This window comes from Celeribacter arenosi, from assembly GCF_039539485.1.
GTDB lineage: Bacteria > Pseudomonadota > Alphaproteobacteria > Rhodobacterales > Rhodobacteraceae > Celeribacter > Celeribacter arenosi.
In genome coordinates this window covers 338,585-391,357 of the sequence record NZ_BAABDF010000007.1, presented here as the reverse complement: position 1 = coordinate 391,357, position 52,773 = coordinate 338,585, and the positions used below count along the sequence as shown (strand labels likewise).

General features: G+C 59.7%; 51 protein-coding genes (1 of these 51 running past the window's edge). 22 read left to right on the top strand and 29 right to left on the bottom strand.

The features are described from left to right. Positions 1 to 444: 444 nt before the first annotated feature. The 12 genes from ABD815_RS09510 (at position 445) to ABD815_RS09455 (ending at position 11,426) form a co-directional block, all read left to right on the top strand. Positions 445 to 678, top strand: a complete 234-nt coding sequence (locus ABD815_RS09510) for a hypothetical protein (RefSeq protein ID WP_344846670.1) — start codon at positions 445 to 447, stop codon at positions 676 to 678. A gap of 25 nt (positions 679 to 703) precedes the next feature. Continuing rightward, the gene (locus tag ABD815_RS09505; protein WP_344846668.1) at positions 704 to 910 is read left to right on the top strand and encodes a Flp family type IVb pilin; all 207 of its coding nucleotides are present in this window, start codon (positions 704 to 706) and stop codon (positions 908 to 910) included. A gap of 286 nt (positions 911 to 1,196) precedes the next feature. After that, positions 1,197 to 2,042 (top strand): Flp pilus assembly protein CpaB, encoded by an 846-nt coding sequence (cpaB, locus tag ABD815_RS09500; RefSeq protein ID WP_344846666.1) that lies wholly within the window; start codon positions 1,197 to 1,199, stop codon positions 2,040 to 2,042. 239 nt (positions 2,043 to 2,281) lie between these two features. Then, positions 2,282 to 3,685, top strand: a complete 1,404-nt coding sequence (locus ABD815_RS09495) for a type II and III secretion system protein family protein (protein WP_344846664.1) — start codon at positions 2,282 to 2,284, stop codon at positions 3,683 to 3,685. Positions 3,686 to 3,696: 11 nt separating this feature from the next. Beyond that, the gene (locus ABD815_RS09490) at positions 3,697 to 4,353 is read left to right on the top strand and encodes an OmpA family protein (protein ID WP_344846662.1); all 657 of its coding nucleotides are present in this window, start codon (positions 3,697 to 3,699) and stop codon (positions 4,351 to 4,353) included. 274 nt (positions 4,354 to 4,627) lie between these two features. Continuing rightward, complete coding sequence (locus tag ABD815_RS09485) at positions 4,628 to 5,875, top strand: CpaE/TadZ family protein (protein WP_344846660.1); 1,248 nt, start codon at positions 4,628 to 4,630, stop codon at positions 5,873 to 5,875. A gap of 26 nt (positions 5,876 to 5,901) precedes the next feature. Continuing rightward, positions 5,902 to 7,365 (top strand): TadA family conjugal transfer-associated ATPase, encoded by a 1,464-nt coding sequence (locus ABD815_RS09480; RefSeq protein WP_344846658.1) that lies wholly within the window; start codon positions 5,902 to 5,904, stop codon positions 7,363 to 7,365. Between the two features lie 18 nt (positions 7,366 to 7,383). Continuing rightward, positions 7,384 to 8,352 (top strand): type II secretion system F family protein, encoded by a 969-nt coding sequence (locus ABD815_RS09475; protein WP_344846656.1) that lies wholly within the window; start codon positions 7,384 to 7,386, stop codon positions 8,350 to 8,352. A gap of 18 nt (positions 8,353 to 8,370) precedes the next feature. After that, the gene (locus tag ABD815_RS09470; RefSeq protein ID WP_344846654.1) at positions 8,371 to 9,351 is read left to right on the top strand and encodes a type II secretion system F family protein; all 981 of its coding nucleotides are present in this window, start codon (positions 8,371 to 8,373) and stop codon (positions 9,349 to 9,351) included. Positions 9,352 to 9,391: 40 nt separating this feature from the next. Beyond that, a complete protein-coding gene (locus ABD815_RS09465; protein WP_344846652.1) occupies positions 9,392 to 9,973 on the top strand; it encodes a tetratricopeptide repeat protein in 582 nt (193 codons plus the stop codon). Positions 9,974 to 10,077: 104 nt separating this feature from the next. Then, on the top strand, positions 10,078 to 10,932 hold the full coding sequence (locus tag ABD815_RS09460; protein ID WP_344846651.1) for a tetratricopeptide repeat protein: 855 nt from the start codon (positions 10,078 to 10,080) through the stop codon (positions 10,930 to 10,932). After that, a complete protein-coding gene (locus ABD815_RS09455) occupies positions 10,932 to 11,426 on the top strand; it encodes an A24 family peptidase (RefSeq protein WP_344846650.1) in 495 nt (164 codons plus the stop codon). Before ABD815_RS09460 ends, ABD815_RS09455 begins: the two co-directional genes overlap by 1 nt. Here ABD815_RS09455 and pdeM read toward each other — a convergent pair. From pdeM to ABD815_RS09335, 24 genes are all read right to left on the bottom strand, one after another. Then, a complete protein-coding gene (gene pdeM, locus ABD815_RS09450; protein WP_344846649.1) occupies positions 11,423 to 12,082 on the bottom strand; it encodes a ligase-associated DNA damage response endonuclease PdeM in 660 nt (219 codons plus the stop codon). The two genes, ABD815_RS09455 and pdeM, sit on opposite strands and share 4 nt — an antisense overlap. After that, complete coding sequence (locus ABD815_RS09445) at positions 12,079 to 14,481, bottom strand: ligase-associated DNA damage response DEXH box helicase (RefSeq protein ID WP_344846647.1); 2,403 nt, start codon at positions 14,479 to 14,481, stop codon at positions 12,079 to 12,081. Before ABD815_RS09445 ends, pdeM begins: the two co-directional genes overlap by 4 nt. Before the next feature lie 80 nt (positions 14,482 to 14,561). Then, positions 14,562 to 15,377 (bottom strand): NAD(P)-dependent oxidoreductase, encoded by an 816-nt coding sequence (locus ABD815_RS09440; RefSeq protein ID WP_344846645.1) that lies wholly within the window; start codon positions 15,375 to 15,377, stop codon positions 14,562 to 14,564. A gap of 58 nt (positions 15,378 to 15,435) precedes the next feature. Next, positions 15,436 to 16,761: a P-loop NTPase family protein gene (locus ABD815_RS09435; protein ID WP_344846643.1), complete on the bottom strand. Its 1,326-nt coding sequence runs from the start codon at positions 16,759 to 16,761 to the stop codon at positions 15,436 to 15,438. A gap of 134 nt (positions 16,762 to 16,895) precedes the next feature. After that, the gene (gene folD / locus ABD815_RS09430; RefSeq protein WP_344846641.1) at positions 16,896 to 17,798 is read right to left on the bottom strand and encodes a bifunctional methylenetetrahydrofolate dehydrogenase/methenyltetrahydrofolate cyclohydrolase FolD; all 903 of its coding nucleotides are present in this window, start codon (positions 17,796 to 17,798) and stop codon (positions 16,896 to 16,898) included. Continuing rightward, a complete protein-coding gene (locus ABD815_RS09425) occupies positions 17,795 to 18,106 on the bottom strand; it encodes a chorismate mutase (protein WP_344846640.1) in 312 nt (103 codons plus the stop codon). The genes folD and ABD815_RS09425 overlap by 4 nt, the downstream gene beginning before the upstream one ends. A 57-nt stretch (positions 18,107 to 18,163) precedes the next feature. Next, complete coding sequence (locus tag ABD815_RS09420) at positions 18,164 to 18,943, bottom strand: methyltransferase domain-containing protein (RefSeq protein WP_344846638.1); 780 nt, start codon at positions 18,941 to 18,943, stop codon at positions 18,164 to 18,166. 67 nt (positions 18,944 to 19,010) lie between these two features. Continuing rightward, on the bottom strand, positions 19,011 to 20,930 hold the full coding sequence (gene ftsH / locus ABD815_RS09415; RefSeq protein WP_344846636.1) for an ATP-dependent zinc metalloprotease FtsH: 1,920 nt from the start codon (positions 20,928 to 20,930) through the stop codon (positions 19,011 to 19,013). Positions 20,931 to 21,011: 81 nt separating this feature from the next. Then, positions 21,012 to 22,271: a tRNA lysidine(34) synthetase TilS gene (gene tilS, locus ABD815_RS09410; protein ID WP_344846634.1), complete on the bottom strand. Its 1,260-nt coding sequence runs from the start codon at positions 22,269 to 22,271 to the stop codon at positions 21,012 to 21,014. A gap of 3 nt (positions 22,272 to 22,274) precedes the next feature. Next, entirely contained in the window at positions 22,275 to 23,123 is an 849-nt protein-coding gene (gene ybgF, locus ABD815_RS09405; RefSeq protein ID WP_344846632.1) for a tol-pal system protein YbgF, read from the bottom strand. A 26-nt stretch (positions 23,124 to 23,149) separates the two neighbouring features. After that, entirely contained in the window at positions 23,150 to 23,701 is a 552-nt protein-coding gene (pal, locus tag ABD815_RS09400) for a peptidoglycan-associated lipoprotein Pal (RefSeq protein WP_344846630.1), read from the bottom strand. A 102-nt stretch (positions 23,702 to 23,803) separates the two neighbouring features. Further along, the gene (gene tolB / locus ABD815_RS09395) at positions 23,804 to 25,135 is read right to left on the bottom strand and encodes a Tol-Pal system beta propeller repeat protein TolB (protein WP_344846628.1); all 1,332 of its coding nucleotides are present in this window, start codon (positions 25,133 to 25,135) and stop codon (positions 23,804 to 23,806) included. Beyond that, on the bottom strand, positions 25,132 to 26,319 hold the full coding sequence (locus ABD815_RS09390; protein WP_344846626.1) for an energy transducer TonB: 1,188 nt from the start codon (positions 26,317 to 26,319) through the stop codon (positions 25,132 to 25,134). Before ABD815_RS09390 ends, tolB begins: the two co-directional genes overlap by 4 nt. Before the next feature lie 9 nt (positions 26,320 to 26,328). Next, entirely contained in the window at positions 26,329 to 26,802 is a 474-nt protein-coding gene (gene tolR / locus ABD815_RS09385) for a protein TolR (RefSeq protein WP_344846624.1), read from the bottom strand. A gap of 3 nt (positions 26,803 to 26,805) precedes the next feature. After that, positions 26,806 to 27,501: a protein TolQ gene (gene tolQ, locus ABD815_RS09380; RefSeq protein WP_344846622.1), complete on the bottom strand. Its 696-nt coding sequence runs from the start codon at positions 27,499 to 27,501 to the stop codon at positions 26,806 to 26,808. 182 nt (positions 27,502 to 27,683) lie between these two features. Beyond that, the gene (gene ybgC, locus ABD815_RS09375; RefSeq protein WP_344846620.1) at positions 27,684 to 28,073 is read right to left on the bottom strand and encodes a tol-pal system-associated acyl-CoA thioesterase; all 390 of its coding nucleotides are present in this window, start codon (positions 28,071 to 28,073) and stop codon (positions 27,684 to 27,686) included. A 72-nt stretch (positions 28,074 to 28,145) separates the two neighbouring features. After that, positions 28,146 to 28,781 (bottom strand): hypothetical protein, encoded by a 636-nt coding sequence (locus tag ABD815_RS09370; protein WP_344846618.1) that lies wholly within the window; start codon positions 28,779 to 28,781, stop codon positions 28,146 to 28,148. Between the two features lie 46 nt (positions 28,782 to 28,827). Beyond that, positions 28,828 to 29,856 carry a Holliday junction branch migration DNA helicase RuvB gene (gene ruvB, locus ABD815_RS09365; protein ID WP_344846616.1) on the bottom strand — a complete coding sequence of 343 codons (1,029 nt, stop codon included), beginning with the start codon at positions 29,854 to 29,856 and terminating at the stop codon, positions 28,828 to 28,830. A gap of 3 nt (positions 29,857 to 29,859) precedes the next feature. After that, a complete protein-coding gene (gene ruvA / locus ABD815_RS09360; RefSeq protein WP_344846614.1) occupies positions 29,860 to 30,537 on the bottom strand; it encodes a Holliday junction branch migration protein RuvA in 678 nt (225 codons plus the stop codon). Continuing rightward, positions 30,534 to 31,043 (bottom strand): crossover junction endodeoxyribonuclease RuvC, encoded by a 510-nt coding sequence (gene ruvC / locus ABD815_RS09355; protein WP_344846612.1) that lies wholly within the window; start codon positions 31,041 to 31,043, stop codon positions 30,534 to 30,536. The genes ruvA and ruvC overlap by 4 nt, the downstream gene beginning before the upstream one ends. Positions 31,044 to 31,228: 185 nt before the next feature. Beyond that, the gene (locus ABD815_RS09350) at positions 31,229 to 31,591 is read right to left on the bottom strand and encodes a hypothetical protein (protein ID WP_344846610.1); all 363 of its coding nucleotides are present in this window, start codon (positions 31,589 to 31,591) and stop codon (positions 31,229 to 31,231) included. An 86-nt stretch (positions 31,592 to 31,677) separates the two neighbouring features. Then, positions 31,678 to 32,550 (bottom strand): 50S ribosomal protein L11 methyltransferase, encoded by an 873-nt coding sequence (locus ABD815_RS09345; RefSeq protein ID WP_344846608.1) that lies wholly within the window; start codon positions 32,548 to 32,550, stop codon positions 31,678 to 31,680. Positions 32,551 to 32,621: 71 nt separating this feature from the next. Continuing rightward, complete coding sequence (gene msrA, locus ABD815_RS09340) at positions 32,622 to 33,272, bottom strand: peptide-methionine (S)-S-oxide reductase MsrA (RefSeq protein WP_344846607.1); 651 nt, start codon at positions 33,270 to 33,272, stop codon at positions 32,622 to 32,624. 75 nt (positions 33,273 to 33,347) lie between these two features. Next, a complete protein-coding gene (locus tag ABD815_RS09335; protein ID WP_344846605.1) occupies positions 33,348 to 34,589 on the bottom strand; it encodes an MFS transporter in 1,242 nt (413 codons plus the stop codon). Positions 34,590 to 34,774: 185 nt separating this feature from the next. Here ABD815_RS09335 and ABD815_RS09330 point away from each other — a divergent pair, with 185 nt between their 5' ends. Continuing rightward, on the top strand, positions 34,775 to 35,839 hold the full coding sequence (locus ABD815_RS09330; protein WP_344846604.1) for a YeeE/YedE family protein: 1,065 nt from the start codon (positions 34,775 to 34,777) through the stop codon (positions 35,837 to 35,839). Between the two features lie 15 nt (positions 35,840 to 35,854). Here the strand turns inward: ABD815_RS09330 and ABD815_RS09325 are convergent, their stop codons facing one another. Beyond that, positions 35,855 to 38,050 carry a primosomal protein N' gene (locus tag ABD815_RS09325; protein ID WP_344846602.1) on the bottom strand — a complete coding sequence of 732 codons (2,196 nt, stop codon included), beginning with the start codon at positions 38,048 to 38,050 and terminating at the stop codon, positions 35,855 to 35,857. A 104-nt stretch (positions 38,051 to 38,154) separates the two neighbouring features. On the opposite strand from ABD815_RS09325, the gene fsa reads away from it, so the two are divergent. From fsa to ABD815_RS09305, 4 genes are all read left to right on the top strand, one after another. After that, a complete protein-coding gene (gene fsa / locus ABD815_RS09320; protein WP_344846600.1) occupies positions 38,155 to 38,808 on the top strand; it encodes a fructose-6-phosphate aldolase in 654 nt (217 codons plus the stop codon). 178 nt (positions 38,809 to 38,986) lie between these two features. Further along, complete coding sequence (locus ABD815_RS09315; RefSeq protein ID WP_344846598.1) at positions 38,987 to 39,709, top strand: DUF484 family protein; 723 nt, start codon at positions 38,987 to 38,989, stop codon at positions 39,707 to 39,709. Continuing rightward, positions 39,706 to 40,638, top strand: a complete 933-nt coding sequence (locus ABD815_RS09310; RefSeq protein WP_344846596.1) for a tyrosine recombinase XerC — start codon at positions 39,706 to 39,708, stop codon at positions 40,636 to 40,638. The genes ABD815_RS09315 and ABD815_RS09310 overlap by 4 nt, the downstream gene beginning before the upstream one ends. 60 nt (positions 40,639 to 40,698) lie before the next feature. Continuing rightward, positions 40,699 to 41,370: a CDP-alcohol phosphatidyltransferase family protein gene (locus ABD815_RS09305; RefSeq protein ID WP_344846594.1), complete on the top strand. Its 672-nt coding sequence runs from the start codon at positions 40,699 to 40,701 to the stop codon at positions 41,368 to 41,370. 48 nt (positions 41,371 to 41,418) lie between these two features. On the opposite strand, the gene ileS is transcribed toward ABD815_RS09305, so the two are convergent. The 3 genes from ileS to ABD815_RS09290 form a co-directional block, all read right to left on the bottom strand. Then, a complete protein-coding gene (ileS, locus tag ABD815_RS09300) occupies positions 41,419 to 44,334 on the bottom strand; it encodes an isoleucine--tRNA ligase (protein ID WP_344846592.1) in 2,916 nt (971 codons plus the stop codon). A 173-nt stretch (positions 44,335 to 44,507) separates the two neighbouring features. Continuing rightward, positions 44,508 to 45,515 carry a YcjF family protein gene (locus tag ABD815_RS09295; RefSeq protein WP_344846590.1) on the bottom strand — a complete coding sequence of 336 codons (1,008 nt, stop codon included), beginning with the start codon at positions 45,513 to 45,515 and terminating at the stop codon, positions 44,508 to 44,510. Next, entirely contained in the window at positions 45,512 to 46,915 is a 1,404-nt protein-coding gene (locus tag ABD815_RS09290; protein ID WP_344846588.1) for a YcjX family GTP-binding protein, read from the bottom strand. Before ABD815_RS09290 ends, ABD815_RS09295 begins: the two co-directional genes overlap by 4 nt. 122 nt (positions 46,916 to 47,037) lie before the next feature. On the opposite strand from ABD815_RS09290, the gene truA reads away from it, so the two are divergent. From truA to ABD815_RS09275, 3 genes are all read left to right on the top strand, one after another. Continuing rightward, on the top strand, positions 47,038 to 47,808 hold the full coding sequence (gene truA / locus ABD815_RS09285) for a tRNA pseudouridine(38-40) synthase TruA (RefSeq protein WP_344846586.1): 771 nt from the start codon (positions 47,038 to 47,040) through the stop codon (positions 47,806 to 47,808). An 84-nt stretch (positions 47,809 to 47,892) separates the two neighbouring features. Next, complete coding sequence (locus ABD815_RS09280; protein ID WP_344846585.1) at positions 47,893 to 48,042, top strand: hypothetical protein; 150 nt, start codon at positions 47,893 to 47,895, stop codon at positions 48,040 to 48,042. Positions 48,043 to 48,190: 148 nt separating this feature from the next. Next, positions 48,191 to 49,939, top strand: coding sequence for a sugar phosphorylase (locus ABD815_RS09275; RefSeq protein WP_344846583.1), 1,749 nt, complete (start codon positions 48,191 to 48,193; stop codon positions 49,937 to 49,939). Between the two features lie 3 nt (positions 49,940 to 49,942). Here the strand turns inward: ABD815_RS09275 and ABD815_RS09270 are convergent, their stop codons facing one another. Continuing rightward, positions 49,943 to 50,497: a thioredoxin family protein gene (locus tag ABD815_RS09270; RefSeq protein ID WP_344846581.1), complete on the bottom strand. Its 555-nt coding sequence runs from the start codon at positions 50,495 to 50,497 to the stop codon at positions 49,943 to 49,945. 243 nt (positions 50,498 to 50,740) lie between these two features. Between ABD815_RS09270 and ABD815_RS09265 the strand changes: the two genes are divergently transcribed. Both ABD815_RS09265 and ABD815_RS09260 read left to right on the top strand, forming a co-directional pair. Further along, the gene (locus tag ABD815_RS09265) at positions 50,741 to 52,363 is read left to right on the top strand and encodes a peptide ABC transporter substrate-binding protein (RefSeq protein ID WP_344846579.1); all 1,623 of its coding nucleotides are present in this window, start codon (positions 50,741 to 50,743) and stop codon (positions 52,361 to 52,363) included. Between the two features lie 82 nt (positions 52,364 to 52,445). Next, positions 52,446 to 52,773 carry the start of an ABC transporter permease subunit gene (locus tag ABD815_RS09260; protein ID WP_344846578.1) on the top strand. It continues 602 nt past the right edge of the window, so only the first 328 of its 930 coding nucleotides appear in the window; the start codon lies at positions 52,446 to 52,448; its stop codon lies off the right edge, out of view.

The following is a 52,773-nucleotide window of genomic DNA, read 5'->3' as shown; positions in this document are numbered from 1 at the left end:
TTGCGAACCCGAGACAACCCAAAAGGATCACAACAGTGATGATCCGACCGTTTGTCAGCTTTGCTACATCGTCTTTCATGGGAGTGCCTGCCCGACCTCACCGTTATTTCGGCCACTTTGGCAAAAATCGCGCGGTTGAGCCAGTGATTTGGCACAATTTGGAAATAATCCAAACCGCTTTCGGTGGACGATTCGCGCGAAAAAGTCATTCCAGACATATTGGTTAAATTTTTATATCACGTGATTTCAGTAACTTACGGTCACGAACCCCTAAAATTTTAACCAGTCCAAAAACGTACCAATGCCGCCAAACTCTTGCCCCACTTGGAGGGCCATATAGGGCCATCGAAAGCGCAAGGCACAGCGCGGCAAGGGAAACGCCGCCAGCCGAAACGCCTAAGACGTGGAAACCAAATTCTTATCAAACCCTCGGAGGGAACTACTATGAAACTTTTCAAACTCGCTAACAAATTCGCCCGCGCTGAAGACGGTGCTGTGACTGTTGACTGGGTCGTTCTGACCGCTGCTGTTGTAGGCCTCGGCGTTGCTGTTCTTGCTTCCGTTCAGGGCGGCACACAGACTCTCGGCGACAACATCGCGACTGCTCTGGAAGAAGTCGAAGTGTCCGCAACTCCTGGCGCCGGCGCAACTGGTGGTGGTGAAGAAGCTCCCGAATAATCAAAGTTAACCTGGGGAGCTTGACATGAATAAGCTCAAGCTCGCCAGGCGCTTTGGTCGCGACGAAGATGGCGCTGTAACTGTCGACTGGGTTGTCCTGACCGCGACGTTCGTCGGTTTTGCTGTCGTTGTTCTGGCTACCATCTCCGGAGGGGCAAGAACGCTTGGCGATAATATGTCGGAAGAACTGACTACCCGAGGGGTTTACTCCGTACCGGAGCCCGCGGAATAAACAGAGACCCCGGCCGAGTGACACACGCCACTCTTACGAATTTTCCGCGCTCCGTCACCGGGGCGCGGTTTTTTGTTGCCCGCGGGCCCTGCCCGAGTGCCCCGCCACCACCCCGTCATCGCGTTGTGTCACAAACATCGATGGAACCCCGGACTGTCTCGAATTCCGAAAAAATTCACGGGTCTGCCGCGCCGCGACCACCAAATTGCCGAATTTCGCTGTCATTCCTCGAACAAAGCTCGACGTGCGTATTCTCATGCAGGTCGACAGAAGAAGGACGACACGAATGCGCATTGTTTTTGGATTGGTACTAATCGTTGGCATGGTGATGGCGGGCTTTGCCGTCAAAATGACCAAGGGCTATATGTCTACCTATCAGGCACAACTCGCGGAAGAGCGGGCCAAGCAATCCCTGATCATCAAGACAGAAGACATCTATGTCGTGACGCAGCAGCTTCGCTATGGCGACCGCGTGACGTCCGATGTGGTCAAACTGATCCAGTGGCCGGCGAATTCGGTGCCAAAGGGCGCGTTCAAGACTGAAAAAGACCTCTTCCCGGAAGGCACAAACGTGCCGCGCATCGCACTTCGCACCATTGAAGCGCTCGAACCCCTTATGACCGTCAAAGTGACACGCCCGGGCGAAGATGCCGGCGTTGCCGCGCGCCTCTCCAAGGGCATGCGCGCCTTTGCGATCCGCGTTGATGTGTCTACCGGTGTGTCCGGCTTCCTGCGTCCAGGCGACAAAGTTGACGTCTATTGGACCGGCAGCCTACCCGGAAGCCGCTCGGACGTAACAAAGTTGATCCAGTCTTCTGTGGAACTTGTGGCAATTGACCAGATGGCCGACGGCGAACGTCAGACACCGACAGTCGCGCGCACAGTTACCGTTGAGGTGTCGCCACAGCAGGTCGCGGCCCTCGCCCAAGCACAATCAACCGGTCGACTTTCGCTCTCACTGGTGGGCAGAAACGATGACACGATTACCGCCGATGTGGAAATCGACCAACGTGGATTGCTCGGCATCGAAGAGGTCAAACAGGTTGCCGAAGCACCAAAAGAAAAAGTCTGCACCGTACGGACCCGCAAAGGATCTGACCTGCTCGAAACGCGGATCCCATGCCCTGAATAACCGACCTTAGGTCGGGATCAGCCAAGTTGACGAAAAAGGCGGCAGTTCGAAACTGCCGCCTTTTTTCAATGACTTGGTGTTAATACTCTCCGGTTTCAGCGCACTGTTTTGTGGCTTCTCCACATCACCAAAGCCACCCAACGGATTGATTCTTGCAAAAAAAGTCGGTTTCACGCATGGTAAGGGCAATTGGGACGCTAGATCCCTTTCCCGAGGCGTGATCATAGAGGCAGGATCACATGAAAATGTTGAATTTCGTCAAGGCAGCCCTCGTCGGGTTCGCTGTTGTCGGCGCAGTCCCTCACGGGGCTCAGGCCGAAAAGCTGCGCGTTATGACGGGGTCCCCCTCCGGCGTGCTAAATGTTCCCATGAACCGCGCGGTGGTCGTCGAAAGCGACGAACCGTTTGCAGAGATTTCGGTCGCGAACGCAGAGATTGCAGACATCTCGACACTTTCCGACCGCTCTATCTATGTACTGGGCCGGACACCGGGCCTTACCACCATGACGCTTCTGGCGCCGGACGGGTCGCTGATCACCAACGTCCAGATTCAGGTCACCCCGGACATCACAGAATTCAAAGAGCGTCTGCGGCAGATCATGCCCAGCGAACCGATCGAAGTGCGCACCGCCAACGACGGGATCGTTCTTTCGGGTGTGGTGTCGTCGATCACAATTATGGAACGCGCGGTAGAACTCGCCTCGCGCTACGCGCCTGGTCGGGTATCGAACCTGCTCAATATTGGCGGCACGCAACAGGTCATGTTGAAGGTGCGCTTTGCCGAGATGTCTCGGTCGGTGTCCAAAAACCTGTCGTCCTCGGTCGGCTTTATCAATAGCGCAGAGAACTTTACAGGCGCCGAAACCGGCACGTTCCTGTCTGGCAACAACGGTGTGACTGGTTCGCTTGAAACCCGAGACGATGCTCTCGGTGCGATCAAATTCGGCGGCTCCATTGGCGGCGTCGAACTTGGCATTCTTCTCGAAGCTATGGAGCAGAAAGGCGTCGTTCGCACATTGGCCGAACCGAACCTGACCGCCCTGTCCGGTCAGCAGGCGAAGTTCCTCGCAGGTGGCGAATATCCGATCCCCGTTGTCTCCAATAGCGGCGTTAAAATCGAATACAAACCGTTCGGTGTCGAGCTCGAGTTTGTCCCGCGCGTTGTTCAGGGCGACCAGATCAACCTCGAACTCAAAGCGGCGGTCTCCGGTGTGGATACGACGGTCAACTATGCCGTCGATGGTTTCTCGCTCAACTCTTTCAAACGTCGCGAAACATCCACTACCGTGGAAATGCGCGATGGCGAGAGCTTTGCGATTGCCGGCCTGCTACAGGATGACTTTCAGGATCTCGCAGGTCAGGTTCCATGGCTCGGCGACATTCCGGTTCTGGGTGCCCTGTTCCGGTCTGCCGACTATAGCCGCCAGCAATCCGAACTCGTCATTATTGTGACGCCGCATCTTGTGTCACCGGTCAATGGTTTGGCACTGTCTCTGCCGACCGATCGGGTGAAAATCCCGACCGAGAGCGAATTGTTCCTCTTTGGCAAAACCTATGGCGGCTCGCAGCGGCCAAAAACCGGCGCGGCAGCAGAGGTCGCAAAACAAGACTTCACCGGTTCCTATGGCTACGTGATGGAGTAAGTGGAATGCGCATGAAGCACCTCAAAATGAGCCTTGCCGGATCGGCCCTTCTCGCGCTTGGCGCATGCTCGGATGCCGGAATTGGTGACGCTTTCTTCGATGAAGCGGGCGGATATCTCGACGACGGCTCATTTGGCAATGCGACGATGAACAACACCTTGGTTCAAAACGGCACGATTAACTATGTGATCGACTTGAACGAACGTTTCGCCGCAGCTGTTCCGACAACGGTCAACTTCGAGTTCAATTCGTCTACCTTGGATGGGGCAGCGCGCGCCGCAGTCCGCCAGCAGGCACATTTCATGGCGCAGTTCCCCGAAGTCCGGTTCCGCGTCTACGGTCATACCGACCTCGTTGGATCCGACGCGGCGAACAAACGCCTCGGCAAAAGACGCGCAGAGGCCGTCGTTGCAGAACTCGCACGCAATGGCATTTCGCGCTCGCGCCTCGAAGCGTTGGTTTCCTACGGCGAACAACGTCCTCTCATCGTGACCGAAGAACGCGAACGCCGGAACCGGCGCACCGTTACGGAAGTGTCCGGGTTTGTTTCCAAGAGCGCGTTGGTCATGGACAGCCGCTACGCGGAAATCATCCACCGCGAATACATTTCGAGTGCGACGGCTCCCTCCGACCTCGTCGATTTCGGGCAATCACTCATCGAAGAGTAGATTTTTCCACACTCCAAGCGAGAAACGCCGCCCGGAACCCCGAGGCGGCGTTTTTTTTGGCCATATTTGGAAACGATAGGTTCACGAGAGCGAATTATTACGCGATTTCGGCCCTATTGTTGCCCACATTGACGGCCAGTTTAGTCCCAACAGGAGCAGTACGTCTGGCGCTCGGTCAGACTACGTGCGTCAGGGGTGACGATGTTTGTGAGACCTTTTTACGGGGACTTGGGGATTCGGTATCTGTGGCGTTCGAACGAAAGGACGAACCGCAATGGCGAGTGAAATTGCATTGCACGATGAACCCGCGCCACTGGTGGCTTGCACCATTTCGCGAGACGTTCAGAACTTTGATCTGTTGATCGAAGATATGGAGGCAGAACTGGGCGAAGCCTGGGGTGATCTGTCTTTCGAGGACGCACGCCAGTTCTTTCGCCAACCCGAGAGCGGTGGCCTGAAATTCGTGGCCGTCGCGATCGACCACCAAGACGAAGGCATGCTCGCTGTCATCGCGGATCTCATAAAATCCGCGAAAACACAGAGTGTTAAAGTGATTTTGATCGCGGATGATGTGTCGCCAATGGCGCTACACCAACTTTTGCAGCTCGGTGCAGAAGATTTCATCCCCTACCCGATCCCCGAAAATGCTCTCAAGGATGCAATCGCCCGTCTGGATGCACCCCAAAAAGTTGCCGCTGTCGATTTTGTGGAGACGCCTGCGTCGCGCTCAAAACCCGAAGCGAACGGCGTCATTTTCCCGGTTCAATCCGTGGCTGGGGGCGCTGGCGCGACGACTTTCGCGGTAAATCTGGCATGGGAACTCGCCAATGTTGAGAAAAAAGGCCCGCAACCGCGGGTGCTCATCATTGATTTCAACCTCCAATACGGCTCGGTGTCGACCTACCTCGACCTGCCGCGCCGCGAAGTGGTCTACGAACTTCTTTCGGCAACGGACATGATGGATGAAGATGCCTTCAAACAGGCCCTTCTAAGCTTTGATGACAAGTTGGCGGTGTTCACCGCGCCGCCCGATCCCCTGCCGCTCGACTTTATCGACAGTGCGGATGTGGAACGTATTCTTGAAATGGCCGCCTCCCAGTTTGACTATGTCATCGTGGATATGCCTTCGACACTCGTTCAATGGACCGAGGTTGTTTTGAACGCCGCAGACATATTCTTTGCGCCCTTCGAATTGGACCTTCGCTCCGCCCAAAACATCCTGCGACTGCGCTCTGCGATGCGCGCCGAGGAGCTACCTTTCGAAAAGTTCCGTTTTATTCTCAACCGCGCACCCAAAGGCATGGACCTGTCGGCCAAAGCGCGCATCAAACGTATGGCGGAAAATCTTGAAATCGGAATTGAAGTTCAATTGCCCGATGGTGGCCGCCCGGTCCGCGATGCCTGCGATCAGGGACAACCACTGGCGGTCGAGGCGACCAAGAATCCGCTTCGCAAGGAAATCATGAAGCTTGCCACTCAAATCCATGCGCTTCAGGGCGAACAGCTCGAAGCGGCGGAATAACCGGTTAGGACCTAGGGGGTTCGTAGATGTTCTCGCGTTACAAAAAATCCGATACGGCAAAGGCGGCAGCAGTTACGCAGGCTAAACCCGAAACTGCGCCTGCGCCCGCTGCGGCACCTGCGGCCACCTCCGCGCCCAAACCTGAGGTCGCAAAATCCATGCGCCGCGAACAGCAGGTCTCCGCACAGGTGGCTCCCGCAGACAAAGAACGCCGCCGCAAAGAACGCCTCGGCGACATCAAAGTCGAGATGCACAAACGTCTCCTTGAAGATCTCAACCTCGCTGCGCTGGAAACAGCCGCTGAAAAAGAACTGCGCTCCGAGATTTCGGACATTACCTCGGAATGCCTCGCCGAGTTGGGCGTGGTCCTCAACCGCGAAGAACGTGTTGCTCTCAATCAGGACCTCTACGACGAAGTGCGCGGGTTGGGTCCATTGGAAACCCTGCTCAAAGACGACACGGTCAACGATATTCTGGTCAACGGCCCGCAGCAGATTTTCGTTGAGCGCGACGGCAAGCTCATGCTGAGCCATGTGACGTTCAAAGACGAAAAGCATTTGCTACGCATCATCGACAAAATCGTGTCGGCGGTGGGTCGTCGTGTCGATGAATCCAACCCCTATGTTGACGCCCGTCTCGCGGATGGTTCGCGTTTCAACGCCATGGTGCCGCCAATTGCCGTGGACGGGTCTCTGGTCTCCATTCGTAAATTCAAAAAAGAAAAGCTCGCGATTGACGATCTCGTCCGTTTCGGGGCGTTTTCCGAAGAAATGGCCGCATATTTGCAGGCCGCGGTTTCTACCCGCCTCAATGTCATCGTGTCCGGTGGTACGGGTTCTGGTAAAACGACGACGCTTAACGCGCTGTCATCATTCATCGACAACGACGAACGCATCCTGACGATTGAGGATACGGCGGAACTTCAACTCCAACAGACCCACGTGGGACGAATGGAAAGCCGCCCCGCCAACGTCGAGGGCAAAGGCGCCGTCACACAACGTGACTGTCTGCGAAACGCGCTGCGGATGCGTCCCGACCGTATCATCGTCGGGGAAACGCGCGGCGAGGAAGTGATCGACATGCTTCAGGCCATGAACACCGGCCACGATGGATCGATGACAACAATCCACGCCAACTCCGCACGTGACGGCGTATCGCGTCTGGAAAACATGATCGCCATGGCCGGGATCGAAATGCCCCTAAAGGCCGTGCGCTCGCAGATTTCTTCGGCTGTGAACCTGATCGTGCAGGCCTCGCGCCTTCAGGACGGTTCGCGCCGGATGGTATCGATCACTGAAATCACCGGCATGGAAGGCGATGTGATTTCCATGCAGGAAGTGTTCCGGTTCCAGCGCACAGGCCTCACGCCTGACAACAAAATCATCGGCCATTTCACCGCCACCGGCGTGCGCTCGCACTACTCCGAGCGTTTCCGGATGTGGGGCTATGACCTGCCCGCCTCGCTTTTCGAACCTACTGCAGCGCGCTAATCCAAGGACCCGTTTGACATGATCCTCTCAATCGAACCGATCATCTACATCGTCATCTTCGTCGCGGTTCTCGCGCTGGTGCAGGGTATCTACCTCACGGTATTCGGCAAATCGATTTCGCTGAACAGCCGCGTAAACCGCCGCTACGAATTGCTCGAAAAATCGGGCGACCGAGAAGAGGTGCTCAACCAGCTTCGCAAGGAGATGAGCCAACACCTCAAATCGCGCAAAATCCCGCTCTATTCCATTCTGGCGGAGAAAGCTCAGAAGGCGAACATCGCGTTTTCGCCGTTTCAGTTGGTTCTCCTGATGGTTTTCCTGTCGATCGTGGCCTTTGTCGGCCTGACGATCGGCACCGGCGCGAGCCTGCCATTGCGCATCCTGATCGGGATCGGGATGGGCATTGGCGCGGTGTTCGTGTGGATCCAGAATACTGCCAAGAAGCGCCTCGGCCTGATTGAAGAGCAATTGCCCGACGCCGTGGAGTTGATGGTGCGCAGTCTGCGCGTGGGCCATCCGTTCTCCAACGCGCTCAACATTGTCGCCAAAGAAGTGCCCGATCCCTTGGGCACCGAAATGGGCATTATCGCGGATGAAAGTGCCTATGGCCGCGACGTAGGCGAAGCGCTCAAAGACATGGCCGAACGTCTGGACATGCAGGATTTGCGCTTCCTCGCGGTCGCCGTGTCCATCCAGCAGCAGTCGGGTGGTAACCTGGCCGAGGTGCTCGATGGCCTCGCAAAGGTGATCCGCGCCCGCTTCCGCCTGTTCCGCCGCGTCAAAGCAATCACGGCAGAGGCGAAATGGTCCGGCAACTTCCTGTCGGCCTTCCCGATCCTCGCGCTGGTGATGATCTCGCTGCTCAAACCCGACTATTACGACGAAGTGAAACATACCGCGGCCTTCATTCCGGCATGTCTGGCCGTCGGCGGCTTTCTGGTCACGAACATCTTCGTGATGCGCAACCTCGTAAACATCAAAGTGTAAGCCGAAAGGACCAAGAACATGACGGACCTGTTTTTCTCCATCTTCGGCGATGCGCTCGGCCCATTTGGCCCGGTAATTGTGCTGGGGACATTGGGCGCGGTGATGATCCTCGCCACGCTTCCCGTTTTGCTGCGCAAGAGGCGCGACCGGTTTGCGGAAATTGGCAAAGGCGCGCGTACCGATGCCCCGAAAATGTCCGCCAAGCAGGCACGTCTGCGTCAGGGCACCGGCAAAAAAGACAAACTCGAAAAATACGCAGGATTTCTGGAGCCGCAGGACGCCGCCGAGTATTCGGCTGCCCAATTGCGGATGATTCAGGCCGGCTACCGCACCAAAAACGCAGTGCGTGTCTATCACTTCTCGCAATTTGCCTTGGGTATCGGGCTGTTGCTGGCCGGTCTCGTGATGGTCATCGTTCAAAGCGCCAGCCAGGAAGTCGGCACGCAGAAAATGATCATCACGGTGCTCTTGCCCGGCGTGATCGGCTACATGTTCCCCAAATACTGGGTCACGCGCAGGGTAGAAGCCCGCAAGGAAGAGATCACGAACGGGTTTCCCGACTCGCTCGATCTGATGCTTGTCTGTGTTGAGGCGGGTCAGTCGCTCGACCAATCCATTGTCCGCGTATCAAAAGAAATCCGTGCTGGTTTTCCGGCTCTCGCAGATGAGTTCGAAATCATCTCCTATGAGATCAAGGCCGGTAAAGACAAAAGCGTGGTCCTCAAAGACATGGCGGAACGTTGCGGGGTTGCAGACGTCGCGTCCTTCGTCACCGTTTTGATCCAATCGCAGCAGTTTGGTACTTCGATTGCCGATGCTTTGCGGATCTATGCCAGCGAGATGCGTGACAAGCGCGTGATGCGCGCCGAAGAGGCCGCAAACAAGTTGCCTACCAAGATGACACTCGCCACAATGATGCTAACCGTGCCGCCGCTCTTGATCATTCTGATCGGTCCGTCGGTATATGACATCGTCACGCTGCTCTCCTCGCGCTCGTAGTCGGGGAAACGGGCAGCGCGCGACACGCGTGAGAGGCCCGATGAGCAGTTCGAGTTTTCCGCGCGGCGTGGGGCTATCCCTCGCCGCGCTTCTTTTCACCCTCCTGTCCGCCTGCAATTCCGGCGGCCTGCGCCCCGTTGACGGCGGCCCGTTCGCGCCCGCCGGCGTCGCGCAAAACGGGCAATCCGTGGACGGTCTCATTGTCGGACACCGTCTCATGGCGGCCGGCGAATACGAAGTCGCGCTTAAGGCCTATTACCGCGCCGCCGCCGAACGCGGCATGACTGTCGACACGCTATCGGCAATCGGGTCCGCCAACCTCAAACTCGGACGGTTGGGACAGGCCGAAACACTGCTGCGTCGCGCAATCAAGGAGGACGACGGCTTTGTGCCCGCGTGGAACAACCTCGGTGTCGTGCTCATGGAAACCGGCGAATACGGCGAAGCAGAGCGCGTTTTTCGAACTGCCTTCGCGCTCGATAGTGGCGAATCTGCCGAAATCCGGGACAATCTTCGCTTGGCACTCGCAAAACTGGAAAATCCAACGTATGGTGGTGATTACGAGAGCAATTTCACCCTCGTGCGCCGCGGAACAGGCGACTATCTGATCCTCGCGCGCTGATCGGCAAACCTTGGGGAAAACCCCACCCGCCCCAGATCCGGAAAACGGACAAGCGGAGACAGGGACCGGTCGGGGGAGAGCAGTGACATGAGGTGGCAGGCACCATGCGTAATCCGATTTTCTTCGCACTCGCGGCTGCGAGTGCTTTAGCCCTTTCGGGCTGTGGCGACGCCAACGGTGACGTTCGGCGTGCTGATACGTCCGTCAATGTGATCGACGGCAGCGGCCTCAACGACATTATGTTGAACGCGACGGACCCCAAAGAAGCGGTTAGCTATTTCTCGCGCGCCGTTGCGCAGGAACCCGACCGCATCGACCTTTGGCGCGGGTTGGCCAAGGCCCAAGTGCGCGCAGGCGATTACAACGCCTCTTCCAAAGCCTGGGGCAAGATTGTGAGCTCCGAGGAAGGCACCAACGAAGATCGCGTCGATTTTGCCGATACGCTCATTCGCCTTGGCGATTGGGATGGCGCTGAAAAGCAACTCGATAGCGTGCCACCGACCCATGAGACCTACAAACGATACCGTCTTGAGGCGATGATCGCGGACAGCAACGAAGAGTGGAAGAACGCCGACAGTTTCTATGAAACGGCGGCAGGTCTGACCACCAAACCTTCTGGCGTGCTGAACAACTGGGGTTATTCCAAGATGACCCGCGGCCAGTTCTCGGAGGCCGAAAAGCTGTTCACCCGTGCGATCACCTATGATCCCAAACTATTCACCGCCAAGAACAACCTCGTTCTGGCGCGCGGTGCACAGGGGAAATACGATCTGCCGGTCATGCAGATGACGCAGATCGAACGCGCGCAATTGCTCTACACGCTCGGTCTGTCTGCCGTGAAATCCGGTGATGTGACACTCGGCAAAGGGCTCATCCGTGAAGCCGTTGACACCCACCCGCAGCATTTTGATGCCGCCGCGCGCACGCTTGCGGCCCTTGAGGCGAATGTGACGAACTGATGCCAGCGCTCTCTGCCACGGCCGCGATGTGGTTCCTCGTTCCCGTCGCAATCCTGTCCTTTGTGGCGGCGTTCAACGATCTCAAACGGATGAAACTTCCCAATGTGATCGTGATCGCCCTCGCGCTCGTCTACGTCGTCGTCGGTCCGTTCGTATTGTCGCTTGAACAATATGGCTGGGGCTTTGTTCATGCCGCGGTGATGTATCTCGTGGGCATGTTCGCCTTCATGTTCCTCGGCGTCGGTGCCGGTGACGGGAAATTTGCAGCCGCCATGTCGATGTTCATTCCCGTCGCGGACGCGCGCATGGTTCTGGTGATCTTTGCCGCCTATCTCCTCGGTGCTTTTGCAGCCCATCGCATCGCGCGCCGTATTCCCGCTGTGCGTTCGGCCACACCGGATTGGGTCAGCTGGGAAAGCGGCAAGTTTCCAATGGGGCTCGCGCTCGCTGGAACAATTGTCCACTACCTCGCCTGGGTCGCCTTCGGGTTCTAACGCGGCATCGGCAGGCGTGTCGCCACCTTGCCCGTCAGAACAACCTGCGCGCCCTTCCCAACCAGTCCGGAAATCGCCGCGTGTGACGTCCAAAGGCCACCCGTGTAGGTGCCAAAGGCGGGCAGGATCAGGCGGTGTTCATCAAATACAAAACATGACCTCACAATGGGCCGCCCCCGCAGAACAATGCGCGCTTTGGGGTGATAATGCCCCGAAACCTCGCCCGTCGCCTGTTCGGCAATATGGCGAAACGTAAGCGGTCCGTGGTGCACTTCGCGCAGATGCGTGCCGCCGAAATCCACCGGACCCGGATCATGGTTGCCCTCTACCCAGACCCAATCACGCCCCGCCTGTAGAATTGCCAGACGCGGACGCGCCTCCTGCGCGATTGCATCGGCGGCCAAGAGATCGTCGAAGCTATCCCCGAGGCAAATCACCTGATCGGGATCGAGAGCGTCTATTTCCGCCTCCAGACGGCGCAGCGTTTCCTCGGTGTCGAAGGGCGGCAACATCGCACCGCCGCGCCGCGCAATGCGTTCCGATTTCCCCAGATGCAGATCGGAGACGGTGAGAATGCGTTCCTGCGGCCACCACAAGGCCCCCGACCCCAGCGCCATGAGATTGGCGCCAGCAACCGTGATGGCGCAACCGTTCATGTGAGCCCCGCCACGACCAGCGCCTCGGCCGCCTGAGACGCTAACAGGCGTTCCTCAGCCTCGCCATGCACTGGCACACGGCCAACTTCGAGGAACAGTGGCGCCGCCAACGGCGTAACACGTTCCAGACGCACAAAATCGACTCCTTCGACACGATCCAGCATTTCTTCTATCCGCCCGAAATCGACCAGACCCTTGGTCGCCTCCTCCCGCGTGATGTCGAGCATCAGGTGATCGGGATCGTGTTTTGTGAGCACATCATAAAGCAGGTCCGATGATATCGTGGCCTGCCGCCCCGATTTGCGCAGTCCGGGCAGGTTGCGCTCAATCAGACCCGCGATGGTCGCTGAGGTCTTGAATGTCCGTTTCATCACCGCATTTCCCGCCAACCACCGATCAAACCCCGCCATGAGGGCCGCGCGGTCAAGGAGCGGCGCGGGGTCCGTGACAGCATCAAGGCCCCAGATGAGCAGCGCATAATCCGTGGTGACGAACCCCATCGGCGCCAGCCCCTCTTCCTCCATCCGTTTGGTGAGCATAAGTCCCAAAGTCTGCATCGCATTGCGACCTGCGAACCCGTAGACACATAGTTGCTCACGCCCGTCGTGGGGAAAGCTTTCGATCAACAATCGATTGCGGACAGGCAATTGGGACACCTGCGCCTGCAGGCGCAGCCAATCCGCGGTATGCTCGGGGAGGCGCGCGAAATCACGTGCCTCGAACATATCGAGAATGCGGTGGGACAGCTGGGTCGAGGTGGCAAATTTCGTGCCCATGAAGGTCGCGACCTTGGGCTTTTTCGTCGGGTTTCTCGACACTTCCACGGTCATTTCGCGCAGACCTTCGTAGCGCACAACCTCACCGCCAATGAGGAAGGTATCACCGGGCGTAAGTGTGGCGGCGAACCCCTCCTCCACCTCGCCGAGCGGGGCTCCTCCCCGACGCCCGCGCAGCCGGACCTTTAGCGTATCGGTGTCCATGATCGTGCCGAGGTTCATGCGAATTCGGGTGGCGGCACGGGGGTCGCGCAGTTGGTAGGTTTGCGGCGCGATTTCTTTGAGCCGCTGCCATTGGTCATAGGCCCTCAGGGCGTAGCCACCCGTCGCCACGAAATCGAGACAGTTGTCGAATTCCGCGCATGTGAGGTCCGCGTAGTGCCCGGCGGTTCTAACCTCTTCATAGAGATCACGTGCCTCGAAAGGCCCGACACAGGCGCGCACCAGAATATGTTGGCACAGCACATCACGGGGGCCACGATCAGGACGCTCCCCGTCCAACTCCCCCGCCCGCATCGCATCGAGGGCGGCGACACATTCGACGACTTCAAACCGGTTGGCAGGCACAAGACGCGCCTTGGACGGCGCATTGTAGCGGTGGTTGGCCCGCCCGATCCGCTGCACGAGGCGTTTGACGTTTTTGGGGGCGCCCACCTGAATAACGAGGTCCACATCACCCCAATCGATGCCTAGATCGAGAGAGCCCGTGCACACAATGGCGCGCAGCCTGCCCTCGGTCATTGCCATCTCCACCTTCGCGCGTTGTTCGCGTGAAAGGGAACCGTGGTGGATACCGATCGGCAGCGCCTCGTCATTGGCCAGCCACAGGTTATGGAAAAAGATCTCGGCCTGCGCGCGGGTGTTGTGAAAAATCAGGGTCGTGCGGTGACGTTTGACCTCCTCAAGGATCGCGGGAATTGCATAGGCGGCACCCCCGCCCGACCAGGGGGGCAATTCAGCCGTCCGCAGCATTGCGATATCGGGCGCGGGGCCGGGGTCGGCGTGGATGATCTGTGGGCTGGCGGGATGGGCGGCGAGGTAGCGACCCATGGCTGGCACATCCTCGACGGTAGCCGACAGGCCGACACGGCGTAGTCCGGGACACAGCGCCTGTAAGCGCGACAGGGCAAGCATCAGTTGATCGCCACGCTTGCTTTCCGACAGGGCGTGGATTTCGTCCACAATAACGCGGCTCAGACCTTTGAAAATGCGATCCGAATCCGGGTAGCTGACCATCAGAGCGAGGCTTTCAGGCGTGGTCAAAAGGATGTGCGGCGGGTCGGCGCGTTGGCGTCGTTTCGCATGTGCGGAGGTGTCGCCCGTGCGGTCCTCGACACGGATCGGCAGCGCCATGTCGACGATAGGCGTCATCAGGTTGCGTTTGATATCTGCCGCCAATGCCTTGAGCGGGGAGATGTAGAGCGTGTGCAGGCCCCGGTGTGTTCCATCCGCCAATTCGGCCAAAGTCGGCAGAAAACCGGCCAATGTTTTGCCCCCGCCCGTCGGCGCGACCAATAGCTGTGCCGCATTTTCACGACCCGAATACATCTCCTCCTGATGCGGATGCAGGGTCCAGCCGCGGGAGGCAAACCAATCGTCAAAGATTTGTGGGAGCGCGCTCATGGCGGCAATCTAACGGTCGCGCGAGGGAGAACAAAGAGCGAAAATAGATTGCCGACTTGATGCCTGCGCTCGCGCGGCCGTCAGGTTATCGGTGTCAGCCCCCGCATCGTCGCACGCACCACCTCTGGCAGGGACGTGTCCGCGCCGTCAGGTGCCGCATCCAGCGCGCAGGAGACGTCTTTAACCAGAATGCCGATAGTGTTGTCGGGTTCAAAGCCGTGGCGGGCAAACTCGATCTGCTCGAAACGCGAGGTGAACCAATTCTGCCCCGTCGCCGTTTCGATAAGCGCGAGCAATTTGGCGCGGTCCAGTCCCGACTGGTCGGCCCAGTCAAGCACGAGGCGCGACATGGCGGTGTGCGATGCACAAAGGAGATTGTTGAGCACCTTTGCCTGCATGCCCATGCCAAACTCGCCCATATGGTGAATGTTTTTTCCCATCGCGGTGAATTGCGGCATCAGTCGCGTCACGGTTTCGTCCTTTCCACCAATCATGAAGGCGAGCGTTGCTTCAATCGCGCCGACTTCTGCACCCGACATGGGCGCATCGACGAGATCGATATGGGACGGGACACGCGCGCGTAGTCCGCGCACGTAGTCGGGGGATAGCGTGGAATGAATAACAATGGTTTTGAGGTTTGGCGCACGGGACACAAAACCTTGTCTCCCAAACAGAACCTCATCTGTTTCGCCAGCATCGCGCACCACGCTATGCAATTCGACCAAATCGGCGGCGAATGCATCCGCGTCATCCGTCACAGGCAGGTCCGGGAAATCGGACGGAGGCCGGATATCGAACCCCGTGGCCAAAATTCCCGATTTGCGCAAGTTGGCGAGCATGCCGTGGCCCATACGACCGACGCCAGCGAAGCCGATTTTTGTACCCGTGTTTGACATTGTGATCCTCCCCTTAGGCGGGGAGGATGGCCGGATCACGAGAGAAAAGAAAGAGGCGCTAGTGCGCGAATTCGCTTTCTTCAACGAACATGTTTGCCCATGCGCGATCAATCAATTCAGGCGTCATCTGATAGGGGATCCCTTCGAATTCGCAGATCGCAATCATCTGGTCGATCAGGAACACGGGCTGATAGTTCGCATAGACGTTGTCGATGGTCGGGTATTTCGTTTTCAGCAGGTAAACGAGCGCTTCTTCATTGAGGGGCATCTTCTTTTTGCGCGCGACCATGGCAAAGATTTTGAGGAAGCCTGCCTGATCGGGGCCATCAATGACGATCTTGTAGAAAATCCGGCGCAGAGCGGCGGTATCGAAGATCTTGTTGGGGTGGAAGTTGGTGGAAAAGATCACGAGCGTATCAAACGGCACTTCGAACTTTTCACCCGACTGCAACGCGAGGATATCTTTGCTCTCTTCGAGCGGGACAATCCAACGGTTGACCAGTTTCTGGGGTGGCTCCTCTTGGCGACCAAGGTCGTCGACGATGAAAATGCCACCGGTCGATTTTAGTTGCAGCGGGGCCTGATAGGTCCGCGCGGTCGGATTGTAGACCAGATCGAGCATGTCGAGCGACAATTCACCCCCCGTCACCACCGAAGGCCGCTCACAGCGCACATAGCGACGGTCGAACCGGTTCGAGGTGACACGTAGCGAGGAGGCATCGCTCTCCACTTCTTCGCGTTTCACATGCATGAGCGGATCGTAGACCGTGATGACCTGCGAGTTGTATTCGATGGCGCGGGGCACATAGATCAGATCGCCGATGGCATCGCGCACGCCGTTGGAAATCGACGACTTACCGTTGCCCGGAGGGCCATACATCAGGATGGACCGGCCCGCCCCAACTGCGGGGCCCAATTGGTTAATGAGATTGGGGGGCAGGATTAGGTGCCCCATCGCGCCGAGCAATTGTTCGCGCGTTATCGACATGTTGCGCACAGATTGGCGTTTCACTTGCTCTGCATAGCGTTCGAGAGGGATCGGCATGGCGCCATAGTATTCGGACTGTGACAGCGCATCGAGCGCGCGTGCCTTGCCCGCGTCGGACAAACGGAACCCCATTTCGGAGCCCGCGCCGGCGTGCAGGGTGCCGGTCGCCTCGAGCAGGTTGTTTTCGCGCGCATGATCAACAAGTTCCTGCGTGATCGACACCGGTAGCGCCAGAATGACTGCGAGGCGCGTGACCTGTTCGGCGTTGGTGCGGAACATGGTTTTTAGGAGAATGTCGCGCATCATCACCATGCCGAGGCCGGTGTCTTCAAGGCGGCGGGGCATTGGTGGCGCGACGACGCCGGTAGCGGCGCTGGGTGCGACTTCCATGTTCATGTCGGGTCTCTCGTTCCTGCTTCGCAACTAGGGATCGGGTGAGAAAACACACCCACTTATTGTTGCGTTTATAGAACGAATGCGGCGTCATTTGGGCGATTGGCGCGCGTCTGTGTGGCGCGCCGCCGTATTGACTACGCTGTTAGACCCTTGGGTTCGGCCAGACCATGCGCACGACAACAGGCGGTGACCGTGTTGGCCAACAGGCAGGCAATGGTCATCGGTCCAACACCGCCGGGAACGGGCGTAATGGCTCCGGCGACCAAGCTGGCGGACCCAAAGTCGACGTCCCCCACAAGGCGCGATTTGCCTTCGCCTTTTTCGGGGGCGGCGATGCGGTTGATACCCACATCGATCACTGTGGCCCCTGGTTTGATCCAGTCACCGGGAACGAAATTGGCCCGACCTACCGCAGCGACCACGATGTCGGCGCGACGCACGACATCGGGGAGGTTTTTGGTACGCGAATGGGCGATGGTCACCGTGCAGCTATCGCCAAGCAGTAGTTGGGCCATCGGTTTGCCAACAATATTGGAGCGCCCGATCACCACTGCGTCGAGACCCGACAGGCTCCCGTGGTGGTCGCGCAGCATCATCAAACACCCGAGCGGGGTGCAGGGCACCATGGACTCCTGCCCCGTCGCCAAGAGACCGACATTGGAAATATGAAATCCATCGACGTCTTTGGCCGGATCAATGGCATTGATCACAAGGCTCTCGTCGAGGTGGTCAGGGAGCGGCAGTTGTACGAGGATGCCGTGCACATCGCGGTCCTCGTTCAACCGGTCAATGAGGGCGAGCAGATCGGCCTCCGGTGTGTCGACGGGCAGTTTGTGTTCGTAGGAGTTCATACCGACGTCAACGGTCAACTTGCCCTTGGAGCGCACGTAGACCTCGGAGGCGGGATCGTCCCCGACGAGCACAACCGCGAGACCGGGAGTGACACCATGGACCTCTTTCAAACGGGCGACATGGGCGGCAACCTTTTCGCGCACGGTTGCGGCAAAGGCTTTTCCATCGATCAACTTGGCACTCATGGTGCGTCTCCTTCATTCATGGCCCGTTCTTCTCGCGCAATCATGGCATCAATCATCAACCGCCACATGTCGACTGCGAGATCCGCGTCGAACCCCGCGGCCTGTGCTTTCGCATGCACTTTGGCGAGGACCTCGTCCACACGGGCGGGCACGTTGGCTTTTATACCGGTCCCGGTTTTCAACTGCGCAGCGCGATCAACATGCGCCTGACGAAAGGCCAGCCGTTCGAGAATTTCACCATCAAGCCTGTCAATCTGCGCACGCAGAGCGGCCATGTCAGGAATATCTTCGGGTGCGATATAAGTCATGTCGAGCCAGCCTTTAGCATGCGAGATGGCGTTGGGGAAGGTGGCAGCGGGCCGCTTTTAGGCCCCTGTGCGCAAAGTGAAAAACAAGCGCTTAAATGGGAACCAAACGGCGCCGCTTTCATCGGGTGGATAGGCCTCAAACAGCGCGGTATCGTAGCGGTCGAGGAACGCGTCAGCCAGTTGCGCGCTCTCGAGCAGATCGAGATACCGACGCAGATAGGTCGATTGGGTGAAATGGCGCACCGGATGCCCCTGCCCGACCGGATCGAGGCGCTGCATATACTGAGTGGTCCAGACATTGGCCTCGCCCATAGGGGCCAGAAGTTCCGCATAGTCACATGGCGCGCGCACATGGGTATGCGCCTGCGGGGTCGTCACCACGTCCGGCGCGAGGTCGCGGGCGATGTCGTGCACCATAGCATGGGAGGGTTCATCGTGCTGTGCGGGGACTTGCACGGCGAGCATGCCACCTGCGGCGAGCATCCCAACGAGGCGCGCAATCAGAGTCGCGTGATCGGGCACCCAGTTGAGGGCCGCGTTGGAAAAAATGAGCGCGGGGGGCGCGTCGGGACGCCATTGAGTCAAGTCGGCCTCGTGCAGCACGGTGTAGTGCCCACCGTCGCGCGCCTGCGCGAGCATGGCGGGCGAAAGATCGACACCGAGGCGCGCACGATCTGGAAAACGCGTCGCGAGAACCGGCCCGACCGCGCCATTCCCGCATCCAAGGTCGATCACATCCCCTGAAGGCAGCGCTCCCACGCGCGCGAGAAGATCGAGCGCAGGTTGACGTCGCAGGCCCGCAAAGCGCGCGTAGAGATCGGGATTCCAGTCAGCCATAGGCCATTTTCGCCGTGCTCCATAGGCGCGCAACGAAAAACCGCGCCCGAAGGCGCGGTTTGATCGTTCAGGCAGTCGGTTCCGGTTCCAACCCGCTGTCGCCTTTCGGCTTTTTGCGGGTTTTCGGGATCGCGGTAACGGACGGCTTTTCTTCATCCTTGCTACCCGCGCCGCCATCGGAATCGTCACCAGAGTGCGGAGGCAGGCCTGCAATCACGCGTTTGATTTCTTCACCTGTCAGGGTTTCGTATTCGAGAAGCCCCTGCGCAAGGCGTTCGAACTCTTCGGCGTTGCTTTCGATGATCTGGTAAGCTTCCGCGTAGCCTTCGTCGATGAAGAGTTTCACTTCTTCTTCGATCAGCTCCTTGGTGTGCGCAGAAACCGAAAAGCCTGCGGTGTTACCCTGATAGCCCTCAGCGGCCTCGGCATAGTCGACGTTGCCGACTTTGTCGGACATGCCGTAGCGCATGACCATCGCACGGGCCAGCTGGCTGGCCTGTTGGATGTCTCCAACGGGGCCGGAGGACACTTCGTCAGGGCCGTATTTAAAGATTTCGGCCGCTTTGCCCGCCATTGTCATGGAGATGCGCTGCTTTGCCTCGTCTTTGAACATCTGCAGTTTGTCCATCTCGGGCAGGCTCATCACCATACCGAGCGCACTACCGCGCGGGATAATTGTGGCTTTGTAGACCGGATCACATTTTGGCAGTTTCATACCGACGATGGCATGACCGGCTTCGTGATAGGCGGTCTTTTCCTTTTGCTCCTGCGTGAGCACCATGGAGCGGCGTTCCGCGCCCATCATCACCTTATCCTTAGCCTGCTCGAAATCTTCCATCGTCACCTGTCGACGGCCGAGACGGGCGGCCATGAGGGCGGCTTCGTTTACGAGATTGGCGAGGTCGGCTCCGGAGAAACCGGGCGTACCACGGGCGATGATGCGCAGATCGACATTGGGGCCGAGCGGCACTTTGCGCGCATGCACGCCGAGGATTTTCTCGCGGCCTTTGATATCGGGGTTCGGCACATGCACCTGACGGTCGAAACGACCCGGACGCAGGAGTGCGGGATCGAGAACATCACGACGGTTCGTTGCCGCGACGATGATCACGCCTTCATTGGCCTCAAACCCGTCCATTTCGACGAGCAACTGGTTGAGCGTCTGTTCGCGCTCGTCATTACCGCCACCGTAGCCTGCCCCACGAGAGCGGCCTACGGCGTCGATTTCATCGATAAAGACGATACACGGCGCATTCTTTTTCGCCTGTTCGAACATGTCACGCACACGGGATGCACCGACGCCGACGAACATTTCGACAAAGTCGGAGCCGGAGATGGTGAAGAACGGCACACCGGCCTCACCCGCGATGGCGCGCGCGAGGAGTGTTTTACCCGTACCCGGAGGTCCGACGAGCAAGGCGCCGGTCGGGATTTTGCCGCCAAGGGCGGAGAATTTTTGCGGGTTGCGCAGGAACTCGACGATTTCTTCGAGCTCTTCTTTGGCCTCGTCGATGCCAGCGACATCGTCAAAGGTCACGCGACCATGTTTCTCGGTGAGCAATTTGGCACGCGATTTGCCAAAGCCCATCGCCCCGCCTTTGCCGCCGCCCTGCATGCGGTTCATGAAATAGATCCACACACCGATGATGAGAACGAAAGGCAGGAAAGTCATCAGCGCACTGGTCAGACCACTTTGCTGCTGGGGGCGGCCCTCAACGGTGACGCCTTCGCCGACCAGAGTAGAGACGAGGTTATCGTCACCCGGGTTGATGGTGTATTTCTTACTACCATCGGCGGCCGTGAAATTTACCCGTTCGCCGTTGATCTCTACCGTGGAGATGGCGCCATCCTGCACCTGATCAATGAACTGGGAATAGGCAACTTCGTTCGAGGCCATCGAGCCTTGTGAATTACCCATCACGTTGAACAACGCGACGATGAGCATCAATAGCACCAGCCAAAAGGCCAGATTGCGTGCATTACCCAAGGGAGGTCTCCTCAAAAAACAGACAGGCGCGGGAGGTGCCCGCGTCGCTTCCTCTCTAAAATAGAGATCAAGCGCGCGAGTTCAATGACATAAAAGGGTTGTGAAGACGTCATCTTTTCCAACATCTAGCACGATTTCATGAGAACCGAGGCCTAAAATCGGGCTGGCGACCAATGTCGGCCCGTCAAAAAGGGCCGGACTGGACATCAAAGCAGGGCGCGGCGGCGCGTTTGGCGGACGCTCAGCGACCTGCGCGAGGCCGTCTTCGCCAAGGGCACGGATCACAAGGCTCTGATTTTCATTGTTTTTCACGCGCCACCGGTTATCCCACAGGTCGACCGCCGCAGATGTGGTGTCACGCACTGCGTCATATTCACGGGTCAGGCGAAACTGCTCGGTCCCTGCGATCAGACGCACGCCGTGTAGCGTTGCGTCACGACCCCGAAGCGCCGATGAGATAAATTCCTGAAGCGCCAATCCACGCGGCCCGTAGTCGGCCGAGGCAATCCACCGCAGGGCGCTACTCATCAATCGTCGGGTGATTTCGGGCGCGGCCTCTGCAAATCGACGCCGATCAACAATCAGGTCACCGTGGTCCATCCGCATGCATTCGAGAGCGTGATCATGGGATGCGTAGTCGAGCGCGGTGCGCACCTGAGCGAGGTGATCCATGACGCGCCCCACTACATCCGCGTCCACGCCAAGCGGGGCGAGAGCCTCCATCGCGCGCCGTGCCTTGATGCGATCAAAACGTTCATCGTCGTTGGTCGGATCGTCGATCCACGGTTGGTGAATGTCGCGCAGGTAGCTGCGCAGATCGTCACGCGCAGCCATCAGGAAGGGTCGAACCCATGTGATGCCCTGATCGGTGCGACGCCGCTGCATACCCGTCAGCCCGTCGATGCCAGAGGCGCGCGCGAGACGCATAAAGAAGGTTTCGGCCTGATCATCGCAGGTATGTGCCAACGCGATTTGGGAAATCCCAAGCCCCTTTGACCATTCGGCCATGAGATCATAACGCGCGCGGCGCGCCGCATCCTGCAGGTTGCCCTCGCCCTGCCAGCCGGTCCAATCCAGCGTCGTGTGATTGACCTGCAATCGCTGACAGGTCTCGGCGACAAAGGCGGCCTCATGTGCAGCCTCATCGCGCAACCCGTGGTTCACGGTCACGGCAAAGAGCGGGATTTTTTCGGATTTCGCCCATTCGGCCATAACGCAAAGGAGCGCCATGGAGTCCCCCCCGCCCGAAACGGCGACGGCCACGCGGGACGGTTTGTGATGTGCAAAAGCGGACGTCACGAAATGGCGCAAAATCGCCTGTCGCGCGGGACTTTCGGTCATGGATCAGGGGCAGCCAAGATTGGTGCGGGCTGCAGCGGCTTCGTCTGCTTCGGGCGAGCCGGCGAAACGGTTGCCGACTTCGAGAAGCATCACGCAGCCCTTGTCCAATTGCCCCAAGGAGGCGAGCGAGGTGCCCAACCGCAAAAGCGCCGTGGGTGCGCGATCGCCCTCGGGAGCGCCCGAAAAACTATCGAGATAGGCACGCGCAGCGCCTGTCGTATCGCCGGCCCGCGCCAAGGCTTCTCCGCGCATGAAATGCGCCTCGCCGGTGAGGAAACCACCCGTGTAATTCTGGGCAAAGGTTCCAAAAGCTTCGGCTGCGGCGGTGTATTGTTCATCCTGGTAGAGCGCCATCGCAGCGTCGTAGTCGGTCTTCTCCGACAGCGCCAACTCACCCCCGCCTTCCATCGGAATCTCGCCTGCCGGAGCAGGGATCGGCGTCACAGTGTCGGTCGTCGCACTCGCCCCGCCAATCGGTTTGAGCGGCGGCAGGTTGGCGATATCGCAACCGGCTTCGAGTTCGCACAAACGGAAGTTGATATCATCGAGCTGGTTGGTGCCATCGCGCACGACGCTTTCGATGCGAAACTCGAGCTCTTCGGTTTTCGCCGTGAGCCGTTGCAGCGCCGCCTCCATGAGGTCGACACGCTCTAATGTCGAGCCGCCCGCGAAGGCCGTATTGGGCGCGCCCGTTGTGCTCAGTTCCTGTTTGAGCCGGGCGAGTTCAACGGAGAGAACCGCGGCCTCTTGACGGATGTCCGCCAAGGTCTGGGTATCTTGCGCCCAAAGCGCGCCCCCCAGCCCGCCGGATAGGCAAGTTGCCGTCCAAAATACCGCGATTAGCCGTTTCATTCGCCCGTCTCCGTCTGTCGTTTACGCTACACGCCCGCGCCGGCGGCAACCACGGTCACAGCACGACGGTTCTGGCCATAGCAGCTCTCGTCCGAGCAGATCGCAATGGGGCGTTCTTTGCCGTACGGAATTGTTTTGAGACGCGATGGCGTGACACCCTGCGAAATCAGGTAGTCCTGAACAGCTGCGGCGCGGCGCGCAGACAGCGCAGTGTTGTATTCGCGAGTGCCCTGCTCGTCGGCGTGACCTTCGATGATCGCGGCATAGGCCGGATTATCGATCAGCCATGTTGCCTGCTGAGACAGAGTCTGGCGTGCTGTGTCCGACAATGTGGACTGGTCGACCGCAAAGAAAATGCGGTCCCCGATTGTCTGGTTGAAATAGGCGACCGATTTCGGGTCATTGGCCGACCCGGGCAGAACGCCGGAGTTGATGCCATCGGCGCCAAAACCGGCACCGCCGGCAGTGCCCCCTGCCCCGCCCGCACCAAAACGGCCCGGATTGGTACAGGCCGTCAGCCCGAGGGCCGCGACGAGGAAAAGCGCGCGCGGCGCGGTCGATTTCAGAAAAGAGGTCATGTCACTCATCCTTTGCGGAAGCTTTTGCTGCTCGTATTGCGTTGACTATATCATCGTGCCCCGGACTTGGGGAGAGGCGTGTTTTCACGGTTGTGACAGAAATTACCTCAAAAGGGGCGACCATGCGGGGTCGGATGCGCCCGCGTCGGTTGGCACGCGTTTGAGGTTACGGCCCGAAATGTCCACGGTGTAGAGCGCACTCTCACCGCTCGCGCCTTGGCTTTCGCGGGTGAACATGATGACGCGACCATTTGGCGACCACGACGGGCCTTCGTCGAGGAAGGACGCGGTCAAAAGACGCTCTTCGGACCCGTCAGAGCGCATGACACCGATGTGGAAGCGGCCTTCGTTCTGTTTGGTGAAGGCGATCAGATCACCGCGCGGCGACCATACCGGCGTGCCATAGCGGCCTTTGCCATTGGATATCCGGCGCGCTTCGCCCCCCGAGGCAGGCATGATGTAGAGTTGCTGAGTGCCCGAACGGTCGCTTTCAAACACGATCTGGCTGCCGTCGGGCGAAAAGCTCGGGGCGGTTTCAATGGCTGGCGTATTGGTCAAGCGGGTCGATTGGCCCGATGCAATGTCCATGCTGTAGAGGTCGGTATTGGCACCGGTGGTCAGCGAGTAGACGACTGAGCGGCCATCAGGCGAAAACCGCGGCGCAAAGGACACGGCCTCCGAGGCCACGGGCAGGCGCTGACGCGACACAGTGCCGACATCGAGCATCATGATCTGCGGCGTGCCGGATTCATAGGAAGTATAGAGCACGCGGTCGCCGGTGGGCGAAAAGCGCGGTGCGAAGACGATGTAGTTGTCATCGGTGAGGTATTGCAGGTTCGCGCCATCGTAATCCATCACCGCGAGACGTTTGCGGCGGTCGTTTTTCGGACCCGTCTGAGAGACAAAGACGACGCGGCTGTCGAAGTATCCGCCCTCGCCGGTGATGCGTGAATAGACCACATCGGCCACTTTATGTGCGATGCGACGCCAGCTGCGCTCGGACCCGCCCAGTTGCAGGCCATCGCCCAATGGCGCATCCGAGAAAATGTCAAAGACACGGAATTTCACCGACAGCGCGCCGGAGGCGTCCACGTTGACCGCACCGGTGACGAGGCCTTGGGCGTTGATCGCTTTCCAGTCGCCATATTGGACGGGGCTTGCGAAATTCGTGATCTGGCTGATGTGCGCCGAGGATGGAATTTCGCGAAACAGACCCGTGCCCACGAGGTCGGCGGCGATCACATCGGAGATCTGGCGCGCAAGTTCTGCGGCCTGTGGCGTCTCGGCAATGAAATCTGGCACGGCGATCGGCAAGGGCTCGATCACGCCGCGCGTGATGTCGATTTGCAGCGGACCGGTGTCCTGCGCCGAGAGCGGCGCGGATAGGGTGAAAGCGGCGGCCAAAGCGCATGCAAGGGTCGTCAGGCGTTTCATTTGAACCTCATTTGTTCGGGATCGAACGTCATTTCTATGGTGCGCCAGTGGTCGTATTTGTCCACGGGCAGTTTGAATCCGGATGCGCCGCAACGCAAGATAGCACGCCGCGCCACATCGAAACCGGCCTGCGCGCCGGCTTCGGTACCGCCGCTGAATTTGATCAGGCGGATCGATCCGGCAAGCGGTTTGCCGTCCTGCCCCATGTCCACACCCACGGTAATAACGGTGCGCATGGCGTCCGTCGACATGGCGCCGACGTTCCAGCATTGCGACACAGCCACACGGAGCGCGTCTTTTTCACCTGCCGTCAGGGGGGGACCTGCGGGTCGTTCGGGGGCCGCGGGCGTATCGCTCACCTCTGCAGCAAGGGCGGAGGCTGCCGCAGCCGCAGCCTGCGCCGCGGCTTCCGCTGCGGAGTTATCGGGTTGGGTCTGTGCGGCTTCAACCGTTTCCTGCGCGGGTTCGGGCGGCGTTTCCTGTGCGGCCTGCGCGGCGGCGGCGGCCCGCGCGGCGAGGTCGGCGGGGCGTGCCTTTGGACGTGTCGACGTGGACAGGCCAGCGGGCTTTTCGGCCTCGGTTACGATCTCGGTCGTGGTTTCCTGAGGTGCGGCCTCCTCCACCGGCTCCTCGATCACGTCGGGCGTCTCAGCGTCGGGCGACACATCGGGCACAGGCGCATCGGCAATTTGGGGCGCGGGTTCAGGGGCTGTCACGTTCTGGTCTGAGATACGCGGCACGGGGCGCGGCGTTGGCGGCGCATCATCGGGGATGCCTGCGCCGGGGTCTTCGAGGGACAGTTCGGGTTCCGGCTGACGCGCGGGGGGCGTATCGCTCACCTCGGCCTGCGGGGGCGACGGCAGATCGGGCACCGCATCAGGCGCTTCGTCGGGCGTGGAGGGCGGCGGGACATCGGGAGTTGTGGCCTCTGGCGGGGTGTCCTGTGTCGGGCGCGGCGTAGGTGCGTCCTCGATCTGCGGAGCCTGCGGAGTAGGCGCGGCCTCGGTCACTTCGGGGGCGGTATTGGATTTCGTGAGGGCGGCAAATTCGGCCTCGGAAATAAGCGCAACTTCCTGGACTGCCACAGACGGGCTGTCATCGGGGGTTAGAAACAACCCGCCGAATAGCATGTAGGCGATCAGGCCGAGGTGGCCCGCACCAGAGATATACTGGCCCGTATTCACCGATCTGTCCTAGTTGCCGGATCCGTCGAAACGCGGCCCGCCCTGTTCGGTTACCAACCCGATATCACGGAAGCCCCCTGCATTGAGCGCCCCCATGAGTTGGGCGACGCGGCTGTAGGGCACCGACCCGTCAGCACGCAGGAAGACCTTGCGCGATGTGCGCTCGGCGGCGATGGCCTGAAGTTTGGCGATCAGGTCGCTTTCTTCGGCCTCGTTGGTCATCAGGAGAACGCGTCCATCGGCAGTCAGTGTAATGGAAAGCGGCTCTTCTTCCTCTTGGGGCAGCGCGGTTGCGGCCGTTTCGGGCAACTCGACGGGCACGCCCACGGTCATCATCGGAGCGGCGACCATGAAGATGATCAAAAGCACCAGCATCACGTCCACGAAGGGCGTTACGTTGATCTCGCTCATCGCAGGCGCGTGACGGCGACGACGTGTGCGACGTCCGCCCGAGCCGCCGGATTTGACCACTCCTGCACCCATGGCTTAGGCGTCCAGTTCGCGCGAGAGAATGGTAGAGAACTCGTCGGCGAAGGCTTCGTATCCGCCAAGGATCCGGTCACTGTCAGCCGAGAGTTTGTTGTAGAAAATCACCGCTGGAATAGCGGCGAGAAGCCCGAGCGCGGTTGCCAGAAGCGCCTCGGCAATACCGGGCGCCACGACGGCGAGGTTGGTGGATTGCGCCAATGCGATGTCTTCGAACGCGGTCTTGATCCCCCAAACCGTCCCGAAGAGGCCGATGAAGGGCGCGGTCGATCCGACCGAGGCCAAAAAGGAGAGGCCGGCATTCATGCCCTCGGCCTCTTTGGAGATCGCCACATCCATGGAGCGGTCGATGCGCGCACCGGCACCGGCAATCAAGCGGCCGTCCTCACGGTGCGAGCGGCGCCATTCGGTCATGCCGGCCGCAAATACACGTTCGGGGGCATTTTTGGGCCCGCCGTCCATGTTGTCGTAAAGCTCGTCGAGGGGGTCACCGGACCAGAACATGCGATCAAAGCCTTCGGCGCTGGCGCGCGCGCTTCGATAGGAAATGAACTTCTGGATGATAATGGACCACGACCAGAACGAGGCCACGATCAACATAATCATCACGATCTTTACGGTGAATGTCGCGCGCATGAACAGCGCCAGCAGGGAGAAATCGATCTCCTGCGCAAGCCCGAGTGCTTCTTGTTCCATAACCTGCTCTTTTCCGCCTCTTGCCGAATTCTACCGGCTTCGCCTTTGGGCCGGATTCTACCGGCTTCGCCTTGGGGCCGGGTTCTTCCGGCTCATTGTTACCCTTTCGTTTACCTTATCGTCAGGGTTCGCGCCAACAATAACCTGTGATCAGCGCGCGATGACGGGGAATTTCTAGGGGGTTAATGCAGGTTTCGGCGAAGAATTGCCGGAAGTCGTGCAGGACTGCCCGTCTCGGATAGCGCAACAAGGGTCACTTTGGCCTCGAAAACCATATCCTTGTCGCGCGTTACGGCCTGTGAAAGCACAATTCGCGCGCCACTGATCGTGTCGAGCGTCGTGGTCACAACCAGATCGTCATCGAACTTTGCCGCCATCAAATAGTCGGCCTCAACACGGCGCACGGCGAAAACGATGCCCTCGTTGGCCTTTAGTTCGGTCTGGTCGATGCCCAAATCGCGAACCCATTCGGTGCGCGCCCGTTCGATGAATTTGAGGTAATTGGCGTAGTAGACGATCCCGGCGAGATCGGTGTCCTCGTAATAGACATGGACAGGAAAACGATGAGTCATAGGATGATCGGTCCTTTGTGAACGGCTGACGATTACCAGAAAATCACATGCCGGAACACATTTTCGATGCGCCTAGGATGGCGCAGCAACCAGCCGCGCGTATAGGCGCAGAGCATGGGACGGATCGCGTCCGCTGACGGGCAGGACGGGATCATAGGCGGCGCGCAATAGATTGGCGACGTCGGGGCGCACAACTGTGCCATCGGGGGCCTCGGCCAAAGGGCTGTCCTGCGAAAACGCACGGTCGGACCACAGCAACATCGCCTGAACCGCCTGCGCGAGTGCGATCACATCGGCGGGCACATCGTCCATCGCCCCGCCCATGCGCACGAATGTAAAACAGGCCTTGATCGCGCCTGCGTCATCAAATCGGAACGCACGGTATTGATGGGCATTCTTTGCGCTCAGTTGCGCGACGCGCGCCGCCAGATCGGGGATCATCTCGTCCATATTGGGCACATCGAGAAGCTCGGCCCAATCGGACAGGAAGAACACCATGAGATTGACGCCCAATTCGGGATCGGTTTCGTCCATGGTGTGACCGGCGATGACGACACAGGTTTCGATGGCGCCCTTGACGATCGCCAGCGTTTCATCGGTAACACCAAAGATCACCGGCGCAATCGGGCGGCCCCAGCGGGCAAAAACATAGTCACCGCTGGCGCGGGTGAAAAACTCTTCGACGGCTTCTGGTGTGATATCGCTCATGTGCGTGTATTGGCAAAGCGGCGTCGGCAATGCAACGCCACAGGTGTTATTTCCCGAACATATCCGATTGGTCCGGTGCCTTGGGCGGGGTGAGACCGAGGTGTAGCCACGCCTTTTGTGCCAACATCCGCCCGCGCGGCGTTCGCTGCAGGAGCCCCTGTTGCAAGAGATAGGGTTCAATCACGTCCTCGATGGCGTCGCGGCTCTCCGACAGGGCCGCGGCAAGCGTTTCTACGCCCACCGGCCCGCCGCTGTAGTTGTCGGCAATCATGGAGAGATAACGCCGGTCGGCACCGTCGAGGCCGAGCAGATCGACCCCCAATCGGGTGAGCGCGTTGTCTGCAATTGGCTTGGTGATCCGTCCTGCGCCATCCACGACCGCAAAGTCGACCACACGGCGCAAAAGCCGTCCGGCAATGCGGGGCGTGCCGCGCGCGCGTTTGGCAATTTCGCGCAAACCGTCTGCGTCAGCGGGAACCCCGAGCAGCCTTGCGCCCCGCGTCACGATCTCGTGCAACTCGTCGATGGTGTAAAATTGCAGCCGTGTCGGGATGCCGAACCGGTCGCGCAACGGGGTCGTCAGCAGGCCAAGACGGGTTGTAGCCCCGACCAGTGTGAAGGGCTGCAATTCGATGCGCACAGTGCGCGCAGCGGGGCCTTCGCCGATCACGAGGTCCAGTTCGAAGTCCTCCAGCGCGGGATAGAGCACCTCTTCGACGACCGGATTCATCCGATGGATTTCGTCGATGAACAGGACGTCGCGCGCCTCCAGATTGGTCAGGATCGCGGCGAGGTCGCCCGCGCGCGCCAGCACGGGCCCGGATGTCATTTTGAAGTTCACACCCAATTCGCGCGCCATGATCTGCGCCAGTGTGGTTTTGCCCAATCCGGGAGGTCCATGGAACAGCACATGGTCCATCGCCTCTTCGCGGCGGCGCGCGCTTTCGATGAACACGGCGAGGTTGGCACGCACCTCTTCCTGACCGATGAATTCGTCGAGCGCCTGCGGACGCAAGGCACGGTCGGCGTCACCGTTCTGGCGGTCGGGACGAAGGATAGGATCGGGTTCTTGCATCCTTTACCCCTTTGGCGCGAGCAATTTGAGGCCCGCACGAATGAGAGCCGATGTGTCGGCCTCGGGGTCCTCGGAGGCCGCGCGGGCTACCGCACCGACCGCATCGGATGGCGAATAGCCGAGGTTCTGTAGGGCCGAGAGGGCTTCTGCCTCGGCGGAGGCGTTGGATTTTGCGGCAGGTTTGGGGGCGCTGCGCGGTGCAGGTTCGGCCTCGATCACTTCTACGGTGTCGGGCGCCTCGGCCACCGCCGCCGCGAGCGTTCCGCCCATGGACATGACAGCGGGGGCTTTGTCTTTGAGCTCATTGACCACGCGTTGGGCGATTTTGGGACCGACGCCCGGCGCGGCCTTGACCGCGGACCAATCACCTAGCGCAATGGCGCGACCTGTCGCGTCGGGCCCGAGGGTGCCCAAAATGGCCATGGCGGCTTTCGACCCGATCCCCTGCACCGAGATCAACAAGCGATACCATTCCTTTTCGAGCAGCGACTGAAACCCGAAAATCTGCATCAGGTCCTCGCGCACCAACATATCGGTGTAGAGCGACACCGGTGCGCCCTGCCCCGGCAGCGCCAATCGCGTGCGCTCTGAGATATGGACGATATACCCTACCCCGCGCACGTCGATCATCACGTGATCGGTCCCGATGTAATCAATCACGCCTGTCAGTTTGCCAATCATGCGGAGGCCTTTCGCAGGGCTTCGGCCAATCGCGCACCGGATTGGGCGTGGTGGCTGTGGCAAATGGCGATGGCCAGTGCGTCAACCGCGTCAGCACCGGCGAGTTGCGCGCCCGGAAGTTGAAGTTTGATCATATGCTCAACCTGTTGTTTGGCGGCATGCCCGACTCCAACCACGGCCTTTTTGACCGCGTTCGGCGCGTATTCCGCAACCTCTAATCCCGCAATGGCAGGAACCAGAAGGGCAACAGCGCGTGCCTGACCGAGTTTCAGCGTGGCGACGGCGTCTTTATTGACAAAGGTCTGCTCAACCGCGGCACAATCGGGCGCATATTGGCCCACCACCTCGGTCATTTGGTCATAGAGCGAAAGCAGGCGCGTTGCGAGATCAACGCCGGTCGTCGTGTGGCAAACGCCGTTGGCCACATGGGTAATGCGCGAGCCTGCAACATCAATGATGCCCCAGCCCATATTGCGCAGCCCGGGGTCGATACCCATCACCCGCATAAGATGTCCCTGCTCTTGTTTTGCTTTTCCGCAGAACTAGCACGAAAGGGGAACATTTGCCAAGGACTTCGCGCCACGCGGCGGCCGGAAAAGAAAAAACCCGCGCCGGAGGGGCGCGGGCTTTGACGTGGTAGGACGTGGATCAACGCAAGGGGAAACTGGTGATCCGGTCCCTAAACTAACCCTTAGGGCATGAGCATTTTGATCTGGATGGCGACCCAGATGGTCGCGGGATCAGCGGTCATGACCCATGCACAGGCGCGTTCTACAAAAGAACCAGCGGCAAGTTTCGCGACACGGTCGGCATAGGTAGCCGCACCGAGGAGCGCGAACATCGTGGCCTTGAAAACGAACCCGAAAGAAATCGTGAGAAGAATAATACGCAGGGTGCGGTGATTGGCCGTACGACGGCTGCGCGCGATGATCAACTCATCGTGGTTGTTTGGAACGACACCGCGACCGCGCACACTCTTGTGTGCTTCGATCCGCATAACGCGTTGCTCCAAACTGGATGCACCTTGATAGGCCATAACCGTACTCTCAAACATCGGCCCCCACCGACAATGACGAGAATAGGGCGAAATGTGGCCAAAATTGGGCAAACGCGGCAATCTCTGGCCAAATACCGCTTTTTTCAGGCAGTCTTCGTGAGTGTTAGTGTCGTCCAGTCAACAATCTCTGCGCGGCGCGTCAGATTGAAGCCGGAACGTGTATAAACCTCCACAACTTCATCCGCCTGCGGATTTAGAATCCCCGATAGAATCGCGACCCCGCCGAGACGGAGCGCGCCTGCGATGTCCGGGGCGAGGGCAATCAGGGGACCTTTGAGGATATTGGCGAAGATCAGATCGAAGGGAACGGCACCTGCGAAATCGGGGTGATCGAACCCCGCGGCCTCGATGCAGGTGACGGCATCGGCCAGATCGTTGGCCTTCAGGTTGCTCATCGCGACGTCCACGGCGACCTCGTCGATGTCGGAGGCGAAGACTTTGGTAGACCCGGACTTCGCGGCGGCCATGGCCAGAACGGCGGTTCCGCACCCGATGTCGGCGACGGCGTCGAAACTCTGCCCTGCGTCGAGCAAGGCGTCATAGGCTGTAAGGCAGCCCAAAGTCGTGCCGTGATGGCCTGTCCCAAAGGCCATCGCGGCCTCGATCAACAGACCGGTGCGACCGGCGGGCAGTTTGTCCGCATCATGCGCGCCGTAGACAAAGAAACGCCCCGCCTCCACAGGCGCGAGATCGCGACGCACTTTGGCGACCCAATCGGTTTCGGGCAGTTCGGAGACAATGAAATCGGGCGCGTCATGGGACTTGGCGATCAGCGCGAGCGCGATCTCATCGGGCGCTTCGGTGAAATAGGCCCCGACCTCCCAGAGGCCGGAACCGTCTTCGATCTCGAACACACCAACGCCGGTGGGTTCGGGATCGAGCGTTTCAAGTTGAAGACCGAGCGCCTCGGCGGGCGCTTTGCCGGACAGTTTGGTAAAGGCGGTAAATGTCGGCATGGCAGTCCCCTGTCAGATGTACGCCACCGCCTTAGCCTGTGTGGACGGCCGCCTCAAGGATCACGCGAAGATCACGCCACGCCGAGACCGATCGGGCAGGTCACGCCCGTACCGCCGATCCCGCAATAACCGGCGGGATTTTTGGCGAGATACTGTTGGTGATGCGCCTCGGCAAAGTAGAATTCGCCTGCGGGCAAAACCTCGGTCGAGATCGCGCCATATCCCGCATCTTCGAGCTTGGCGCTATAGGCGGCGAGGGTCGTTTCAGCTTCGATCCGTTGCAGACCGTCGCTGTAGTAGATGCCGGAACGGTATTGCGTTCCGCGGTCGTTTCCTTGGCGCATGCCTTGGGTCGGATCATGTCCTTCCCAGAAGGTTTTGAGAAGTTCGGCGTAGGAAATGCGCAGCGGGTCATAGACCACGCGCACCACTTCGTTGTGTCCGGTTTTGCCGGTGCAGACCTCTTCGTAGGTCGGGTTCGGGGTGTATCCCGCGCTATAGCCAGCGGCCGTATTCACAACGCCGTCGAGTTGCCAGAACATCCGCTCGACACCCCAGAAACAACCCATCCCGAAAATCGCGACTTCATGGCCGTTCTCGACCGGCTCTTTGAGCGGGCGTTTCAGGACGAAATGGGTTTCGGCGGTGGGAATCGGATCGGTGCGACCTGCGAGGGCTTCGTCAGGGCGCGGCATTGTCAGTTTTTGGGTCAGGCCAAACATGTGCAGTCTCCGGTGTGCGTGGCGCGTTTGCGCCGTTGCCCTCCATATAGGGCAGGAATTGCAGGTCCCAAGCCCCTATTGGGCAGGCGCGCGTGAGGTGCGCATTATTTTGATCAGCGTTTCGCGCCCCTTTTCGGGATGACGCGGGATCAAAACGGCCAGCCCGAAAGACCCCGCTGCGAGTGCCGCGGCCAACACGAACACGCCCCCCGGGCTGGTGACCCAGAGGTAGCCCAGTGCGGCGGGCAGGAACACAGCCGCGATATGGTTGATGGTAAAGGCCACCGCGGCGGTCGGAGCAATGTCTTCGGGGTCGGCGATTTTCTGGAAGTAGGTTTTGAGCGCAAAGGCCAGCCCGAACAGCATATGGTCGATGACATAAAGGCCTGCGGCAATGATCACGCCCCATCCGAACCAGTAGAGCCCGCCATAGGCAAGGAAGACGAGCACGAGACCGGTATATTCGAACATCAACACGAACCGCTCACCGCGGCGCGCAACAACGCGGCCCATGTAGGGAGCTACCACAATGTTCACGACGAAGTTGATGAGGAACAGGGCCGTGACCTGGTGCACATCAAAGCCAAAACGTTCAACCATCATGAAGGCCGCGAAGACGACAAAGATCTGCCGGCGCGCGCCGGCCATAAATTGCAGCGCATAATAGAGCCAGTAGCGGCGCTTCAGGATCAGCTTTTTGGCCTGTGGGTTGGGGGCCTCGAACTGTGGATAGGCGATGAGCGCGAATATGGCGATTGCCGCCGTAATCCCGCCGCCCACCAGATAGACCAGCTCGTAGGACAGATCGAAGGTGCGCCATGTAATGACGAGCGACCCGTAGGCGATCAGCGATGCGGCAGAGCCCGCCGCCATCAACCGGCCGATAACAATAGGCGCGCGCTCTTTGGAGAGCCATTGCAGCTGCAGCGACTGGTTCACGGTCTCATAATAGTGAAAGCCGATAGAGGAGAGCATGGTCACCGTGAGGATGCCGCCGAGGGACGGGAAATGGGCGGTAATCGCCGTCGCCACACCCAGCAAAAGGAGCGCGGAAAGGCCGAGCACCTGTTCGCGGATGAAAATGATCAGCGCAATAACCCCGATGGCCAGAAAGCCGGGTATCTCGCGCACCGTGTGAAGCCACCCGATTTCAACGCCCGTGAACCCGGCAGCCTCTATGACGAAGTTATTGAGCAGGGCCGACCACGTGTTGAACGCGATGGGCATGGCAAAGGCCATGAGGAACAACAAACTTTCGGGACGCCGCCATAATGGCAGGTCGCGGGCCGCAGAAATGGGGAAGAGTGCGTTTTTCATGCGCCCGTGCATAAACCCACGTGGCCTCTCTGCCTATCCTGCAATCGCGCACAATGGCCTGCGCAACATGCGCTTGGCCAAAGGGATCACACATTCAAAGCCTGTATTGCGTTGTGATCTGGATCAAGGCGCGTTTCGGACCGTTTCGCCAAGTTTGCCCAACTTTGCGCGCGGAGGACGGCCCGATGGACATTCTACCCCTTGTTGACCGGATTGGCGAAAGCCCGACAGCCGCGTTATTCGGGCTGATTACCGGCGTGGTTTTCGGCGTCTCTGCCCAGCGATCCCAGTTCTGCCTGCGCGCCGCGACGGTCGAGTTTGCCCATGGCCGTATGGGCGGCAGGGTCGCGGTGTGGTTCCTCACCTTTTCGACCGCGCTGGTTTGGGTGCAATTGGCGCAGATGCTCGGCCTGTTTCGCGGTGCGGATGCGCGGGTCATGGCGGTGCCGGGCTCCTATTCGGGGGCGATTGTCGGCGGGCTGTTGTTCGGGGTCGGGATGGTTCTGGCGCGCGGATGTTCGGGACGGCTACTCGTTTTGGCCTCCACGGGAAACCTGCGCTCGGTGGTGTCCGGGCTGATCTTTGCGGTGACCGCGCAAATGTCGTTGAAGGGTATTCTGGCCCCATTGCGCGATAAAATCGCTGCACTCTGGGTGACGCCGGGCGGCGCGAATGTGAACCTTTTGACCGCCCTGCATTTACCGGAGGGGTCGGGCCTCGTGATGGGGCTCGGGTTTGCCGCCCTTGCGCTCTATCTGTCTGCAAAGAACCAGATCGGGCCTAAGACGTGGATTTTCGCCTCCGGCGTCGGTTTTTCGGTCGCCGTGGGGTGGGTTTTGACGTGGTCCATTGCACAGGTGGCGTTTGATCCGGTGCCGGTGAATTCGGTGACATTTTCGGGTCCCTCCGCGAATACACTGATGTTCTTCCTCGACCGCAATGCCGTTTTGGAGTTCGACGTCGGGCTAGTGCCCGGCGTGGTTCTGGGCGCTTTGGTGGCGTCCATGGCGACGCGCGAATTCCAATGGCAGGCGTTTGACAGCGTGCCGGTGATGCGCCGTTCGATGATCGGCGCGGTTCTGATGGGGTTCGGCGCGATGTTGGCCGGTGGCTGCGCCATCGGGGCCGGCGTCACGGGCGGATCGGTTTTTGCGGCAACGGCTTGGCTAGCCCTGTTTTGCATGTGGGTCGGGGCGATTGTCACGACGCTCGTGCTCGACAGCGAAGCGCAACCTGCGACGGCGTGCTGAGCTTTCGCGCGGCCGCTACCAGAAACTCTGTGGGTCGATGTCGATCTGTAGCCGGATCGCATTCGGGATTTTCACCTGAGCCGCCCAATCGGCCAACGCGCGCTGGATCGGGGCCGATTTCTCCGCCTTTACCAAAAGCCGCACGCGGTGGCGTCCGCGCACCCGCGCGATAGGTGCGGGCGCAGGACCAAACAGCTGTGCTCCTATTGATTGAAGCGGGCGGGAATTGCGCGCCATCGCAGTGGCCACATCCATCACCTGCGCCAAATCGGGGCCGGATAGGACGATGCCCGCCATGCGCCCATAAGGCGGCACGCCGGCCATTTTGCGTTCTGCAGCCTCGGCGCGCCAAAATCCTTCTTCGTCACCCGACAGGATCGCCTGAATGACAGGATGTTCGGGCTGGTAGGTTTGCAGCAATGCCTCGCCACGCTTGGCCGCGCGCCCGGCCCGCCCCGCGACCTGGCGCATGAGTTGGAACGTGCGCTCCGCCGCCCGCAGATCTGAGCCCTGCAACCCGAGGTCGGCATCAATAACCCCGACGAGCGTAAGATTGGGGAAGTTATGCCCCTTTGCCACGAGTTGCGTGCCGATCACGATCTCGGTGTCGCCCTGTGCGATGTCGGTGATCGCCTCTTTGAGGGCGCGGGCCGATCCGAAGAGATCAGACGATAGCACCGCGACTTTGGCGTCGGGGAACAGTGCCTTCACCTCTTCGCCGAGCCGCTCGACGCCGGGTCCGACGGGGGCGAGCCGGTCCTCGGCGTCACAACTCGGACAGCGATCGGGGATCGGTTTGGTTTCCCCGCATTGGTGGCACATGAGACGTTTGAGGAACCGGTGCTCGACCATACGCGCGTCGCAGTGGTCGCAGGCGATCTGATACCCGCAGGCGCGGCAGATTGTGACCGGTGCGTAGCCACGGCGGTTCAGGAACAGCAACGATTGCTCACCGGCTTCGATCCGGTGGCGCACGGCGGCGGCAAGGCGTTCGGAGATGAAGCGCGTCGAGGGCAGCTTTTCCTCGCGCATGTCGAGCGCACGCATGTCGGGCATCACGGCGGGACCAAAGCGTGCCTCCAGATCGAGCCGCGTGTATTTTCCGGCCTCGACATTGGCCCATGATTCCAGCGACGGAGTCGCAGAGGCGAGGACCACAGTTGCCGAGCACAAAGAAGCGCGCATCACGGCCATATCGCGGGCCGAATAGAGCACACCGTCTTCCTGTTTGTAGGATTGGTCGTGTTCTTCGTCGACAACGATGAGGCCAAGGTTCTGGAACGGCAGGTAAAGCGCGGAACGCGCCCCGATCACCATCTGCGCGCCCCCTGCGCCCACCATTTTCCACACCCGCCGCCGCTCTGTCATGGTCACGCCTGAATGCCATTCGGCGGGCTTCGCGCCAAAGCGTTCCTCGACACGGGTGATGAACTCAGCGGTGAGCGCAATCTCGGGCAAGAGCACCAGCGCCTGTCGCCCTTTGGCGAGGCATTCTGCGACCGCTTCGAGGTAGACTTCGGTTTTGCCCGATCCTGTCACCCCTTTGAGGAGCGTGGTCGAATATTCCTCGCGGGCGACGGCGGCGCGCAGGGTTGTGGCGGCCTCTGCCTGTGCGCCGGTCAACTCCTTGCCTGCGCGAGACGGGTCGAGACGCATGAACGGCAGATCACGAGGACTGTCTTCTTCGCGCACCGCACCGGCCTCCACGAGACCCTTGACCACGGAGGTGGACACGCCTGCGATCTCGGCGAGTTCTTTTAACGTAAAAGACAGCCCGCGGTATTCCTCGAGCGCGTCGATCACCCGCGTGCGCGCCTCGGTTGCGCGTGCGGGCATCCCGTCGCCGCGTCGATAGACCTTTCGCATCGACGGCGGGTTCATCAACCCCGGTGCACGCGTCGCAAGGCGCAACATGGATGGCATGGGGGTGAGCGTGTAGGCCGCAACGCGTTCGAGAAAGCTGCGCATTTCCTCGCGCATCGGCGGGATGTCGAGGATGGATGAAACGCTGCGCGCCTTTGATAGATCAAAGCCGCCTTTGCCCGCCCCCCAGACACAGCCCAAGACCCGTCGCGGGCCGAGCGGCACTTCGACAAAGTCACCGATCCCGCACCCTCCCTCGGGCGATTTGTAGTCGAGCGGCCGATCCAGCGGTTCGGTGGTCAGAACGGCCACCAACGTGCCTTCGGGAAACTGTGGTGATAGTGTCATGGTGTTTTGATAGGGGTTTTGCGAATGCCGCGCCAGAACCCCTTTCGCAATGAGCGCCCATCCAGTATGTCTTCGCCGAAACAAGCCGACAGGAGGCCCTGCCAATGAAATTTTTTGTCGATACCGCCGACGTCCAAGCCATCCATGAACTCAACGACATGGGTTTTGTGGACGGCGTGACAACCAACCCGTCGCTGATCAAGAAGTCGGGTCGCGACATTCTCGAAGTGATCGCGGAAATCTGCGATTTCGTTGACGGGCCCGTGTCCGCCGAAGTCGTCGCCACCGATTACGAAGGCATGATCGCGGAGGGCAACAAGCTCGCCCAGATCGCCGACAACATTGCCATCAAGGTTCCGCTGACCATCGACGGCCTGAAGGCGTGCAAAACCTTCACCTCCGAGGGCAAAATGGTCAACGTGACGCTGTGCTTCTCCGCCAATCAGGCATTGTTGGCCGCCAAGGCCGGTGCGACCTTTATCTCGCCCTTTATCGGTCGTCTTGACGATCTGAACATGGACGGTCTCGAACTGATCGAAGACATCCGCACGATCTACGACAACTACGGCTACGAGACCGAAATCCTCGCGGCATCGATCCGCACCGTGAACCACATCTCCGATTGCGCCAAAATCGGCGCCGATGTGATTACCGCCCCTCCGGGCGTGATCAAGGCGATGGCCAACCACGTGTTGACCGACAAAGGTCTGGCGACATTCGTTCAGGACGCCAAAGACGCGGGCATCAAGATCCTCTGATCGCCGCACCAAACTTTTACGCTTTTGACCCCGTCTCATCCGTGAGGCGGGGTTTTGCATCTGTGCCACAGAGTTTGTGAACCTGCGCGTCGATACCACGAGGGATTGATCAAAACGGGGTTTCGGGGGCATAGTGGCCCCAACGGACCGGAAAACCGGCCACTACACGAGAGGCAGTATGAGCACCCAAATCCCCCAGGCGATCACGCCGCTGGCCGAAGAATTGCGCGAAAAGATCATCGCTGCGCCCGATATGATTCTCGAAGATCCGGAAGTTATGCGCGCGTTGATTGCGGCAAACGAACGGGTTTCGGGCAGCAATATCGTCGATTTGCGCGGGATTGCGATGGACCGCCTCGAAGAGCGGCTTGACCGGCTCGAGGACACGCATCGCGGTGTCATCGCCGCAGCCTATGAAAATCTCGCGGGTACGAACCAAATTCACCGCGCCGTACTCGCGCTGATGGAACCGATGGATTTCGCCGACTTCCTACGCGCTTTGGGTTCTGATGTGGCGGACACGCTACGTTTGGATGCGGTGCGTCTTTTGCTTGAGACACGGGTCGAGGACGAAGCCCCTGCCCTCAAAAGCCTTGGCGATGTCTTGGTGACCTGTGAGCCATCCTTTGTGAACACCTACATCACGTTGGGCCGCAATGTGCCTGCGCGGGGCGTTACCCTGCGCCAAGTGTCGCCCGAGACCAATGTGATTTACGGCGAAGGTGGCGAAGGCATTCGCTCCGAGGCCGTGATGCGGCTCGATTTCGGTCCCGGCCGCCTCCCCGGACTTTTGGTGTTTGGCGCCAATGACCCCAATATGTTCCGCGCCGCGCAGGGCACTGATCTTTTGACCTTTTTCGCAAGCGTCTTTGAACGCTTGATGCGCCGTTGGCTGGAATGAGCCTCGCACTTTCGGACGGTTTGCGTGATGCACTGTCCGCTTGGCTCGACCATGAACGCGCGCTCAAAGCGGCGGCAAAAAACACGATCGAAGCCTACCAGCGCGATGTCGCGGGATGGCTGTCATTTCTCGCCCATCACCAAGGCGGCAGTTTTGGATTGGCCCAGATCGGGCGACTGACAATTTCCGACATGCGGGCATGGATGGCGCAGGAGCGCGGGCGCGGTGTCGCGCCGCGATCCCTCGCGCGCAGCCTGTCGTCGGTCAAAGGATTCACCCGTTGGCTGGCGGAACGCGAAGGGTTTGACGCCACCGCGATCCTGTCCACCCGTGCCCCGAAGTATCAGCGCAAACTCCCCCGGCCACTCACCGCGCAGGCCGCGCGCAACATGATCGACACGGTCGAATTGCAGCACGGTGAACCATGGGTCGCCGCGCGCGATGCGGCGGTGGTTACGCTACTCTATGGCTGCGGGTTGCGGATTTCCGAGGCGCTGTCACTGACGGGCGCGGATCAACCCATCGGTGAGGTTCTGCGCATTCGCGGTAAAGGCGGCAAGGAACGGATCGTGCCGGTTCTTCCCGCCGCGCGCCGCGCCGTCGCGGACTATGTGCGCCATTGCCCCTTCGACCTCTCGGACGACACGCCCCTGTTTCGCGGCAAACGCGGCGGGCCGCTCAACGCGCGTCTGATTTCCAAAGTGACGGAGGCGGCGCGCCTGCAACTGGGCCTGCCAGCAACGGTCACGCCCCATGCGATGCGCCACAGCTTTGCGACCCATCTGCTCAACGCGGGCGGTGATCTGCGGGCGATTCAGGAGTTGCTCGGCCACGCGTCCCTGTCGACGACACAGGCCTATACGGCGGTCGATACCGCGCGCCTTCTCGATGTTTACGCAAATGCCCATCCGCGTGCAAAAGGGATCTGAGACCTTGCGCGCCGCTCCCCATCCTTGCATCACTTAACCATGCGTTTTTACCGCCCTTCAATGCGACAGGCGACAGCCTATAGTGTGCATGTGTTTACCGCACTCGGTGCTGCCCTCGCGATGCTCGCCGCGTTTGCGGCCGCGCAGGGTGATTGGAACACGATGTTCCTGTGGATCATTGCCTCCATGGTGGTCGATGCGCTCGACGGACCCTTGGCGCGGCGAGTGGACGTGAAACAGCACGCGGACCGCATTGATGGTGTGATCCTCGATCTGGTGATCGATTTCCTGACATGGGTGTTTATTCCGGTGTTTGCGCTGTTTGAATCGGGGCTTTTACCGGGGTGGACCGGATGGGTCGCCGCCCTCGTCATCACGCCGGTTTCCGCGCTCTATTTTGCCGACAGCCGCATGAAGACTGCCGATGGCTCGTTCGAGGGGTTCCCCGGCGCATGGTCAATGGTGGTTCTGGTCTTTTTCGCGCTCACGCCGCCCGTTTGGGTGATGATGGTGGTGATCACCATGCTCACGCCTGCGATGTTCTCGCCTCTGATCTTTGTCCATCCGGTGCGCACAAAACGGTGGCGTGTGGTCACGTTGCCGGTGGCGATTGCGTGGGTCGGATCAGCGGCTGCGATCATGGCGGGCGCGGATGCGCAGGTTCTCGTTCTGGTCCTTACAGTGACCTCGGCCTACCTTTTGCTTGCCGGATTGGTTCAGCAGTCGACATGAAAAAGGGCGCACGTGGCGCCCTCTTTTGTGTCTTGTAATTCCTAGCCCCTAGTCGAGAGCTTCTTCGCAGCGACCGCACACACCCTCATGGCTATGCGTGCCGACATCGGGCAGAATTTTCCAGCAGCGTTGGCATTTTTCGCCGTCCGCCTTTTCAAACACCACACCAATACCTGCGCTTTCGGGCAGGCGGAACGCCTCCGCCGGGGCGGGATCGCCGGTCACCGTGATATCCGATGTGATGCAGAGATCGTCGAAGGGAACAGTGTCCAATGCCGCGCGGATCGCCGCGTCTTCGACATGCACCACCGGCGCCGCCTCAAGCGAGGCCCCGATGACCTTTTCCTGACGCTGCACTTCGAGAGCTGCGGTCACGACACGGCGCACTTTGCGGATGCCGGTCCATTTGGTCGCCAGATCACCGTCGAGCCAACCGGGCGTTGCCTCGGGGAAATCGACCAGATGGACAGAGCTTTCGTCGCCGGGGAAACGTTCCAGCCAGATCTCTTCCATGGTGAAGACGAGGATCGGCGCGAGCCATGTCGTCAAACGATGGAACAGGATGTCGAGCACGGTGCGCGCGGCGCGTCGACGTGCGGTATCGCCATCGCAATAGAGCGCGTCTTTGCGGATGTCGAAATAGAACGCCGACAGATCCACGGTCGCAAAGTTGAACACGGCCTGCCAGACACCGGAGAAGTCGAAATTCCGGTAGCCTTCGCGCACGGTGATGTCGAGCTCCGCAAGGCGATGCAGGACCCAGCGTTCGAGTTCGGGCATGTCCGCCGCCGACACACGATCGGATTCGGAGAAGTCCGAAAGTGAGCCGAGCATGAAGCGCATGGTGTTACGCAGGCGGCGATAGCTATCGGCAGTGCCTTTCAGGATTTCAGGGCCGATGCGTTGATCCGCTGTGTAATCCGCCTGTGCCACCCAAAGGCGCAGGATATCGGCGCCGTATTGTTTGACGACCGTCTCGGGCACGATGGTGTTGCCGAGCGATTTGGACATCTTCATGCCCTTCTCATCCAGCGTAAATCCATGCGTGACAACGTTTTTATAGGGCGCACGGCCTTTGGTGCCGCAGGCCTGCAGAAGCGAAGAGTGGAACCAGCCACGGTGTTGATCGGTGCCCTCCATGTACACGTCCGCAATACCATCGGGCGTGCCGTCTTCGCGATCGCGCAGAACGAAGGCATGGGTCGATCCTGAGTCGAACCAGACATCGAGAACGTCGAACACCTGATCGTATTCCTGCGGATCGGCGATGCCGTCCAGCACGCGCTCTTTGAACCCGTCCTCGTACCAGACATCGGCCCCGTTCGCTTCGAACTCCGCTTTGATGCGCGCGTTCAATGCGTCGTCACGAAGCAGGAAATCCTCGGCGGTCGGAAGCGTATCTTTTTTGGTGAAACAGGTGAGTGGGACCCCCCAAGCGCGCTGACGCGAGAGCACCCAGTCGGGGCGGCCTTCGATCATCGAATAGAGGCGGTTGCGTCCCGTTTGCGGGGTCCATTTCACGAGCTGGTCGATGGAGGTCAACGCACGCGAGCGGATGGTATCGCCATGCTCGCCCATACCATCGTCGAGTTTGCGATCCACGGCAACGAACCATTGCGGCGTATTGCGAAAGATCACGGGGGCTTTGGATCGCCACGAATGCGGATAGGAGTGGGCAACGCGACCGCGCGCGATGATCCCGCCTGCTTCGACGAGTTTGTCGATCACGGCCGCGTTGGCTTTGCCTTCTTTGCCCTTCTGGTCGAAGACGCGAAGACCGGCAAAGAACGGCACGTGGGAGAGGAATTCGCTTTCCTCCCCGACGTTATGCGTCATGCGGTCGATCCAGTTGCGTTTGACAAAGACTTCGTAGTCATCTGCGCCGTGGGACGGAGCCGTGTGAACAAACCCCGTGCCCGCATCATCGGTGACGTGGTCGCCATCAACCATAGGAACGTCGTAGTCCCAGAACCCGTCGGCCCCGTCGAGACCGGCGAACGGATGGGCCAGCGTGAGGGCGGCCAGTTCATCACCGGCAACATCGCGCACACGTGTCCATTGATCGTCATCCAGACGCGCCTTGGCGAGCGTTTCTGCAGCCAGCGTGTCGGCCAACAGGTACTTGTCGCCGACCGACACCCAGGATTCATCGGGCGTGTCGGTGATCTCATAGAGGCCGTAAGAAATCGTCGGGTTATAGGCGACCGCTTTGTTCGACGGGATCGTCCAAGGGGTGGTCGTCCAGATCACGATCTTGGCCGAGGCCAGATCGCCTGTTGCACCTGACACGACGCGGAACGGCACCCATATCGTATGGCTTTTGTGATCGTGGTATTCGATCTCTGCCTCGGCCAGCGCGGTCTTTTCGACCGGCGACCACATCACGGGCTTGGAGCCCTGATAGAGCGAGCCGTTCATCAGGAACTTCATGAACTCGTCGGCGATCACAGCCTCGGCGTGGAAATTCATCGTCAGATAGGGATCGGCCCAGTTGCCGGTGATCCCAAGACGTTTGAATTCCTCGCGCTGGATGTCGACCCAGCCTTCGGCGAACTTGCGGCATTCCTGACGGAAATCGACGATCGGCACGTCGTCTTTGTCTTTGCCTTTTTTGCGATACTGCTCTTCGATTTTCCATTCGATCGGCAGACCATGACAATCCCATCCGGGCACATAGCGGCTGTCAAAACCCATCATCTGATGGCTTCGAACGATCATGTCCTTGATGGTTTTGTTCAGCGCGTGACCGATGTGCAAATGCCCGTTGGCATAGGGAGGGCCGTCGTGCAGCACGAAGGGTGTGCGCGAACCGGCCTCGGCGCGCAGCTTGTCATACACCCCGATTTTCGCCCACCGCTCTAACCAGCCCGGTTCGCGGTTGGGCAGGCCCGCGCGCATCGGAAAGTCGGTTTTGGGAAGGTTAAGTGTACTTTTGTAGTCGGGGGTGGTCGTCTCGGCGCACATGGCGGTTCTGTCCTTGGGAGGATTGGCTGTGATGGTCGAAGGCGGCGCGTGTTTCCATACGCCTTGTCCCGGCGGCTCGTGTGATCAGAGCGCCGGGCAGCTAATTCGAATAATCAAGTCAGCCTTAAAGGTCATGGGCGACCTTATAGGCCTGCAATTTGCAGGGGTAAAGGTCAGCTTTCGCCCTTTTGCGCGCGATCGAAGAGACCGGTGAGGGCCCGTTTGACCAATGCGGTGACGGAGGGCATTTTGCCGCGCGAAAACGGCAATGGACGGCACACTTCTATGGCGGCGACACCGACGCGTGCCGTAAGTGCGCCATTGACGATACCTTCGCCGAAACGACGCGACAGTTTGGATAGGACAGAGCCGCCCGCGACGGATTGAATTAGGTCATCGCCCACCGCAACCGCGCCTGTTGCCACGAGGTGGGTGAGCACCGCACGGGTAACGCGCCACGATCCCAACGTACCCGAGCGGCCACCGTAGACTTCGGCAATGCGGCGGATCATGCGCAGGTTCGATGTCAGCGCAGCGAAGACATCGGCAAGCGCGATCGGCACAAGTGCGGTGACAGTGGCCACCTGACGCGCGGCGGCTTCGACTTCGCGGCGCGCGCGCGCGTCCAGTGGGGCGAGGATTTCGACCTCCGCCAGTTCGAGCACGCCATCGGCGTCAAACACTTCTGGTGCGCGCTCTGCAAACCGTTCGCGCCCCCATGCGGTATCATCGCGGTTCGCGTAGACGGCCAAAAGGCGGTCGGACACGGCACGTGCGGCTTTTACATCGCTGTTAGCGACGGCCTCGACAGCGGCGCGGTGGATCGTGTCGATGCGTTTGAGGCCCGCGAAGGCAGAGAGCTCTTTGATCGCAATTGCCGAAAGCACCAGTATGAACGCGCCGGTCAGCGCCAGAGCGGCGTAGCCCAAAATCGCATTGCGCGCGATCAGGCTGGCGACGAAATCATAGGCGGCCAGCGAGAGCACGAAGGTAAAAAGAGCACCCAGCGTGCGCCAGAACCAGCGCACAAGAGAGGAGGGTTTGCGCGCAGCCAGCGCCGCCGCCCGCTCCATCGCGGCGGGCGCGCGGGTGGGCAGGTCGGGCACGGGCTCGGCGCTCGCAGGGGATAGAACCGCAGCGTCATCGTCCAACTCGATCAGGATCGGGCCTTTGCGGGTCATAGCTTGTCTCCGATCAAAAACTCGGCAGCACGGTCGAGGCGGATATGGGGTGGCCCCTCTCCGGGTTTGAGCGTCATGGGCGCGGGTTTGAAGCGCATGACCTCGTAGTCCCCATCGAGCCATTTTTCCGCCCCCTGACGCGCGGCCGAGAGGATATGTGCGGGATCTTCGGGCAATTCACCGGGATAAAAGGCGGCGCGTTTGCCATCTTCCGTGACGCCGCGCACACAGTCGATGTCCTGCCCATCATGGTTCACTGTTTCCTCGACGGTGGCGCGCAGGGAGGCGATGGACATCGCCGTGGTTTTGGCCCCTGCAAAATCGGCGCGGTCGCGCGCATCGCGCACCAGTGCTTCCATAATGGCCGTCAGACGGGCGTGTTGCGTGTGGTGGATATGATCGGCCTTGGTCGCGGCAAAGAGGATCTTTTCGACCCGATGCTGTCCCAGCAACGCCATGATGCGCCCAACCCGTCCGGGGCGGAAGGCGGACAGGATATCGGCCATGGTTTCACGCAGGTCTTCGACGGCTTTTGGGCCGGCATGGATTGCGCCCAGCGCATCGACGAGAACGATCTGGCGGTCGATACGGGCAAAGTGGTCGCGGAAAAACGGCCGCACGACTTCGCGTTTGTAGGATTCATAACGGCGGGCGAATTCGCGCGCCATGGACCCGCGTGGTCCGTCGGGCTGCGCAAGGGGCGCGAAGGTCAGGACCGGCGATCCCGCCAACTCTCCGGGCAAAAGGAAGCGACCCGGCGTGCAGTCGGAATACCCCGCCGCGCGGGCCCGGTTGAGATAGGACGTGAACGCTTCGGAGAGCGCCTTTGCCCCTGCCTCTTCATGTCGGGCGTTGCCATCGAAACCCTCAAGAGCGGCGAGAAATTCCGCCGATTGTTCTCGCGATTGCGCACGCTGCAATGCCTCTGCCGACCATTCGGCGTAGGTTTTTTCCATCAGGCCGAGGTCGAGCAGCCATTCGCCGGGGTAGTCCACAATGTCCAGATGCACGGTGCGCGGCCCGGAAAGCCCCGCGAGCAGACCCGTCGGGCGCACGCGGAAAGACAGGCGCAATTCGGAGACCGCGCGGGTGCTGGCGGGCCAATGCGGATCGGTGGCCGTCAGGGCGGCCAGATGCGCCTCGTAGTTAAAGCGTGGCACGGTGTCGTCGGGCTGTGGTTGCAGGTAGGCGGCGGTGATCGCGGTGGCTGGCGAAAACTGCGGCATGCGACCGCGGTCCATCAGGTTGGCCACGAGCGAGGTGATGAACACGGTTTTTCCTGCGCGGCTCAGACCCGTGACGCCGATGCGGATCACTGGCTCAAAGAGGGCTTCGTTCACACCGTCCTGCACGGCTTCCACACTGCGCAGGAGACGATCCGCGATGTCGTTGATAATCAAATGCCTGCCCTTCCAGCCTAATCTTACCCAATACATATGTCTGACAAGCTCATGTTGAAAGGTGTCATAGGGGCTTCGCCTCCCCCTTTGCAGCGCGCATCAAACGGGGTAAAGCGCGGGTTATGCCCCGTTATGCCCTCCTCATCGAATACAATGGCGCGCCTTTTTCAGGATGGCAGCGCCAGAAAGAACACCCCTCTGTCCAGCAGGCCATCGAAGAGGCGTTGCGTGTTCTCGAACCCGCCTGCGCAGGGATCGCGGCAGCGGGGCGCACAGATGCGGGGGTTCATGCCATGGGTCAGGTTGCGCATTGCGATCTGGTGAAGGAATGGGATCCGTTCCGCCTTTCCGAGGCGCTGAACTTTCACCTCAAACCTGCGCCGGTTGCGATTCTAAAAGTCGCGCGCGTCGCAGATGACTGGCACGCGCGGTTTTCGGCGACCGAGCGGCGCTACATGTTCCGCATTGTGTCGCGGCGCGCGCCCTTGGTCCATGATGCGGGATTGGCATGGCACGTTCAGCACGATTTGGACGTCGATGCGATGCAGGCGGGTGCGGACCGGCTGATCGGCAAACATGATTTCACAACGTTTCGATCCACGATGTGTCAGGCCGACAGCCCCGTGAAAACGTTGGATGTGGCACGGGTTGAGGCATTCGACATCCCCTTTGGCCGTGAATTCCGGCTGTATTTCCAGGCGCGCTCTTTCCTGCACAATCAGGTGCGGTCGTTTGTCGGCACGTTGGAGCGGGTCGGATCGGGTGCATGGGTGGCCGACGATGTGACGGCTGCGCTTGAGGCGCGCGACCGCGCAGCCTGCGGGCCGGTGTGCCCGCCCCATGGCCTCTATCTAACGGGCGTCCAATATCCCGACGACACCTTCGGCACATAGCCAAAGCCCTCCGGTCGTCACAGGGCGGCCCCATTTCCGCCCCAATCCCATTGCATCTCTAATCCCGCAACAAGGAGACGGATCATGGACTTCACAACGCTGACATTTGACCAAATTGCATTGGCGCTGATGACGTTGCTCGCTCTGCGCGAGGCTATGATCGCATTTCTCCCAGACTCCATCGCAGGCCCGGGCGGATGGCTCGTGGACACGACGCCTGGCGATCACGCGTAAGGCGTGCCGCATTCTTGGGCAGATGTTTATGCCCATTCCTGATTGCCTCAAAAACTGTCTGTAGGGTTCTGCACCACATTGAAATGCAGGGGTATGTCTGTTTTTGTCGGGGTCAAACCTGATTGAAACGGAAAGATGCACCGGCACCATGGCCAAAGCCAGATCCCAGTTCGCCGACAAACTCGATGCGCTCATCGAGCTGATTTACCCAGACCATGAAGCTGTCGCGCTCCGGTCCGACATTATTTCGGCGTTCTGGCCCGACGGGACCAACCGGCGCAATCGCACCCGACAAGACGGCACGGGCCTGTGGAGCGAAAAAGACACGCTCGTCATCACCTATGGCAATACTTTCGTCGACGGGCGGCACAAACCGCTCGACCTGCTGCATGATTTTCTGTCGCGCTATCTCAAAGGCGTGGTGAAGGGCGTGCATATCCTGCCGTTTTTCCCGTTTACCTCGGACGATGGCTTTGCGGTCACCGACTACCGTGTGGTGAACGGGCAATTGGGCGATTGGGAGGACATTGAGCGGATTTCGGGCGAGTTCCGGTTGATGTCCGATCTGGTGCTCAATCACGTCTCGTCGATGTCGCATTGGTTTTCGGAGTACCTGCAGGGGCATGAGCCCTACGACAAATTCTTTGTCGAAGCGTCGCCCCAAGACGACCTGTCCGACGTAGTTCGCCCACGCACATCGCCGCTTTTGCGCGAGGTGGAAACCGCGAATGGCACGCGCCACGTCTGGTGCACCTTTAGCCATGACCAGATCGACGTGGATTTCCATAACCCCGAGGTCCTCTTCGAGTTCCTGCGGATCATGCGGCTGCATATTGACCATGGTGTGCGGATTGTTCGTCTGGATGCCGTTGCCTTTATCTGGAAAGAGCTCGGCACGTCGGGCGTTCACCTCCCCCAGACACATGCCATTGTCCGATTGATGCGGTTGTTGTGCGACTACGCCGAAGAGCCTGTGGTTCTGCTGACCGAAACCAACGTGCCCAATTCGGAGAACCTCAGCTATTTCGGCAACCGCAACGAAGCGCATATGATCTACAATTTTTCGTTGCCGCCGATCCTGCTGCATGCGTTGCTGTCGGGCTCGTCTTTGCATCTCAATCAGTGGCTGATGCGGATGCCGCCGGCGCAACTGGGCTGTGCCTATCTCAATTTTTCGGCCTCCCATGATGGCATTGGCGTGCGCGGGGCAGAAGGATTGCTGAGTGGCGAGGAATTGGGGCAGGTCATCGGCTGCGTGCGCGATTTTGGTGGATTGGTTTCCATGCGCGCCATGCCCGACGGGTCAGAGAAGCCATATGAGCTCAACATCACCTATTTCGACGCGCTCAAAGGCACGATTGGCGGCGGCGAAGACGGGCTGCAGCTGGCGCGATTCCTGTGTTCGCAGACGATCGTTATGGCGCTGGAGGGCGTGCCTGCGTTTTACATCCATTCGCTTCTGGGCACCGGAAATGACCACGATGGGGTTGAAAAGACCGGCGTGAAACGGGCGATCAACCGGCATCGATGGGATTACCCCGCGCTGCGAGAGTTGCTCGGCGATCCCGAGAGCACGACATCTGTTCTACTGGCCGCGATGAAGGACCGGATCGCTGTGCGCACAGCGCAAAAGGCGTTCCACCCCAATGCGACCCAGTTCACCATGCAATTGGGCGAAGAAATTTTCGGCATCTGGCGACAATCGCAAAGCCGCGACCAATCGATCTTTGCACTGCACAACATGACCGACCGTGAGATTGAAATACCGCTTATTTCAATCAACATGATCGATGGCGAAGACTGGTACGACCTGATCGCGGGCGAACGCATCGACCCGCGCGGACATCATGTTACCTTTGCGCCCTATCAGTGCCGCTGGATCACCAACCAGTACTAACGCCTAGGCGGCTTTCCATTTGATGGAGCACCCCATCGACCCGATCTGGTCGCGCGGTCCTTCGCCGGTTTCGACAACGGCCTTCATTGCCTCAAAGAGGTCTCGACGCACATCCGCGTCCGCAGGGCGTGCGCGTGATGCATCAAGCCGCCCGCGATATTGCAGCCCGAGATTCGCGTCAAAGCCGAAGAAATCCGGTGTGCAGACCGCATCATAGGCGCGCGCGACGGATTGATCTTCATCGTGCAGGTAGGGAAAGGGAAACCCGCGTTCCTGCGCCATGGTTGCCATGTTTTCGAAACTGTCGGCGGGATGGGTCGTCGCGTCGTTGGAACAGATCGCGGCAACACCAACACCCATCGACTGCAGCTCTTTCGCATCACGGATGAGCCGGTCGAGAATGGCGAGCACATAGGGGCAATGGTTGCAGATGAAGACGATGAGTGTTCCACGCTCACCCGCCACATCGGACAGGCTATAGGTCTTTCCATCGGTTGCCGGCAGGGTAAAATCCGGCGCGCGCCAGCCAAAGTCACAGATCGGCGTTCTAGTAGCCATTTGTCTCTCCCGTTTTGATTTTGCCACAGGGTAGCGCCGCGCAACTTAATGGCAAAGGGTTGCTTGGGCTCGGGGCTTCTTTTCGTGCCGCCAAAAAAACCAACAGCCCATCGTCTGTCGCGACGGAACCGCCGCCGATGATCATGTTTCCCGTCAAAGAAGCTTGTGGAGATAATTTTTTTACCAATAGGATGATTCCTATTCCGGAAACGGATCCCAAAAAACAACAGGGAGACAAATATCATGACACGTAAATCAATTCTTCTTTCCGCGCTCTTGTCGACAACGCTTGTCGCCGGCGCCTATGCCGCAGATTTGCCGGCGGGAACCGACCTCGCCGCAGACCAGACATTCACCTACCGCGTGCTGGACGAGTTTTCGTCCTTCGATCCGCAGGTCGTGGAAGATGTCGAAGGCGCCAACGTCGTGCGTGACCTCTTCGAAGGGCTCTATAACCAAGACGCAGACGGCAACCTTGTCCCCGGTGTCGCGCTCTCCCACACCGTGAGCGACGACAACATGACCTATACCTTCACGCTGCGCGACAATGCGAAGTGGTCGGACGGTAAACCTGTGACGGCGGGTGATTTCGTCTACGCATGGCAGCGCGCCGTGGCGCCCGAACTGGCTTCTCCCTACGCGTGGTACATGGAACTGATGTCGATCGAAAACGCCTCTGCGATCATCGCAGGCGAGAAACCGATCACCGATCTGGCTGTTGAGGCCCCTGATGATCACACCTTTGTTGTGCATCTGTCCCAACCCCTGCCCTACTTCGCCAAAATGGTGACGCATGGCACCACCTTCCCCTCGCCGAAATGGGCAATCGAAGCTCATGGTTCGGAATGGACACGTCCCGGCAATATCGTCTCCAACGGCGCCTATGTTCTGACCGAGCACGTTCCCAAAGAGCGCTCCGTGCGCGAGCGCAATACGATGTATTGGGACAATGAGCACACCGTTCTCGACAAGGTTGTGACACTGGTCATCGGCGACGATGCGCAGGCGCTCACCCGTTACCGCGCAGGCGAAGTCGAGAAAACCGACATCCCCGCCGGTCAGTACCCAGCGCTCGCCGAAGAATTCCCCGAAGAAGCCTACGCCCTGCCGCGGCTTTGTAACTACTACTTCACGTTCAACATGTCCGACACCGGTCCCGAAGCGTTCAAGGACGTGCGGGTTCGTCAGGCGCTCTCCATGTCCATCGATCGCAACGTGATCGTGGATCAGGTCCTGCAGGGCGGCCAGTTCCCCGCCTACACGTTCACCCCTGCCGCTACGGCCGGTTTCGAAGTACCTGACGTGGCCTATGCAGGCATGACGCAGGCTGATCGTGACAAGATCGCCAAAGAACTGCTTGCCGAGGCCGGTTATGGCGAGGGCGGTGAGCCCCTGTCGTTCACCTATCTCTACAACACCTCCGACGCCCACCAGCAGGTCGCGATTGTTGCCTCCCAGATGTGGAAGCAGAAACTGGGCGCTGAAGTAACGCTGGAAAACCAGGAATGGAAAGTATTCCTCGAAAACCGTGGCGCGCAGAACTTTGAAATGGCGCGCGGCGCGTGGTGTGGTGACTACAACGAAGCCTCCACTTTCCTTGACCTGCTGACCTCGCCTTCGGGCTACAACGACGGCAAATACTCCAACGCGCGTGTTGACGAGCTGATGACCACTGCGAAATCCTCGCAGGATACCCAGCCGCTCTACACCGAAGTCGAGCAAATCCTTGCCGACGAAATGCCGGTTGTGCCGGTCTATCACTACTCCACAAACATCATGTTGAAGGACTCGGTCGAAGGCTGGCCGATCAACAACGTGGAGCAGAACTGGTATTCCAAAGACCTCTATAAGGTCGCAGGCGAATAATCCCGCTCTGACAAACTGCTAATTCAGTGATACGAAAAACTCCTCCGCCCCACATCGGGGCGGAGGGGCATCCGGAGGTTCAATGCTAAGTTACACCCTGCGTCGCATCCTTGCGGTCATTCCGACGCTCCTCATCCTGATCGTCATTTGTTTTTATCTCATGCGCCTCGCCCCCGGCGGTCCGTTCACGTCCGAAAAACCACTGCCCGATGCGGTGATGAAAAACGTGCTCGAACGCTACGGTCTTGACGAGCCGCTGCACGTCCAGCTCTGGACCTACATGAAGAATATCCTGCTGCATTTCGACTTTGGCCCGTCGTTTGCACAGAAGGATCGCACCGTGAACGACGTGATTTCCCACGGCTTTCCGGTCACGATCACCTATGGTTTCTGGTCGGCGGTCTTCGTTC

Excerpts from the sequence above, each read along its gene's own strand:
- ABD815_RS09510 (WP_344846670.1), top strand. The coding sequence starts at position 445 with ATGAAACTTTTCAAACTCGCTAACAAATTCGCCCGCGCTGAAGACGGT.
- ABD815_RS09505 (WP_344846668.1), top strand. The coding sequence starts at position 704 with ATGAATAAGCTCAAGCTCGCCAGGCGCTTTGGTCGCGACGAAGATGGC.
- cpaB (WP_344846666.1), top strand. The coding sequence starts at position 1,197 with ATGCGCATTGTTTTTGGATTGGTACTAATCGTTGGCATGGTGATGGCG.
- ABD815_RS09495 (WP_344846664.1), top strand. The coding sequence starts at position 2,282 with ATGAAAATGTTGAATTTCGTCAAGGCAGCCCTCGTCGGGTTCGCTGTT.
- ABD815_RS09490 (WP_344846662.1), top strand. The coding sequence starts at position 3,697 with ATGAAGCACCTCAAAATGAGCCTTGCCGGATCGGCCCTTCTCGCGCTT.
- ABD815_RS09485 (WP_344846660.1), top strand. The coding sequence starts at position 4,628 with ATGGCGAGTGAAATTGCATTGCACGATGAACCCGCGCCACTGGTGGCT.
- ABD815_RS09480 (WP_344846658.1), top strand. The coding sequence starts at position 5,902 with ATGTTCTCGCGTTACAAAAAATCCGATACGGCAAAGGCGGCAGCAGTT.
- ABD815_RS09475 (WP_344846656.1), top strand. The coding sequence starts at position 7,384 with ATGATCCTCTCAATCGAACCGATCATCTACATCGTCATCTTCGTCGCG.
- ABD815_RS09470 (WP_344846654.1), top strand. The coding sequence starts at position 8,371 with ATGACGGACCTGTTTTTCTCCATCTTCGGCGATGCGCTCGGCCCATTT.
- ABD815_RS09465 (WP_344846652.1), top strand. The coding sequence starts at position 9,392 with ATGAGCAGTTCGAGTTTTCCGCGCGGCGTGGGGCTATCCCTCGCCGCG.
- ABD815_RS09460 (WP_344846651.1), top strand. The coding sequence starts at position 10,078 with ATGCGTAATCCGATTTTCTTCGCACTCGCGGCTGCGAGTGCTTTAGCC.
- ABD815_RS09455 (WP_344846650.1), top strand. The coding sequence starts at position 10,932 with ATGCCAGCGCTCTCTGCCACGGCCGCGATGTGGTTCCTCGTTCCCGTC.
- pdeM (WP_344846649.1), bottom strand. The coding sequence starts at position 12,082 with ATGAACGGTTGCGCCATCACGGTTGCTGGCGCCAATCTCATGGCGCTG.
- ABD815_RS09445 (WP_344846647.1), bottom strand. The coding sequence starts at position 14,481 with ATGAGCGCGCTCCCACAAATCTTTGACGATTGGTTTGCCTCCCGCGGC.
- ABD815_RS09440 (WP_344846645.1), bottom strand. The coding sequence starts at position 15,377 with ATGTCAAACACGGGTACAAAAATCGGCTTCGCTGGCGTCGGTCGTATG.
- ABD815_RS09435 (WP_344846643.1), bottom strand. The coding sequence starts at position 16,761 with ATGAACATGGAAGTCGCACCCAGCGCCGCTACCGGCGTCGTCGCGCCA.
- folD (WP_344846641.1), bottom strand. The coding sequence starts at position 17,798 with ATGAGTGCCAAGTTGATCGATGGAAAAGCCTTTGCCGCAACCGTGCGC.
- ABD815_RS09425 (WP_344846640.1), bottom strand. The coding sequence starts at position 18,106 with ATGACTTATATCGCACCCGAAGATATTCCTGACATGGCCGCTCTGCGT.
- ABD815_RS09420 (WP_344846638.1), bottom strand. The coding sequence starts at position 18,943 with ATGGCTGACTGGAATCCCGATCTCTACGCGCGCTTTGCGGGCCTGCGA.
- tilS (WP_344846634.1), bottom strand. The coding sequence starts at position 22,271 with ATGACCGAAAGTCCCGCGCGACAGGCGATTTTGCGCCATTTCGTGACG.
- ybgF (WP_344846632.1), bottom strand. The coding sequence starts at position 23,123 with ATGAAACGGCTAATCGCGGTATTTTGGACGGCAACTTGCCTATCCGGC.
- pal (WP_344846630.1), bottom strand. The coding sequence starts at position 23,701 with ATGACCTCTTTTCTGAAATCGACCGCGCCGCGCGCGCTTTTCCTCGTC.
- tolB (WP_344846628.1), bottom strand. The coding sequence starts at position 25,135 with ATGAAACGCCTGACGACCCTTGCATGCGCTTTGGCCGCCGCTTTCACC.
- tolR (WP_344846624.1), bottom strand. The coding sequence starts at position 26,802 with ATGGGTGCAGGAGTGGTCAAATCCGGCGGCTCGGGCGGACGTCGCACA.
- tolQ (WP_344846622.1), bottom strand. The coding sequence starts at position 27,501 with ATGGAACAAGAAGCACTCGGGCTTGCGCAGGAGATCGATTTCTCCCTG.
- ybgC (WP_344846620.1), bottom strand. The coding sequence starts at position 28,073 with ATGACTCATCGTTTTCCTGTCCATGTCTATTACGAGGACACCGATCTC.
- ABD815_RS09370 (WP_344846618.1), bottom strand. The coding sequence starts at position 28,781 with ATGAGCGATATCACACCAGAAGCCGTCGAAGAGTTTTTCACCCGCGCC.
- ruvB (WP_344846616.1), bottom strand. The coding sequence starts at position 29,856 with ATGCAAGAACCCGATCCTATCCTTCGTCCCGACCGCCAGAACGGTGAC.
- ruvA (WP_344846614.1), bottom strand. The coding sequence starts at position 30,537 with ATGATTGGCAAACTGACAGGCGTGATTGATTACATCGGGACCGATCAC.
- ruvC (WP_344846612.1), bottom strand. The coding sequence starts at position 31,043 with ATGCGGGTGATGGGTATCGACCCCGGGCTGCGCAATATGGGCTGGGGC.
- ABD815_RS09350 (WP_344846610.1), bottom strand. The coding sequence starts at position 31,591 with ATGTTTGAGAGTACGGTTATGGCCTATCAAGGTGCATCCAGTTTGGAG.
- ABD815_RS09345 (WP_344846608.1), bottom strand. The coding sequence starts at position 32,550 with ATGCCGACATTTACCGCCTTTACCAAACTGTCCGGCAAAGCGCCCGCC.
- msrA (WP_344846607.1), bottom strand. The coding sequence starts at position 33,272 with ATGTTTGGCCTGACCCAAAAACTGACAATGCCGCGCCCTGACGAAGCC.
- ABD815_RS09335 (WP_344846605.1), bottom strand. The coding sequence starts at position 34,589 with ATGAAAAACGCACTCTTCCCCATTTCTGCGGCCCGCGACCTGCCATTA.
- ABD815_RS09330 (WP_344846604.1), top strand. The coding sequence starts at position 34,775 with ATGGACATTCTACCCCTTGTTGACCGGATTGGCGAAAGCCCGACAGCC.
- ABD815_RS09325 (WP_344846602.1), bottom strand. The coding sequence starts at position 38,050 with ATGACACTATCACCACAGTTTCCCGAAGGCACGTTGGTGGCCGTTCTG.
- fsa (WP_344846600.1), top strand. The coding sequence starts at position 38,155 with ATGAAATTTTTTGTCGATACCGCCGACGTCCAAGCCATCCATGAACTC.
- ABD815_RS09315 (WP_344846598.1), top strand. The coding sequence starts at position 38,987 with ATGAGCACCCAAATCCCCCAGGCGATCACGCCGCTGGCCGAAGAATTG.
- ABD815_RS09310 (WP_344846596.1), top strand. The coding sequence starts at position 39,706 with ATGAGCCTCGCACTTTCGGACGGTTTGCGTGATGCACTGTCCGCTTGG.
- ABD815_RS09305 (WP_344846594.1), top strand. The coding sequence starts at position 40,699 with ATGCGACAGGCGACAGCCTATAGTGTGCATGTGTTTACCGCACTCGGT.
- ileS (WP_344846592.1), bottom strand. The coding sequence starts at position 44,334 with ATGTGCGCCGAGACGACCACCCCCGACTACAAAAGTACACTTAACCTT.
- ABD815_RS09295 (WP_344846590.1), bottom strand. The coding sequence starts at position 45,515 with ATGACCCGCAAAGGCCCGATCCTGATCGAGTTGGACGATGACGCTGCG.
- truA (WP_344846586.1), top strand. The coding sequence starts at position 47,038 with ATGCCCCGTTATGCCCTCCTCATCGAATACAATGGCGCGCCTTTTTCA.
- ABD815_RS09280 (WP_344846585.1), top strand. The coding sequence starts at position 47,893 with ATGGACTTCACAACGCTGACATTTGACCAAATTGCATTGGCGCTGATG.
- ABD815_RS09275 (WP_344846583.1), top strand. The coding sequence starts at position 48,191 with ATGGCCAAAGCCAGATCCCAGTTCGCCGACAAACTCGATGCGCTCATC.
- ABD815_RS09270 (WP_344846581.1), bottom strand. The coding sequence starts at position 50,497 with ATGGCTACTAGAACGCCGATCTGTGACTTTGGCTGGCGCGCGCCGGAT.
- ABD815_RS09265 (WP_344846579.1), top strand. The coding sequence starts at position 50,741 with ATGACACGTAAATCAATTCTTCTTTCCGCGCTCTTGTCGACAACGCTT.